Origin of the sequence: Paenibacillus sinensis, from assembly GCF_019904155.1 — a bacterium.
In the GTDB taxonomy this organism is placed as follows: domain Bacteria; phylum Bacillota; class Bacilli; order Paenibacillales; family Paenibacillaceae; genus Paenibacillus_AQ; species Paenibacillus_AQ sinensis.
Genome location: NZ_JAHCMB010000037.1, coordinates 1 through 55791 on the forward strand (window position 1 = coordinate 1; position 55791 = coordinate 55791).

The window sequence follows — 55791 nt, forward strand, 5'->3', positions numbered from 1 at the left end:
TGGAAGTGCAGCAATGCATGGAGCTGACCAGTACTAATCGGTCGAGGGCTTATCCAAAACTACCCCAAAAAGTGAAGCGAAGGCTTCGAAGAGTACACCGAGTACTTTTCGGGGACCCCGAGACACCGAGTAAGGGCTAAGACGCAAGATTCGTTTCGATCCAGTTTTCAGGCGATCAAGCCTGAATATGCATTTGTACCGCAAATGCCCGTTTGGTGGCGATGGCGGAGGGGTTCCACGCGTACCCATCCCGAACACGACCGTTAAGCCCTCCAGCGCCGATGGTACTTGGACCGAAGGGTCCTGGGAGAGTAGGACGCTGCCAAGCACATGAACCACTGCTGAGTATTCAGCAGTGGTTTTTTGTTGTTTTTGCAATATCCCTAATCCAATTGACAAAGCCTGAACCGTCTGACACACTCAAGGTAATTTCAAATGAAGAGGTGAAGAGGGTGGAAATTCGTCAACTGCGGGCGGAAGAATTCGACGCAAGTGTTAGTCTTTCAGAGTATGCCTTCCAATATAAAATGTCCTCCGAGTCGAGGGAAAAGGCCAAAGCCCGATATAAGCCCGAACGGGATTGGGGAATATTCGAGGAAGGGGAATTGGCGGCGAAATTTACGCTGCTTCCCTTGGAGACATACATACAGGGCAGCTCCGTCCTTATGGGGGGAATTGCAGGCGTAGCCACTTGGCCGGAGAACCGGAGAAAAGGGCTGGTTGCCCGTCTGTTGAGGCATGCGCTGGAGCAAATGAATAAAGAAGGCCGTCCGTTGTCATTTCTGCATCCGTTCTCGGTGCCTTTTTACCGGAAATTCGGCTGGGATCTGTACTGCGAGTATAAGAACTACACGATCCCGACCAGCAAGTTCCCGGCAAAAGTGCAGACAAAAGGGAATGTGGTGAGGGATAAAGGCGGGGTTGAACTTCTGGATAGTCTGTACCGTAGCTTTGCCAGTTCTTATAATGGCACGCTTGTCCGTAACATGGATTGGTGGGAGCATTCCGTCCTGGATGACAGCACGCATTATGCTGTTTACTACACCGAAGCGGGAGAACCGGAAGGCTATGCGCTGTACAAGATCACTAATAAAGTGCTAACGATCGATGAATTCGTATGGCTTAGCCTGGAGGCGCGCAAAGGGCTGTGGACGTTTTTCGGAAATCATGATTCCATGATCACGGAGGCTAATCTCAAGCTGGTTCCATCAGACGATGATCTCCCTTATTTGCTGCCGGACCCGCGCATACCGCAGGAGAATTACCCTTATTTCATGGCTCGCATCGTGAATGCCAAGTCCTTGGTGGAGAAGCTGGCGTTCCGGGCTGACGGGGCGGAATCATCGATTCTGCTGTCGCTGAGCGACCCGCTTGCTCCCTGGAATGAGGGCTCCTGGAGATTGACTATCTCCGAATCTGGCCAGGCTTCGCTTGAGCCTTCAGAGGCGGGAGATGCCGGGCATATGGCCGCCTGCGGAATCGGAACGCTGACCGCCATGCTGCTGGGATATAAGAGGCCGATTGATCTGTACCGGGGAGGTTTGCTCGAAGGTACGGAAGGGGCCGCGGTATGGCTTGAGAACAAAGTGCTGCCGGCACGGACGGCGCTGTTCGATTTCTTCTGAATTACAAAACGCGGTTTGGAGAGTGGTCTTCCAGCCGCGTTTTTTGCACAAATAATGAAATAGAAATGGCGGATCGCGCCCCGAATAACAAGGATCTGAATTTTTCCGGTCAAGGACTTGGCATTTTGTGAGAATGTGCTATAATAATAAATAAGTCAAAGAAAGTCAAAGTCAACAGAGCATGCAGCAGGTGTCTACTCAATCGTTCCCACCCGGCTTGTTAAGAAGTATGCGGCGTACAGTTTGGGCCACACTAGTAAGGCTTGAGCATTAGTGACTAACCCGGGTTTGCGGCCGGTATGTAACGGGATTCGGCTCTTTGCACTTTGGTTAAAGTTCCTGTAAAGGTTAAGGCCGGTATTGGAACGGTGCCACCATTCTGCATATGCAAGCTCTTAATCTGGAGGATGAGTGATGCGCAATATCTCCGATATCATCGAACAATATCTGAAGAATATTTTGCATGAAAGTCCCGAAGGCACAGTGGAAATTCAACGCAATGATCTGGCGGACCATTTCTCTTGCGTTCCTTCCCAGATCAATTATGTGATCAGCACACGCTTTACGCTTGAAAAAGGGTACCTGGTAGAGAGCAAGCGCGGCGGCGGCGGCTATATCCGCATTCAGCGCATTGAACTGCCGCAGCATTCGGCGCTTCATGCTCATCTGAACCAGACCATAGGAACGGGCATTGACCAGAGCACCGCAGAAGGGCTGATTTATCAGCTTGAGGAAGCCGGCTTTTTGACCAGACGTGAAGCCTGTCTGATGCGCGCCGCCATTTCGCGTGACTGCCTTGCGGTCAAGCTTCCCCTTCGGGACGAGATCCGTTCCAAGATGATGAAGGCGATGCTGGTCTCATTGCTTAACAAATAAGGCGGTGTGAAAGGAAGGATCTCGTGATGGTGTGCCAAGAATGCGGCGCTAGACCGGCAACGCTTCATTTCACCAAAATTGTGAACGGAGAGAAGACGGAGTTCCATATCTGCGAACACTGCGCCAGGGAAAAGGGAGAGCTTATTCCCGGAACCTCGGGCGGGTTCTCCATTCACAGTCTGCTGTCCGGCCTCTTGGATCTGGAGGGGGCGAGCAAAGGCAAGACCGCTGCTGCGTCAACGGTTCAGGACGTGCGGTGCGAGGAATGCGGCATGACCTACGGACAGTTCAGCAAGCTGGGCCGGTTCGGCTGCAGCTCCTGCTACAAGTATTTTGACAAAGGTCTGGACCCTCTTTTCAAAAGAGTACACGGAAGCACCGCCCATGTCGGCAAAGTGCCGAGACGGGCAGGAGCGCAAATTCAGGTCCGCCGTCAAATCGACGAGCTTAAGGAGAGCATGCAGCAGGCCATCGCCCAGGAAGAATTCGAAACGGCGGCCGAGCTGAGAGACCGGATTCGGAAACTTGAAAAAGAAATAGCACAAGAGTAAAGTCTTATGATATATAGGGGGAATGCCCGATGCCTAATCTCCGTTTTACCGAGCAAGCGCTCAGCGAATGGATGCGCAGCGGCGGCAGCCACTCCGAGATTGTAATCAGCAGCCGTGTGCGGATCGCCCGTAATATCTTGCATCATCCTTTTCCGCTTCTTGCCAATGAAGAGCAGGCCGAGAAGGTCATGGATGTTCTGGCTCCCGTAATTGATGAGAATCAGGCGACAGGTTTCGGAACGTTTCAACTGGTGAAGCTTGACGAACTGGGAGAGCTGGACAAAACAGTGCTGGTCGAGAAGCATCTGATCAGTCCCAGCCTGGCCAATGACTCCCGCGGCGGTGCGGTGCTGTTGAACGAGGACGAATCGGTCAGCATTATGATCAATGAAGAGGATCATCTGCGGATTCAATGCCTGTTCCCCGGATTCCAGATCAAGGAAGCCTGGGACAGAGCGACGGCCATTGACGACATTTTTGAAGCGGCGGTCGATTACGCATTTGACGATAGAAGGGGTTATTTAACAAGCTGTCCGACGAACGTCGGTACAGGACTACGCGCTTCGGTCATGATGCATCTCCCGGCGCTTGTCATGACTCAACAGATCGGACGCATTCTCTCCGCCGTCAATCAGGTGGGGCTGACGGTCAGAGGCATCTATGGCGAGGGGTCCGAGGCGGCGGGCAATATTTTTCAAATCTCCAACCAGATTACGCTCGGCCAGAGCGAGACGGAGATTATCGACAATTTGCACAGCGTCGTCATTCAGATTATCGAGCATGAACGGAATGCGCGCCAGCGTCTGCTGAACGATTCCGCCATGCGGATTACCGACCGGGTAATGCGGTCATACGGCATTCTGAAGTATGCGGCAGTTATGGAACTTAAAGAAGCCTCCCAGCGTCTGTCGGATTTGCGGTTTGGCGTTGATGTGGGAATTCTCCGGGAGCCTTCCATTTCGGTTCTCAACGAACTGAATGTGAAGACACAGCCTGGCTTTCTGCAGAAGACATTTGGCGACAAGCTGAACGCCGCAGAACGCGATATGTACCGGGCGAAGCTGCTCCGGGAGACATTGGGAACTACCAATTAATTATAGACATCCGTGCCGCCATTTCCGGCGTCATCCGGATGATCAACAGTCGAGGAGCACCTTCGAATTTGGCAGAGCCAAATTGAAGGCTTCCATAACGCCGTCCTTGCTTGTGGACTTCGTTATTTCAGGTATAGATATTTATTATTTATGGAGGTGCAGGGTTATGATGTTTGGCAGATTTACGGAACGCGCACAAAAAGTGCTTGCGCTGGCACAGGAAGAAGCCGTTCGGCTGGGACACAATAATATCGGCACAGAACATATTTTGCTGGGACTGATCCGCGAAGGCGACGGCATCGCCGCCAAAGCGCTGATCGGACTCGGACTCGGACTTGAAAAAATTCAGGACGAAGTGGAGACGCTGATCGGCAGAGGACAGGAGCAGCCAACGAACATCGCGTACACGCCCCGCGCCAAGAAAGTGATCGAGCTGTCGATGGATGAAGCCCGCAAGCTGGGCCATACTTATGTTGGCACGGAGCATATCCTGCTCGGTCTGATCCGTGAGGGAGAGGGCGTTGCGGCCCGTGTGCTGAACAACCTCGGCATCAGTCTGAACAAGGCCCGCCAGCAGGTGCTTCAGCTGCTCGGCAGCAGCGAGTCGGCTTCGAGCCACAGCGGCGGCCCGTCCAATGTCAGCACGCCTACGCTTGACGGCCTGGCTCGCGATTTGACGGCCTACGCCAAAGATGGCCACCTCGACCCGGTTATCGGACGCAGCAAGGAAATCGAGCGCGTTATTCAGGTGCTGAGCCGCCGGACCAAGAACAATCCGGTGCTGATCGGCGAGCCGGGGGTAGGTAAGACGGCGATCGCCGAAGGCCTGGCCCAGAAGATCATCAACAATGAAATTCCCGAGACGCTGCGCGACAAGCGTGTTATGACGCTCGATATGGGCTCCGTTGTCGCCGGCACCAAATACCGCGGTGAATTCGAAGACCGCCTGAAGAAGATCATGGATGAAATCCGCCAGGCGGGCAACATCGTTCTCTTCATCGACGAGCTGCACACGCTGATCGGCGCGGGCGGCGCGGAAGGCGCCATCGACGCTTCCAACATTCTGAAGCCGGCACTGGCGCGCGGTGAGCTGCAATGCATCGGCGCTACAACGCTGGACGAATACCGCAAATACATCGAGAAAGACGCCGCTCTGGAACGCCGCTTCCAGCCAATTACGGTGGATCAGCCGTCTCCGGAAGAAGCCGTGCAGATTCTGTACGGACTGCGCGACCGGTACGAAGCCCATCACCGTGTGAAGATCACGGATGAGGCGATCGTGCAGGCGGTCAAATTGTCCGACCGCTACATCACCGACCGCTTCCTGCCGGATAAGGCGATCGACCTGATCGACGAAGCGGGCTCTAAGGTAAGGCTGAACTCTTACACGATTCCGCCGAATCTGAAGGAACTGGAGACACGGCTGGACGACATCCGCAAGGAGAAGGACGCGGCTGTACAAAGCCAGGAATTCGAGAAGGCCGCAGCCCTTCGCGACACGGAGCAGAAGATCCGCGAAGAGCTCGACACAACGAAGAACCAATGGAAAGAGAAGCAGGGCCGCACCGATTCCGAAGTTACGCCTGAGGATATCGCTCAGGTGGTGGCAAGCTGGACCGGCATTCCGGTCAGCAAGCTGAAAGAAGAGGAAACGGAGCGTCTGCTCAACATGGAAGCTCTGCTGCATGACCGGGTTATCGGTCAGGATGAAGCCGTCAAGGCCGTCAGCCGGGCGATCCGCCGGGCACGCGCCGGTCTGAAAGATCCGAAGCGCCCGATGGGCTCCTTCATCTTCCTCGGCCCGACCGGTGTCGGTAAAACCGAGCTGGCCCGCGCGCTTGCCGAAGCAATGTTCGGCGACGAGAACGCGGTTATCCGGATCGATATGTCCGAGTACATGGAGAAACACTCGACTTCGCGTCTGGTGGGGGCTCCTCCGGGATATGTCGGTTATGAAGAAGGCGGACAGCTTACAGAGAAAGTACGCCGCAAGCCATATTCGGTCGTCCTGCTGGACGAAATCGAGAAGGCGCATCCGGAAGTGTTCAACATTCTGCTGCAGGTGCTGGAGGATGGCCGTCTGACCGACTCCAAAGGCCGCGTTGTCGATTTCCGCAACACGCTGATCATCCTGACATCCAACGTCGGAGCCCAGGCGATCAAGCGGAACTCCACGCTCGGATTTACGGCCGTGCAGGATGCCGGAGCCGACTACTCCAACATGAAGGGCAAAGTCATGGACGAACTGAAGAAGAGCTTCCGTCCGGAGTTCCTGAACCGGATCGACGAGATCATCGTCTTCCACTCGCTGGAAGAGAAGCATATCGCTCAGATCGTAACCCTGATGTCCGACGAGCTGCGCAAGCGGCTGCGTGAATACGACGTCGACTTCGAGCTCACGGACAATGCGAAAGCATTCCTCGCCAAAGAAGGCTACGATCCGGCCTTCGGCGCCCGTCCGCTGCGTCGCGCGATCCAGAAGCATATCGAGGACCGTCTGTCCGAGGAAATGCTGAGGGGCAACATTGCGAAGGGCGATTCGCTCAAGATCGACGAAGAGAACGGCGAGCTTACGGTTCGCAAGGCGGAGCCGGTCGCACTGGAGAAAGACGGAGAATAAGCAGCCATCCGGCCGATATACAAGGCCGCGGCTTTAGAGAAAGAGAGCTTGCTTCCTTTGCGGAAGCGGCTCTCTTTTTTTGCTGCCATTTCGCGCATTCTGGAAGGCTCTTGCTCTTTCGTTCCCCTTCTTTAAATGGTAAACTTTTATTGGAAGCTAAATATCCACGTTTTTTAATAAATGGCATTCAGGGTACATTTGTCCGAAGGAGAAGTTATGGCTAAGACCAAAACGAAGTTTTACTGCACCGAGTGCGGTTATGAGTCGCCGAAGTGGCTCGGCAAATGCCCGGGCTGCCAGGCTTGGAACAGCATGGTTGAAGAAACGGAAAGCGTAGTCAAGACTCAAGGGATGAATGGCGGCCCTGTTTTTCATAGTAAAGAAAAGCCCCAATCCATCATAAATATAGAAAGTGATCAGGAGCCGCGTATTTTGACGGGAATCGGCGAGCTCAACCGCGTACTCGGCGGCGGAATCGTACCGGGTTCGCTGGTATTGGTTGGCGGCGATCCCGGTATCGGCAAATCGACACTGCTGCTGCAGACCTCGCATGCGCTGACCACACAGGGACTGAGGGTGCTGTATATCTCGGGAGAGGAATCGGTGCGTCAGACCCGACTTCGGGCCGATCGTCTAGGGGCGCTGTCCTCCGAGCTGTATGTGCTGTGCGAGACCAATATGGAATCCATTGAAGAAGCGATTGAGGCTATCCAGCCGCAGTTCCTGGTCATCGACTCTATACAGACGGTATTCCTGCCGGAAGTGACAAGCGCGCCGGGAAGTGTATCGCAGGTTCGCGAATGTACGACAAGATTTATGCGGATCGCCAAAATTCGCGGAATCGCGACGGTTCTCGTGGGTCACGTCACGAAGGAAGGCGCCATCGCCGGTCCCCGGATGCTGGAGCATATGGTGGACTGCGTACTGTATTTCGAGGGCGAACGGCATCATACGTACCGCCTGCTGCGAGCCGTCAAGAACCGTTTTGGCTCCACCAATGAGATCGGAATCTTCGAAATGGGCGAGATCGGGCTCTCCGAGGTGGAGAATCCGTCCGAGCTCTTCTTGTCCGAGCGCCCGCTCGGTGTGGCCGGCTCCACGGTGGTAGCCAGCATGGAAGGCACTCGGCCAGTGCTGGTCGAGCTGCAGGCGCTGGTCGCCGCCACGCATTTTCCTTCCCCGCGCCGTATGTCGACGGGGCTCGACAACCAGCGAATGGCGCTTATTATCGCGGTGCTGGAGAAGCGAATGGGCATGTTCCTGCAGAATCAGGACGCCTATCTCAACGTAGCGGGCGGGGTCAAGCTGGACGAACCGGCCATCGACCTGGCGGTCGCCGTCAGCATTGCCTCCAGCTTCCGGGATATCCCGACGAAGCCGTATGACGTGTTCTTCGGCGAGGTGGGGCTGACCGGCGAGGTGAGAGGCGTCTCGCGTTCCGAGACGCGGGTCAAGGAGGCCGCGAAGCTGGGCTTCCGCAGAGTAATCATGCCCGAGAAGAGTCTGAAGGGCTGGAAGCAGCCGAAGGACATCCAAATTATCGGGGTTAATTCCGTAGCAGACGCATTAGCGGTCGCGTTAGATTAGGGGGCAGAGAGATGAAGGACCAACAACCGGAAAATATGAATGACCTGCTCAGGCTTGCGGCTCCGGGCACATCGTTCCGCGATGGACTGGAAAATGTGCTGCGGGCCAAGACGGGCGCGCTGATTGTCGTAGGCTACAGCCCCGAGGTGATGGAAGTGGTGGATGGCGGGTTCTCCATCAACTGCGATTTCTCGCCCAACTATTTGTATGAGCTGGCCAAAATGGATGGAGCCATTATTCTGAGCGAAGACCTCAAGCGGATATTGTACGCTAACACCCAGCTGATCCCGGACCCGTCCATCTCGTCGATCGAGACAGGGATCCGCCACCGGACGGCTGAACGTGTCGCCAAGCAGACCGGCAAACTGGTTGTCTCCATTTCTCAGCGGCGGAATATCATAACACTGTATCAGGGATCTATCCGATATGCGCTGAAGGACATCGGTGTAATTCTGACGAAGGCGAACCAGGCGATCCAAACGCTGGAGAAATACAAGGCTGTGCTTACTCAGTCGCTGACCAATCTGTCGGCTTCGGAATATGAAGGGATCGTGACGGTGCCGGAGGTAGTCGGCGTTATTCAGCGGGTAGAGATGGTGCTGCGGATCAAGACGGAGATCAAACGCTATATCACCGAGCTCGGCAACGAAGGCCGCCTGATCAGCATGCAGATGGAAGAACTGGTGGGGAATACCGAGGAAGAAGCATGGCTTTTGTACAGAGACTATGCAAGGGAAGAGGAAGAGGACAAAATCCGCGATATTATCTCCGGCCTGAAGCGTTCGAGCGACGAGGAACTGATGGACGACAACCATATCGCCAAGCTGCTTGGGTTCTCAGCGGGTGCCGTGGCCTCCGAGGAGCCGGTTACTCCCCGCGGTTACCGGCTGCTGAACAAAATTCCGCGTCTCCCGAACGTCATTATCCACAACCTGGTAGAACGGTTCGAAATGCTTCCGAATCTTATGACGGCCAGCATTGCGGAGCTCGATGAAGTGGACGGAATCGGCGAAGCGCGGGCGCGGGGCATTCAGGATGGACTGAAGCGGCTGCAGAAGCAAGTTCTTATTGACAGACAAATGTAAATATCATACAATCACGTAATGTTGGAGTTGTTGTTTGGCAAGGGCTGCCGAATATTTCCATGCTGCTCGCCAGGCACCATGGAATGATGGTGGCGAGGGAGCTTCAATATGGGCAATGCCAAATTGAGGGCTTCCATAACTGGGCCGTTATGTGGGCACAGTTATTTCAGGATAGAGGTGACGAAATGATACAAAAATCACTTCCGAGTCTGTTCACACTCGGAAATCTGCTGCTCGGCATGTTCGGGATTATGATGGCACTCGACGGCAAGATCGGCATGGCGGCGATTCTCGTCATAATCGCTATGCTGGCTGACGGGCTTGACGGCCGCGTTGCCCGTGCATTGGGCGCAGAAAGCGAATTTGGCAAAGAGCTGGACTCGCTGTCTGATGTCGTTTCTTTCGGAGTCGCACCTGCTCTCATTATGTATACCAGCAGTCTGCATGATCTGCATAACGCCCTGGCTTGGTCCGTTACCGCCATCTTCCCGGTATTCGGAGCGCTTCGCCTGGCCCGTTTCAACGTTCAACCGGGCATTCCCGGTTACTTCATCGGTCTGCCGATTCCGGCTGCCGGCGGAGTACTGGCAACCTTGGCCCTGTTCCATAAAGATGTGTCTCCTGTCTACATGATCATCGCATCGCTTCTGCTTTCTTACCTGATGGTCAGCACCGTGAAATATCCGAACTTCAAGAAGGTCGGACTGCCCAAAAAAGCAGTTATGGGAGCTCCGATCGTCATTGTGATCGCAGTTGCGGTCGCCGTGATGTTTCCGGATCAGATATCCAAGATGATCTTCGTCCTGCTTGCGCTTTATGCGCTGTACGGATTCAAGCAGAATGTCGACCGTCTGACGGCCAGACGCCGCCGGGGCCGCAGCAGAAGACGCCAGGATGATGAGATGTACCACTCCAAGAACGGCTGATACGCTGTCCCACAATTGCAGATAGAGCCGGTTTTCCCCGCTGATGCGGAAGGAAGACCGGCTCTTTTTTGAGTGCAAACATATCATGAAATCCCCAACTACGACAGATTGAATAAACCGAGCGTTGCGCATTTCTGGGACTCACTCTTGATGACCTCGTCCATATTGATGCCGAGCAGATTGCACAGCGCCGACATATAGAACAATTCTCTGCCTAGCTCAGACGCGATAACCTCCCGGCAGTTCTCACATAATTCTCCGTGCACGTGGGTTCCCGCATTTTCCTTCGCCTGTTCGAGGCTTACGCCGGATTCAAACACCTGCTTGGTGGCATGAAGCTCGATGCAGCCGCATTCCGTGATGGCCTTGACGACGGCGCGGTTGACCGAGGCGCTGCTCTGGCCGTTCTTGGACAATACGTCCAGAAGACTGCGGTGTCTAAGCAGCAATTCGGAGACTTGATCCTGGAAAGCCTGCAAACTGGGTGCGCTCATGTTCCATTCACTCCGTTTCTTCCTAGAATGAGTACATTATATGTCACGCCAAAGCTTCTTTTCAATCGGGCAAAAGGCCGCAAAGGCTGTAAATCAGAATTACCCGCGCTCCTGCTCGTAAAAAATGTGAAGAGCTCACGATTATGGCGTGAAAATTTGGAACATACTGGAGATAGGCATCTATGCCGTACTGCGCGTGCGCGGCGCCATCAGAAGATGGGATGTAAGGTGTCAGGGGAAGACCTCAATGTGGATAAGCCCTATTCGAGGCTTCCATAACGCCGTCCCTGTCAGGATATCGTTATTTGAGGATTTGAGCGTGAGATTAAAGGAGGTGCGTCAACCATGTGGAAGAAATGGATGTTATTATTTGCCGCGTTATGCGGAGGTCTGGCAGGCTATTCGCTGTATCATGCTGCCGGGCGGGATTTCCCGGTGGGCATGCTCCGGCTGGAGAACAGCCTTCCCGTTCCGGGCGAATTTGGCTTTTCGGTGCTCGGTGCCCTTATTTTTTTGTTAGCAGCGGGTTTGTGCGCAGATTGGGCGGGAACGAAATTGCAGTCGGCGGCGCGGTATTGTTCCGGAATGCCGATGGATGAGCTGGCGGCCGGGGCGGCCGGACTGCTGGGCGGACTGCTGCTGTCGCTGTTGATCTACCCCAGCATGGCCTGGCTCGGCAAGGCGGGCCAACTGCTGCAGGTGCCGCTGACGGTGGTGCTCGGGTATCTCGGCCTCAGAATCGGGCTGGAGAAGAGAGTGGAGCTTGGCGCATTATGGGCGACCGGGCGTTTCGGAGGGACGGTGGAGCCCGAGGGGCCGGAGCCGGAAGAGCACAAGATCCTCGACACCAGCGTAATTATTGACGGAAGGATCGCGGATATTTGCAAGACCGGCTTCATCGAGGGAACGATCGTCATTCCCGAGTTCGTTCTGGAGGAGCTGCAGCATATTGCCGATTCATCCGACCTGCTGAAGCGCAACAGAGGCCGGCGGGGGCTGGACATTCTCAATAAAATTCAAAAAGAGCTGGATGTTAAAGTGCTGATCTACGAAGGGGACTTCGAAGAGATTTCCGAGGTGGACAGCAAGCTGGTCAAGTTGGCGAAGGTGCTGCACGGCAAGGTGGTCACGAACGATTTTAACCTGAATAAGGTTTGCGAGCTTCAGGGCGTTTCGGTACTGAACATCAACGATTTGGCCAATGCGGTGAAGCCGGTGGTGCTTCCGGGCGAAGAGATTATTGTTCAGGTGATCAAGGACGGCAAGGAACACGGTCAGGGCGTCGCCTATCTGGATGATGGTACGATGATCGTAGTGGAAGGCGGGCGCGAATTCATTGGCAGCACGATGGAAGTTCTCGTAACAAGCGTGCTACAAACCTCCGCGGGCCGGATGATATTCGCCAAGCCAAAGCTTCTGGAGAAGGCGCAGTAACCTTCAGGGCGTTCGAACGGAAGAGCCGTTCGGCGCCCTGTTTTTCTTATTGTCTTCCCGCGCAATTTATATGGTTAAGATTGTCGGCAGCTGCCAGCCGCCCTCCAAGACTTCGAATTGGGCCGCCAACCTTGGAAATGACGAACAAACGCGATATGATGGGGATATACGTCAAAGGACAGGAGCAGTTGAAGATGGCGGAAAGTGTCGGCGTCGTCATTGTGGCGGCAGGCAGAGGAACGCGGATGGGAACTGCGGAGAGCAAGCAGTATTTGCTGCTTCGGGACAAACCGATCATCGTGCATACGCTGGAGACCTTCCAGCGGCATATCTTAATTTCGGAGATCGTGCTCGTATCCGGGGCGGAGGACGTGGAACGCTGCCGCAATTGGGCGGAGGAATACGGAATTACGAAGCTAAAGGCTGTAGTTACCGGCGGCGCGGAGCGTCAGCATTCGGTCTACCGGGGACTGGGACAGCTGAACACTGAGTGGGTAATGGTTCATGACGGAGTCCGTCCATTCGTCAGGCCCTGCGATATCGAGGCTTGTTATGAAAAGGCGAGGCGGACGGGAGCTTCGGTGCTGGCTGTTCCGGTAAAAGATACGATCAAGCAGGTGAGCGAAGAGGGGCTGGTAACCGCCACGCCGGACCGGCGCACGCTGTGGGCGATTCAGACGCCGCAGACCTTCCGGTTGTCCCGGTTGAAGCAAGCCTATGAAGCGGCGGAGCGGGATGGGTTCCTGGGGACCGACGATTCCAGTCTGGCCGAACGGGCCGGCATGCGGGTTGCGGTGGTGGAAGGCAGCTATACCAACATCAAGATCACGACGCCGGATGACCTGGCCTATGCAGAATTCATTGAAACATTCGGGAGAGAGGGACAACCATGATCGCAGTAGGACAAGGGTTTGACGTGCATCAGCTGGTGGAAGGCCGGCCGTGCATTATTGGAGGAGTAACGATTCCTTATGAAAAAGGGCTGCTGGGCCACTCGGACGCCGACGTGCTGCTGCATGCGGTTAGCGACGCCATCCTCGGCGCGCTGGGACTTGGAGACATCGGCCGACACTTTCCGGATACGGACCCGGCCTTCAAGGATGCCGACAGTCTGAAGCTGCTTGAGCATGTGTGGAGACTGGCCAAAGAGCGCGGCTACCGTCTGGGCAACATCGATTCGACCATCATCGCCCAGAAGCCGAAGATGGCCCCCTATATTCCGGAGATGACCGAGATTATCGCCCGTGCGCTGGACGCCAAGCCTTCCCGGGTGAACGTCAAGGCCACGACGACGGAGCAGCTTGGATTTACCGGACGAGGCGAAGGCATCGCAGCGCAATCTATTGTCTGCCTGCTTCAGGATATGGTATCATCATGAGATGGCTGGAAATCGGCCGATCCAGCAAATGAATGAGCGGAGGTAGTGAAATGGGAGATCAAGTCCGGGTGCGCTATGCACCAAGCCCTACAGGACATTTACATATCGGGAATGCGAGAACGGCATTGTTTAACTATTTATTCGCCCGCAGCCGGGGCGGCGAGTTCATTATCCGGATCGAGGATACGGATGTGAAGCGCAATATTGCCGGCGGCGAAGAAAGCCAGCTGAAATATTTGAAGTGGCTGAATATCGACTGGGACGAAAGCATCGATATCGGCGGCGAATACGGCCCCTACAGACAGACGGAGCGTCTGGATCTGTATAAAATCTACTGGCAGGATCTGCTCGACCGCGGTCTCGCTTACCGCTGCTACTGCACAGAAGAGGAGCTGGAAGCCGAGCGCGAAGAGCAGCTCTCACGGGGAGAAACGCCGCGTTACTCCGGCAAGCACCGCAATTTGACCGAAGAGCAGCGTGCCGCCTACGAGCAGGAAGGCCGTGTCGCCAGCATTCGCTTCCGGGTTCCGGAGGATAAGACCTATACGTTCGACGATATGGTCAAGGGCCAGATTTCATTCCAGACGACGGAAATGGGCGACTTTGTCATCGTGAAGAAGGATGGCATTCCGACCTACAATTTCGCCGTTGTTATCGACGACTATCTGATGAAGATTTCACATGTGCTCCGGGGCGAGGATCATATCTCCAATACGCCGCGCCAGCTCATGATCTATGAAGCTCTGGGCTGGGAGCCGCCGATCTTTGGACATATGACCCTGATCGTAGGCGAAGACCATAAGAAGCTCAGCAAGCGCAACGAGTCCATCATCCAGTTCATTGAGCAGTACGATGAGCTGGGCTATTTGCCCGAAGCGCTGTTCAACTATATCGCCCTGCTCGGCTGGTCGCCGGAAGGGGAGGAAGAACTCTTCAGCAAAGATGAACTGATCTCCATCTTCAACCCGGATCGGCTCTCGAAGAGCCCGGCGGTATTCGACACGAACAAGCTGGCGCATTTGAATAATCATTATATCAAGAATGCCGACCCGGTCCGGATTGCGAACCTGGCGATTCCACATCTGCAGAAGGCGGGCAGATTGCCTGCCGAGCTGAGCGCAGAGCAGCGCGAATGGGCGCAGAGCCTTGTGGCCCTGTACCAGGAACAAATGGTAGCCGCTTCGGATATTGTGGAATTGTCGGAGATTTTCTTCCGCACTCATCTGGAGCTGGACACAGAAGCGGCGGCCATCCTGGCGGAGAGCCAGGTGCCGGAAGTGCTCACCGCATTTCTGGCCAAGGTGGAGGCAAGCGCCGAGTTTACACCGGCTGCTATTGGGGCATTAATTAAGGAAGTACAGAAGGAGACGGGACATAAGGGCAAAGCGCTCTTTATGCCGATTCGTGTCGCTGTTACGGGACAGATGCATGGCCGCGATCTCAATGCGACAATTTTCCTGTTAGGCAAGGACCGCGTCGCGGACCGTCTGAAATCCCAAATCAAAGGGGCTTGATAACCAGGGTGTTCAAATCCCCTTGTCAGTCCTCATGCTTTTCGCTAAGATAGAAGAATATTGTAAAAGCTGCGATCAGGAGAAGTACACGCGTCAAATGCCATCTGCAGAGAGAATAACCGCGAACGGAATCATCTGTTCAGGCTGGAAGTTATTCATGGCATGCCGGGGAAATGCGCCTGTGAGCTGTAAGGCTGAGCGTGCCGCTGTCGAATGCGGTCGTTAGGCTGAGCCGGTGCATCGCCGTTAGAGATGCCAAAGAGGGACGATGATGAACCCGCCGCTTCAACCCGGCAGGGAACAGGCATCGTCCAAGCAGAGTGGAACCGCGTGAAGACGTCTCTGCAGCTTCGGCTGCAGAGACGTTTTTTGTCGAAAACCGAAGAAAGGGTCATTGCTGCAGAGAGATAGAAAAAGCGAAATGCGGAGGAACTTCTTCGTTCGGCCGGATGTACCGGAGGCGGAGAAGCATGGAGGGGGAGCCGCGATGTGGAAGCATATTAAATCGGATATCCAAGCGGTGCTGGATAATGACCCGGCCGCCCGGAGCCGGTTCGAGGTACTCTTCACCTATGCCGGTCTGCATGCCATCTGGTCGCACCGGATTGCGCATGGGTTATACCGGAGAGGCTGGTATACGACAGCGAGAATCATCTCGCAGTTCAGCCGATTCATGACCGGCATCGAGATCCACCCCGGCGCCCGGATTGGCAAAAGGCTGTTCATTGACCACGGTATGGGCGTAGTCATCGGGGAGACCTGCGAGATCGGGGACGACGTTATCATCTATCAGGGCGTCACGCTCGGAGGAACAGGCAAGGAGAAAGGGAAGCGTCATCCGACCGTCGGCAACAATGTCGTCATCGGCTCGGGGGCCAAAGTGCTGGGCTCTTTCCGGATTGGCGACAACTGTAATGTCGGGTCGAATTCGGTCGTACTCCGCGAAGTCCCCGATAACAGCACGGTGGTCGGCAACCCCGGACGCATCGTGAAGCGGAACGGGGAGCGGGTGAAGGACCGGCTGGATCATACCAAGCTTCCGGACCCGGTTATCGATTCGCTGCGGTTTCTGCAGAAGGAGATTGAGGAGCTTCGCGAGCAGCTGGGCGGCGACGACAAGCAGAAAGCCGAGCAGCGCCGGCTGGAAAGCGCGCATTATTTCGGCGATTATGAAATCTAACCAGACCTCTGGCGAAGGCCGGATACGGCCGAGAAGAAAGGATGGAGCAAATGGCGCTCTATATTTACAACACCATGTCCCGCAGCAAGGAGGAATTCGTGCCTCTTGAACCGGGTAAGGTAAAGATGTACGTGTGCGGTCCAACTGTGTACGGATATATTCACATTGGCAATGCAAGACCGGTTATCGTGTTCGATATCGTTCAAGGCTATTTGGAGCAGCTGGGGTATGAAGTGGAATATGTGGTCAATTTCACGGATGTCGACGACAAGCTGATCCGCAAAGCCGATGAAATGGGCATGCCGGTGCCCGAAATGGCAGAGACCTTCATCAATGCTTTTATGGAGGATGTTAAAGGCCTTGATGTCAGACCGGCTTCGCGGCATCCGCGGGTTACCCAGAGCATGGATCTGATCATCGACTTCATTCGGGAGCTGGTGGATAAAGGCTATGCTTATGAGAGCGGCGGAGACGTGTTCTACCGCACGGCCAAGTTCGCGGATTACGGCAAGCTGTCCCGTCAGAATCTGGATGAGCTGCAGTTCGGTATCCGCATCGAGGTTGATGCCCGCAAAGAGAATCCCGAGGATTTCGTCCTCTGGAAAGCGGCGAAGCCGGGCGAGATTTTCTGGCACAGCCCATGGGGCAACGGACGTCCGGGCTGGCATATTGAATGCTCGGCGATGGCGCGCGAATTCCTCGGCGACACGATCGATATTCACGGCGGCGGCCAGGACCTGACCTTCCCGCATCATGAGTGCGAGTGCGCACAGAGCGAGGCGCTAACCGGCAAGCCGCTGTCGAATTATTGGATGCATAACGGCTTCCTGAACATCGGGGACGAGAAAATGTCGAAATCGCTCGGCAACGGTCTTCTCGTCAGAGATTTCCTCAGCCGCTTCAAGGGCGGGGCCATCCGTTATTTCATGCTCTCGACGCATTATCGCAATCCGCTGAATTTCGGTGAAGAAGCCTTGATATCCGCTGAAAAAAGCGTAGACCGCATCGCCGGTGCGGCCGGCAACGTTAAGCATCGCCTGAGCCTCGCACCGGAAACTGCCGGTGGCCAGGTCAGTCCGGAGCTTGGAGCCAAGCTGGACGCCATTGTGAAGCAATACCATGAGAAGATGCAGGACGACTTCAATACGCCTGACGCGATTACCGCCGTATTCGAATGGGTGAATACAGCCAACCTTGCGCTGTCGGACAACAGCCTATCGCATGCGGATCTTGCTGCGCTGCAAAGCGCATTCGAGGAATTAAACAGCGTCCTCAGACTTGTGCCGGAAACTCAGGAGGAAGATGCCGACGATGAGGTCGAGCGCCTGATCGAAGAGCGGGCAGAAGCGCGCAAAGCCAAGAACTGGAGCCGTTCCGACGAAATTCGCGATATTCTGAACGCGATGGGTATTATTTTGGAGGATACGCCGCAGGGCATACGGTGGAGACGCAAATGACCGAAGGCTGGTTTCCCTATGAGCCGTCGAAGCCGGTCAAGCTGATTCCGCCCATCGTGCTGGCTTATATCGGGGACGCTGTCTACGAGGTGGCGGTCCGTCAATATTTGATCTCGCTTCCGAACCTGAAGCCGAACCATCTTCACAAGACGGCGACGGGGCTGGTGTCCGCGAAGGCACAGAGCCGGATTCTTGGGCTGCTGGACTCCGAGCTGACTGACGAAGAGAAGAATATTGTGCGGCAGGGGCGCAATGCCAAATCGGGAAGCGTGCCGAAAAATGCCGACGTGCTGGAATACCGGCATGCGACCGCTTTTGAATGTCTTGTCGGATATTTGTATTATACAGAGCAGCATGACAGAATGAGAGAACTGATACACATCGGTATCAGACAAATGCAAAGATAATACCGGGAGGGACCATTATGGCCCAAGAGAATGACCATAACGAAGAAATACTGGCCGGCAAGCATTCGGTGCTTGAGGCGCTCCGCGCAGGCCGTACACTCAACAAAATCTGGATAGCGGAAAATGCCCAGAAAGCGCTGACCGCTCCAATCATTGCGGAAGCCCGTCAGGCTGGTATCATCGTTCAGCATGTTGACAAGCGCAAGCTGGATCAGCTCGCTCCCGGCGTACAGCATCAGGGGGTAGTCGCGCAGGCGGCTCCATACGCTTACGCGGAAGTCGAAGATTTGCTGGCCGCCGCCGAAGCCAAAGGCGAACCGCCGTTTCTGCTGCTGCTGGATGAAATCGAAGATCCGCATAATCTGGGCTCCATTCTGCGTACCGCCGATTGCACTGGCGTGCACGGCGTGATCGTGCCTAAGCGGCGTTCGGCCCAAATTACGGCGACCGTCTCCAAGACATCTGCCGGTGCGGTCGAATATGTGCCGGTAGCCCGGGTCACCAATCTGGGCCAGACAATCGACCGGCTGAAGGAACTCGGGATCTGGGTTGTGGGCACGGATGTGGACACGGATCAGGATCTGTTCGGCTCCGATATTTTCTCCGGCCCGGTTGCAGTGGTTATCGGCAATGAGAGCAAGGGGATGGGCCGGCTGATTCGCGAGAAATGCGACATCCTGCTCAAGCTTCCGATGCTTGGACGAATTAATTCGCTCAATGCTTCCGTAGCCGCGGGCGTCATTATGTACGAGGTGCTGCGGCGCCGTCGTACGGCGGAATAGCGATGAAGGACTGGCGCGATGTACTGCTGGTGGACGGGTACAACATGATCGGCGGCTGGCCGGAACTTGCCGAGCTGTCCCGCTCCGGCATGCAGGAAGCGCGCGACCGGCTGCTTGATCTGCTGGCCGACTATCAGGCGTACTCGGGCCGCCGCGTCATCGCCGTCTTCGATGCTTACCGGGTTCCGGGGCTCGGACGATCTTTTGTCCAGGGCAAAGTCCAGGTGTATTTCACGAAGGAGAAGGAGACGGCCGACGAGTGCATCGAGCGGCTGGTGGGAGAATTCAGCCACCGCCGGCGCCAGATTTATGTGGCGACCAGCGACTCCACCGAGCAGCATGTCATCTTCGCCCAGGGGGCGCTTCGCCTTTCGGCACGGGAGCTGCGGCTTGAGGTGGAGGAAATGCAGCGGGAAGTCAAGAAGACCATCAAGCCTCCGGCGCCGGGTGCCGGCTCTTTGCGCCATAATCTAGAAGAGAAGCTGCCTCCGGATATCCGCAGGCGGCTTGAGAACTGGCGGAGGCAGTAATGTATGGTCCATGTAAGAAAAGTTTCAGCGAATTGTAATTTTATTCAAGTGATGATTGGAATTGGTCAAACCGCTGTTGACGATGTAAGGTTACGTCATTTATACTGTTCGTATATTTCACGAAGTAACGATGTGTCCTGCGTTGCAGCCGGGGGGATTCTTGGTGAGTGTCGACCTCAAGGAATTAATGCTGTCCGAGTATGATTTCATAAGCGATGAAGAAATCGTCGAAGCTTTTCGGAGCGGCGACGGTGGCGCGTTGGAGCATTTGATTAACAAGTACCGTAACTTCGTCAGAGCCAAGGCGCGCTCTTATTTCCTGATCGGTGCCGACCGCGAAGATATCGTGCAGGAAGGCATGATCGGCCTTTATAAGGCAATTCGAGACTTCAAAGGCGATAAGCTTTCGTCTTTCAAGGCATTTGCCGAATTATGCATTACCCGCCAGATTATTACGGCGATCAAGACGGCTACCCGTCAGAAGCATATTCCGCTTAATTCTTATGTTTCTCTGGACAAGCCTATTTATGACGAGGATTCCGACCGCACGCTGATGGATGTGATCTGCGGATCACAGGTGCTGGACCCCGAAGAGCTTATTATTAACCAGGAAGAATTTATCGGTCTTGAAGACAAGATGACCGAGATTCTTAGTGATCTGGAGCGCAAGGTGCTGATGCTGTATCTTGACGGACGCTCCTATCAGGAAATCGCAGAGGACCTGCATCGGCATGTGAAATCGATCGACAACGCTCTGCAGCGCGTTAAGCGCAAGCTTGAAAGATATCTGGAAGTTCGCGACAACTCATGATATAATGACGGAAGAGAAGACTCGGTTGCGAGTCTTTTTTATTTGTGCAAGTTTGCGGAATGCGGTTTTGCTTCATAATGGAGAGTAGGCTGGCTCACAGTTAAGGACAAATACAAAGACGAACGGCGATCACCGAAAAGTCCGGGGAGAACTCGGGAATTTTCATTGACATTGAGTTTGACAGATGCTAAAGTGTTTTAGGTAGGCCCAAATTCGCGGCTTTTTTTGAATTTAAGTAAAGTGCCGGTTTTCTAGCCGAATCTTTGCGATATTCTTAAAAAGAGATTTTCGTGAAATATAAGAATCATAAGCAGCTTCGCGCTTGTAATGGGTCTTGTATTTCTCGATGAATGCCTGGTTGTTCACTTTGGACATTGCCTGGCGTTTACTCTTGGGATCAATTTTGCGTCTTTCGGTTTAGCGAATCGGAAGAACGTTTCGGGAGGTGCACAGCATGCGGGTAATTATTACTTTGGCTTGTACAAGCTGCAAGCAGAGAAACTACGCGACGACCAAGAACAAGCGTAATCATCCCGACCGCATGGAGTTGAAGAAGTTTTGCAAGTATTGCAACGCGCAAACTCCTCATCGTGAAACCAGATAGTTCGTTGGAGGTGTAGTCGGCGTGAAACGTAGTTTCAAGTCTTTGTTTTCCTTTTTCTCTGAGAGCTGGACTGAACTTAAAAAGGTTCGATGGCCCAATCGTAAAGAACTGACCAACTATAGCTTGATCGTACTTGGTACTATTGTAGTTGTCGCACTTTATTTCTGGGTTCTGGACATCGGTATTTCCGCTGTGATCGAAGCGATTATTTAGAGAGGTCCCAGGTGGCTTGATATGGAAAAAAGATGGTATGTCGTTCATACCTACTCTGGGTATGAGAACAAGGTCAAAGCCAATTTGGAAAAGCGCGTAGAGTCCATGGGCATGGAAGACAAGATATTCCGCGTTCTTGTTCCGATGGAAGAAGAAGTGGTGAACAAAGACGGCAAGAAAAAGGCTGTCATGCGTAAAGTTTACCCCGGTTATGTTTTGGTCGAAATGATCCAGACGGATGATTCCTGGTATGTTGTTCGCAACACACCTGGCGTTACCGGATTCGTAGGTTCGACAGGTTCGGGTTCCAAACCGACTCCTTTGCTTCCGGAAGAGGTAGATCAGATTCTGAAGCATATGGGTATGGTGGAGCCGAAACCGAAGATCGATTTCGAAATCAAGGAATCGGTACGCATCATGGTTGGTCCTTTTGCGAATTTTGTGGGCTCCGTGGAAGAGATTTTGGCTGACAAGAGCAAGATCAAGGTTCACGTCAACATGTTTGGAAGAGAAACCCCGCTGGAGTTGGATTTCACTCAAGTGGAGAAAATATAACACAAGGGTTTCTTGTGATTGGACGGCTTGCCGTCTTCATCCAGTACTAGCGTCAAGGAGGTGTCACACATGGCTAAGAAAGTTATTAAAATGGTGAAACTGCAGATTCCTGCAGGGAAAGCGAACCCTGCGCCACCGGTTGGTCCGGCGCTTGGTCAGGCAGGTGTCAACATCATGGCATTCTGTAAGGAATTCAACGCGCGTACCGCCGATCAAGCCGGCCTGATTATTCCGGTTGAAATCACGGTATTCGAAGACCGTTCCTTCACTTTCATCACTAAAACTCCTCCGGCTGCCGTTCTGCTTCGCATTGCTGCAAAGGTAGAAAAGGGCTCCGGTGAACCGAACAAGAAGAAGGTTGCTAAGCTGAATCGCGCTGCAGTGCGTGAAATTGCCGAGCAAAAAATGCCTGACCTGAACGCTGCTTCCGTAGAAGCTGCTATGCGTATGGTTGAAGGTACTGCCCGCAGCATGGGCATCACGATCGAAGACTAATTATAGACTTCGCCAACCGGTCCCGAGCGGACCGTAATATGTGGGAGGATATTCCGCTAGCACCACAAAGGAGGAACATTTCATGGCTAAACATGGTAAGAAATACCTGGAAGCTGCCAAGCTGATCAACAGCGAAGCAACTTACGAGCCTTCGGAAGCTGTTGAGCTTGTGAAGAAGGCGTCCACTGCCAAATTCGACGAAACCGTTGAAGCGGCCGTACGTCTGGGCGTAGACCCTCGTAAACAAGACCAAGCCGTTCGCGGTGTTGTTGTCCTGCCTCATGGCACAGGCAAAACCCAACGCGTGCTTGTATTTGCAAAAGGCGATAAAGCGAAAGAAGCGGAAGCGGCCGGTGCCGATTATGTTGGCGATCAGGACATGATCAACAAGATCCAACAGGGCTGGTTCGAATTCGACGTCTGCGTAGCGACGCCTGATATGATGAGCGAAGTCGGTAAATTGGGCCGTCTGCTCGGTGGTAAAGGCCTTATGCCTAACCCTAAAGCAGGAACGGTTACTTTCGACGTTACCAAGGCTGTTCAAGAAATCAAAGCCGGTAAGATCGAATACCGTCTCGACAAAGCAGGTCAAATTCATGCGCCGATCGGCAAAGTGTCCTTTGACGCTGCTCAACTGAACGACAACCTGAAAGCACTTATCGACGCTCTGAACCGTGCGAAGCCGGCAGCTGCCAAAGGTGTATACCTGAAAGGCATCTCCATCTCTTCGACTATGGGACCAAGCGCTCGTGTGAGCACTGCTGTTTACCGTTAATAGGGTATTGACTCTAGGGTCTATCTCTGTTATCCTATAACAGTTGTGAACACTTGATGGTTCTCGACCTAACATCGAATATGCTTACCGTAGACAGTAGGTGCCGAATGGCTTAATTTCCTACCGAGGTGTTCTGATAGAAACATAAGGAACGGTTATGCCGTCAGCCTATCGTTTTATCAAGCCTTCGCAAATCTGCGGAGGCTTTTCTATTGCGCGTAACGCAAGAAACCTCGGAGATCCCGCTTAGGGATCGGGGACGACTCCAAAGGCGTCTCTTCCCTTGGCAGGGATCTCATGCCTGCGTAGGATAAATCATTAATCAGGAGGTGTAATCATTGGCAAACGCTAAAGTACTTGAAGCTAAACAGGAAGCGGTAAACGTCATTACTGGCAAACTGCAGAACAGCATCACGACTGTTGTTGCGGACTACCGCGGATTGAACGTTTCCCAGGTGACCGAACTGCGCAAGCAGCTTCGTGAAGCTGGAGTGGAATTCCAAGTCCTGAAGAACTCGCTCCTTCGCCGCGCAACCGCTGCGGCTGAGCTGACTGAACTGGACGAAGTTCTGAGCGGACCGACAGCTGTTGCATTCAGCGAAAGCGATGCAGTGGCGCCGGCCAAAATTTTGAACGATTTTGCCAAGAAGAACGACGCTCTGAAACTGAAGGGCGGCGTTGTAGAAGGTAAAGTGGTGGACGAAGCTCAGATCAAAGCATTGGCCGAGCTTCCTTCTCGCGAAGGTTTGCTGTCCATGCTGCTTAGCGTTCTTCAAGCGCCTATGCGCAACTTCGCACTGGCTGTCAAAGCTGTTGCGGAGAAGGAAGAACAGAGCGCGTAATCGGCATAGCTGTGGAAGCCCCTTGGTTTGGCGGAGTCAAACGGAGGGTTCCCCAAGCGCTGCATGAGTGTTGAATCGAAAATAAAAATAACAATATAAATGGAGGTTTAATCATGAGCAAGGAAACAATCTTGGAAGAAATCAAGGGCATGAGCGTCCTGGAACTGAACGAACTGGTTAAAGCAATCGAAGAAGAATTTGGCGTAACTGCAGCAGCTCCTGTAGCTGTAGTAGGCGGCGCTGCTGCTGCTGTTGTTGAAGAGCAAAGCGAATTTGACGTTGTCCTGACTAGCGCTGGCGCTTCCAAGATCAACGTAATCAAGGTTGTTCGCGAAATCACCGGTCTGGGCCTGAAAGAAGCCAAGGACCTGGTAGACAACGCTCCGAAGCCGATCAAGGAAAAAGTAAGCAAAGAAGAAGCAGACGCTACGAAAGCAAAGCTGGAAGAAGCCGGCGCTGCTGTAGAAGTGAAGTAATTCAGCCTTACCTTTTTCGGAAGAATTCGTTTCTTCCTAATGTGCAGCCCCTTGAACTTGTTCAAGGGGTTTGCTGTATGCAGAAGGAGGCTACAGAATGGCCAAAGAACCAGGAAAGGGAGACAAGGGCTTGTCTCAGCATTATTACTCACAGCAGCCGGAAGCAAGGCATGACAGACGGACGCTTCGTGCCGTGCTCCGGGGAAGGACCTTTCAGTTTACGAGTGATGCGGGCGTATTCTCCAAAGGGGATGTGGATTACGGCAGCCGGGCGCTGATAGAAGCCATGGAGATTCCGGATGGTTCCGCGGTGCTGGATGTAGGCTGCGGATACGGGCCGATCGGCCTGACAGCTGCGTATCTCGCTCCGAATGCCGCAGTCACCATGCTGGACATTAACGGCCGTGCCGTGGAGCTGGCCCGCGAGAATGCCAAGGCGAACGGTGTCGGCAATGTGGAAATAATGGAGAGCGATCTCCTGACTGCCGTAGCCGGGAGAAACTTCGACGTTATTCTCACGAATCCGCCGATTCGGGCAGGCAAAGCGGTGGTCCACCGGATTTTTGAAGAAGCCTATGAGCATTTGAACGAGAATGGGGCTCTATGGGTTGTCATTCAGAAGAAGCAGGGTGCGCCTTCGGCGGCGGCCAAGCTGGAGAGTCTGTTCGGGGAAGTCGAAGAAATCGGCAAGGACAAAGGGTACCGTGTTCTGAGAGCCGTTAAGCATAAAAAATAACGTGACACTATTGACACGTACAGTTGGTAGTGTTATTATTATAAAATGTCAGTATTAAGATAGGCTCCCTGTCTTTAGTTTGCTGAAGTGTCAAACGTCATATTGTCAACGGCAGGCGCATGCCGGATGGCAAGTAATCGCGAAACCGTCTTGAACAGCCATGGTCCTTTATGAAGGTGAGGTGATTCGGTCGGAGACGCATAAGAGCACGTCTGCTGACGTATAATATGTACGTTTTGGGCAAATCTACTGAATATGGAGATCTACCGTCCATGAAGAAATGCGCTCTTTTTTCGAAAGATTTCGATAAGGGCTTTTCTTTATTTGAGGGGTGAATCCCGGAAGTCTTTGGTTCCATTATACGGTTCCAAACAGGGGTTCGCAATCAATTTTTAAGTAAGTAGACATGAGGGGTGAGTAAAGTTGGCAGGACATCTTGTTCAGTATGGTCGACGCACTCGGCGAAGCTATGCGAGAATTAACGAGGTACTCGAGGTCCCGAACCTGATTGAGATCCAACAAAAATCATACGATTGGTTTTTGGAGGAAGGATTGCGTGAAATGTTCCAGGACATCTCGCCGATCCAGGATTTCACGGGTAATCTGGTGCTGGAGTTCATTGACTACAGCTTAGGCGAACCGAAGTATACGGTGGACGATGCTAAAGAACGCGACGTTACGTATGCGGCGCCGCTTCGGGTTAAAGTGCGTCTCATTAACAAGGAAACCGGCGAAGTCAAGGAACAGGAAGTGTTCATGGGGGATTTCCCGCTGATGACGGAGACCGGCACGTTTATCATTAACGGTGCGGAACGGGTAATTGTCAGCCAGTTGGTTCGCTCTCCTAGCGTCTACTTTAGCACTAAAGTGGATAAGAACGGCAAGAAAACCTACACGGCCACAGTAATCCCTAACCGCGGCGCATGGCTGGAACTGGAGACCGACGCGAAGGACATCATGTATGTCCGTATCGACCGTACCCGCAAAATTCCGGTTACCGTGCTGCTTCGCGCTCTTGGTTTCGGCACGGATGCCGAAATTCTGGATCTGCTTGGCAATGATGAATATATCCGCAATACCCTGGATAAAGACAACACCGACTCCACGGAGAAGGCGCTTATCGAAATTTACGAACGTCTCCGTCCGGGCGAGCCGCCGACACTCGACAACGCGAAGAGCTTGCTGGTAGCGCGCTTCTTCGATCCCAAGCGTTACGATCTGGCGAATGTAGGCCGCTACAAGATCAACAAGAAGCTGCACATCAAGAATCGCCTGTTCAATCAGCGCCTGGCTCAACCGCTTGTGGACGAGTCGACCGGCGGAATTCTGGCGGAAACCGGCCAGATGGTGGATCGTCGTCTCCTTGACGAGCTGATCCCGTACTTTGAGAAGAGCATGGCAGCCAAGACCTACCGCGTAAGCGGCGGCGTTCTGGATAACGAAGACATTCCGCTGCAAATGGTTGAAGTCTTCTCGCCAATCGAAGAAGGCCGTGTCGTCAAGCTGATTGCGAACGGCAATATCGACAAATCGGTCAAGCATATTACCCAGGCTGATATTATTTCCTCGATCAGCTACTTTATTAATCTGCTCCACGGCATCGGCAACACCGATGACATCGACCATCTCGGCAACCGTCGTCTGCGTTCGGTAGGCGAACTGCTGCAGAATCAGTTCCGTATCGGTCTGTCCCGGATGGAACGCGTTGTCCGCGAGAGAATGTCCATTCAGGATGCCAACGCCATTACGCCGCAGGCTCTGATCAACATTCGTCCGGTCATTGCGTCGATCAAGGAGTTCTTCGGATCCTCCCAGCTGTCCCAGTTCATGGACCAGACGAACCCGCTTGCCGAGCTTACACATAAGCGCCGTCTCTCCGCGCTGGGTCCAGGTGGTCTGACGCGCGAACGCGCGGGCTTTGAAGTTCGAGACGTCCATCACAGTCACTACGGCCGGATGTGTCCAATCGAAACGCCTGAAGGTCCGAACATCGGTCTTATCAACTCCCTGTCGACATTCGCCCGCATCAACGAATACGGCTTTATCGAAGCGCCGTACCGTTGGGTGGACCCGAAGACCGGTAAGGTTACCGAACAGATCGATTATCTGACAGCCGATGAGGAAGATAACTATGTTGTCGCCCAGGCGAACGCCGAGCTGACAGAGGAAGGCTCGTTTAAGGACGAGATGGTTATCGTTCGTTACAACAAGCTCTCTGACAACATCACGACGATGCCGAGCAGTCGGGTGGACTACATGGACGTATCACCGAAGCAGGTTGTATCCGTTGCGACGGCGCTCATCCCGTTCCTTGAGAACGATGACTCCAACCGCGCGCTGATGGGTTCCAACATGCAGCGTCAGGCAGTTCCGCTGCTCATTCCGAAGGCCCCTCTGGTAGGTACGGGAATGGAGCACAAGTCGGCCAAGGATTCGGGCGTATGTATTGTATCCAAGTACGACGGGATTATCGAACGTTCGTCGGCTAACGAGATCTGGCTGCGTCGCGTCGAAACTGTCGACGGCAAAGAAGTCAAAGGCGACATTGTTAAATATAAATTACACAAATTTATGCGTTCGAACCAAGGGACTTGCATTAACCAGCGTCCGCTAGCTAAGCGCGGCGACATCGTCAAGAAAGGCGATATCCTGGCGGATGGTCCTTCGACCGAAATGGGCGAATTGGCACTGGGTCGCAACGTAGTCGTTGCCTTCATGACCTGGGAAGGCTACAACTACGAGGATGCGATCCTGCTGAGTGAGAAGCTTGTGAAAGAGGATGTGTACACTTCAATCCACATCGAGGAGTACGAATCCGAAGCGCGGGATACGAAGCTCGGACCGGAAGAAATCACTCGCGATATTCCAAACGTGGGCGAAGAGGCACTCCGCAACCTGGATGAGCGTGGCATTATCCGGATCGGCGCCGAAATCAGCGCTGGAGACATTCTGGTCGGCAAGGTTACACCTAAGGGCGTAACGGAGCTTACGGCAGAAGAGCGCCTGCTGCACGCCATCTTCGGCGAGAAGGCGCGCGAAGTTCGTGACACCTCGCTGCGTGTGCCTCACGGCAGTGATGGCATCATCGTTGACGTTAAAGTGTTCACACGGGAGAATGGCGACGAGCTGCCTCCAGGTGTTAACCAGCTCGTCCGCGTCTACATCGCTCAGAAGCGTAAAATCTCCGAAGGCGACAAGATGGCCGGACGTCACGGTAACAAGGGTGTCGTAGCGCGTATCCTGCCGGAAGAAGATATGCCGTTCCTGCCGGACGGTACGCCTGTACAGGTCGTGCTGAATCCGCTGGGCGTACCTTCGCGTATGAACATCGGGCAGGTGCTTGAGGTCCACCTCGGCTTCGCGGCTATGCGCCTGGGTATTCACGTGGCAACACCGGTATTCGACGGAGCACGCGAATATGACGTATTCGACACGATGGAAGAAGCCGGCATGCAGCGCAACGGCAAGACCATCCTGTATGACGGACGTACGGGCGAGCGCTTCGAGCGCGAAGTTACCGTCGGCGTCATGCACATGATCAAGCTGGCGCACATGGTTGACGATAAAATCCATGCCCGTTCCACAGGGCCGTACTCGCTCGTTACGCAGCAGCCGCTCGGCGGTAAAGCCCAGTTCGGCGGCCAGCGCTTCGGGGAAATGGAAGTGTGGGCGCTTGAAGCTTACGGCGCCGCCTACACCCTGCAGGAGATTCTGACGGTCAAATCCGACGACGTGGTCGGCCGTGTGAAGACCTACGAATCGATCGTCAAGGGCGAGAACGTTCCGGAACCGGGCGTTCCGGAATCCTTCAAGGTATTGATCAAAGAGCTTCAATCCCTCGGCATGGACGTCAAGATCCTGAGCGGAGACGAGCAGGAGATCGAAATGAAGGAACTGGACGACGAGGATGAGACTACAAGCGACAAGCTGAGCCTCAATCTGGAAGGTGCGGAAGTCGGAGTGGAATAACGAGGCGTTCGGGCCGTTCCACAAGGCTGGTTCAGGCGGCTTCGGCCGCTTGACCGGCCTTCGGAACGATCGGGATGACAATAAACGGCGGCGCCATCCTCTTAGGGGATGGCCTTCCGTTCTATGAACCGCAGCTGCCTCCCGCCGCAAGGAGCGGGAGGAGAACGGCGGCACCAAATCAGGATCAGGTTAAGGAGGGTTGCTCCTTGTTGGACGTTAACAATTTTGAATTTATGAAGATCGGTCTCGCTTCCCCGGAGAAGATCCGTTCTTGGTCCCGCGGAGAGGTTAAGAAGCCGGAAACCATTAACTATCGGACACTGAAGCCGGAGAAGGAAGGTCTGTTCTGCGAACGGATCTTCGGGCCTCAGAAGGACTGGGAGTGCCATTGCGGCAAGTACAAGCGCGTCCGTTATAAAGGCGTTGTCTGCGACCGCTGCGGCGTTGAAGTTACCCGCGCCAAGGTTCGCCGCGAGCGCATGGGACATATCGAACTGGCTGCGCCGGTTTCCCATATCTGGTATTTCAAAGGCATTCCGAGCCGCATGGGTCTTGCTCTCGACATGTCTCCAAGATCGCTGGAAGAGATTATCTACTTCGCTTCCTATGTTGTAACCGATCCGGGAGATACGCCTCTGGAGAAGAAGCAGCTGCTGTCCGAGAAGGAATACCGCAGCTACCGCGAGAAATACGGCTATGGCTTCCAGGCCAGCATGGGCGCCGAAGCGGTTAAGAAGCTGCTTCAGGATCTCGACGTCGAAAAAGAGCTTGAATTTCTGAAAGAGGAGCTGCGCACCGCACAGGGGCAGCGCCGCAACCGTGCGATCAAGCGTCTTGAGGTTATCGAGGCGTTCCGCAACTCCGGCAACAAGCCGGATTGGATGATCATGGACGTACTGCCGGTCATTCCGCCGGAGCTTCGTCCAATGGTACAGCTGGACGGCGGACGTTTTGCGACATCCGACCTGAACGACCTGTACCGCCGCGTAATCAACCGCAACAACCGTCTGAAGAGACTGCTTGATCTCGGAGCTCCGGACATCATTGTTCAGAACGAGAAGCGTATGCTTCAGGAAGCTGTAGACGCCCTGATCGACAACGGCCGCCGCGGCCGTCCGGTAACGGGCCCAGGCAACCGTCCGCTGAAATCGCTCAGCCATATGCTGAAAGGTAAGCAAGGACGTTTCCGTCAGAACCTGCTCGGTAAACGCGTCGACTATTCCGGCCGTTCCGTTATCGTCGTAGGTCCTTACCTGAAAATGTACCAATGCGGTCTGCCGAAGAAAATGGCGCTCGAGCTGTTCAAGCCGTTCGTCATGAAAGAACTTGTGAACAAGGGCCTTGCCCATAACATTAAGAGCGCGAAGCGCAAAGTGGAACGCGTAAGTCCGGAAGTCTGGGATGTGCTTGAAGAAGTCATCAAGGAGCATCCGGTTCTTCTGAACCGTGCCCCCACGCTTCACCGTCTCGGTATCCAGGCATTTGAACCGATTCTGGTGGAAGGCCACGCCATCCGTCTTCACCCGCTCGTATGTACGGCTTACAACGCCGACTTTGACGGTGACCAGATGGCCGTGCACGTACCGCTCTCCGCGGAAGCGCAGGCGGAAGCCCGCATCCTGATGCTGGCCTCCGGCAACATCCTGAACCCGAAAGACGGCAAGCCTGTCGTAACTCCTTCCCAGGATATGGTCCTTGGTTCTTTCTACCTGACCATGGACAACAAGGAAGAAAAGGGAAGCTACATGATTCTGCGCACCGTGAACGAAGCGGTCTCCGCTTACCAACGCGGTACGGCAGGTCTGCATGCGCGTGTTGCCATTCCGGTTAAGGCTCTGGGCAAAACTTCCTTCACCGAGAAACAACAGAATGCCATGCTGATCACGACGGTCGGCAAGATTATCTTCAACGAAATTTTCCCGGAAAGCTTCCCGTACATCAACGAAGCAACCCGCGACAATCTGCTGCAGGGCACCCCGGAAAAATATTTCATCTACGAAAAAGGCGCCGACATTCGCGCCCGTATCGAAGAAGTAGCGATCGCCGGCGCAGTCGGCAAGGAGTATTTAGGCTCCATCATCGCCCGTTGCTTCGAGATTTACCATACGACGGAAACCTCCGTTATTCTGGACAAAATCAAGCAGCTCGGCTTCACGTATTCGACCCGTGCCGGCGTAACAATCGCCGTTTCGGACGTCGTTGTGCCTGATGAGAAGAAGGATATTCTGCGCGAATCCGAGGAGAAGGTCGATGTCGTTGCCAAGCAATACCGCCGCGGCCTTATTACCAACGAAGAACGCTACGACCGCGTAATCGAGATCTGGTCCAAGACGAAGGACGATCTGACGAACGTCCTTATGAAGTCCATGGACCGCTTCAACTCTATCATGCTCATGGTTGACTCCAAAGCGCGTGGTAACAAATCGCAGATCACCCAGCTGGGCGGCATGCGCGGCCTGATGGCTACGCCGTCGGGACGCATCTTCGAACTGCCGATCAAGGCGAACTTCCGCGAAGGCCTTACCGTCTTGGAGTACTTTATTTCCACTCACGGCGCGCGGAAAGGTCTGGCCGATACAGCGCTTCGTACCGCTGACTCGGGTTACCTGACACGCCGTCTCGTCGACGTTGCGCAGGACGTTATCGTCCGCGAAGAAGATTGCGGTACGGACAAAGGCTTCACCGTCAGTCGTATTCAGGATGGCAAGGAAGTTATCGAGGATCTGTATGACCGTATCGAAGGCCGTTACTGCTTCGAGACCGTCCGCCATCCGGAGACCGGAGCCATCATCGTCCGCCGCAACGATCTGATCGATTCCGACAAAGCGGAAGAAATCGTCAATGCCGGCGTAACGAAGCTGCAGATCCGCTCCGTGCTGAGCTGCCGCGCCCGTCACGGCGTCTGCAAGAAGTGCTACGGCCGCAACCTGGCCACAGGCAAGCATGTTGAAATCGGGGAAGCAGTCGGCATTATCGCCGCTCAATCCATCGGTGAACCGGGAACCCAGCTCACCATGCGTACGTTCCATACAGGGGGCGTTGCGGGTGATGATATTACCCAGGGTCTTCCGCGTATTCAGGAGCTCTTCGAAGCACGTAACCCGAAAGGCCAGGCGACCATCAGTGAAATCGATGGTGTCGTCAAGGAAATCCGGGAAGCCAAGGATCGCCGAGAAATCGAAGTCCAGGGCGAAGCGGAATCGAAAGTATACTCCATCACTTACGGTTCACGTCTGCGCGTAAGCGAAGGCGTTGAAGTGGAAGCCGGCGACGAACTGACCGATGGTTCCATCGACCCGAAAGAAATGCTGCGCATCAAGGGGATCCGCGGCGTGCAGAACTATATCCTTCAGGAAGTTCAGCGCGTATACCGGAACCAGGGCGTAGAAATCAACGACAAGCACGTTGAAGTTATGATCCGGCAGATGCTGCGCAAAATCCGCATTATCGACGCAGGGGACACGAACCTGCTTCCGGGCGCTTTTGCCGACATCCATGAATATGAAACGGCGAACAAGGAAGCGATTCTGTCCGGCAAAGAGCCGGCTGTCGCCAAACCTGTTCTGCTCGGTATCACGAAGGCGTCTCTGGAGACCGATTCGTTCCTTTCCGCGGCTTCCTTCCAGGAGACGACACGTGTCCTGACCGACGCTGCTATCAAGGGCAAGGTCGATCAGCTGCTTGGTCTGAAGGAGAACGTTATTATCGGTAAGCTGATTCCTGCCGGAACAGGCATGAACCGCTACCGCAACGTGAAGCTGATCAATCCGGAAGAAGAGCAGAACGAGCTTGAAGCACTGGAGACTGTTCCAGCCGAATAAACAAGTAGGTTCCTGCCGGATTCCCGCTTTCCCGGTTCTTCCGGGCAGAGCGGAATCCGGCGGGGATTTTTTTGAAAGAGGTTCTTGACATCCAGGTTCGCCAATGCTAATATAGCAAAGGTGCGTGAGTATCCTTGTTATCTTTGTTCATTGGAGGTTGCTTGAATGACTGATGATAGAGGACTACGAGACGCTCAAATCAAGATCGGCACCAAGCAGACCGTCAAGGCGGTCGAGATGGGCCAGGCCGCAGAAGTCTATGTGGCGGAAGACGGCGATCCCAGGCTTACTTCCCGAATCGTAAGTCTTTGCAAGAAACACGGCGTCAAGTTGACTTATGTCGATACGATGCAGCATTTAGGCAAGGCATGCGGAATCGAAGTGGGCGCTGCCATGGCAGCCGTCTTAAAATGATAGCGTAAGGAACTGTTTTTGTGCCGGGGCACAGCTTCGGTAGCAAAGACTTTTCATTTGTTCTTTTATGAACCGCCTGGGTCTGTGGACTTAAACAGCGAGTTTTTAAGGGATCACTATTTGAGGAAGGGGGTGGCAAGACAATGCCAACTATCAATCAATTGGTTCGTAAAGGTCGTCAAGCCAAAATCGAGAAATCGAAATCGCCAGCACTGCAAAAAGGATTCAATGCCCTGAAGCGTGAGGCTACAGATTTGAGCGCTCCGCAAAAACGCGGCGTGTGCACTCGTGTAGGCACCATGACTCCTAAGAAACCGAACTCCGCACTTCGTAAATATGCCCGTGTTCGTCTGACGAACCGCGTAGAGGTGACGGCTTACATTCCGGGTATCGGACATAACCTGCAGGAGCACAGCGTGGTGCTGATCCGCGGAGGTCGTGTTAAGGACCTTCCAGGTGTTCGTTACCACATCGTTCGCGGCGCGCTGGATACAGCAGGCGTGAACAACCGTATGCAATCTCGTTCCAAGTACGGTGCGAAACGTCCTAAAGCCAAGAAATAAGATTTGATCCATAATAATATCTAATGAAAGGGGGATATCCATGCCACGCAAAGGTCCAGTTTCCAAGAGAGACGTGCTGCCGGATCCGGTGTATAACAGCAAGCTGGTTACCCGTTTGATCAACCGTGTAATGCTGGATGGTAAAAGAGGTGTTGCTCAAAGCATTCTGTACAACGCGTTCAAGCTGATTGAAGAGCGTACGGGCAAAGACCCTATGGAAGTGTTTGAAGCAGCCATCAAGAACATCATGCCGGTTCTGGAAGTTAAGGCTCGCCGTGTAGGCGGCGCTAACTACCAGGTGCCGATCGAAGTTAAGCCGGAAAGACGTACATCCCTGGGATTACGTTGGCTCGTGAACTACTCCCGCAACCGCGGCGAGAAGACCATGGAAGAGCGTTTGGCGGCCGAGATTATCGACGCTTCCAACAACACAGGCGCTTCCGTGAAGAAACGCGAAGATACGCACAAAATGGCTGAAGCGAACAAAGCGTTTGCTCACTACCGCTGGTAGGATTTTAGCCGATCAAATAACCTCTATTTTGAAGGGAGACCCATTTCATGGCAAGAGAGTTCTCCTTGAAAAATACACGTAATATCGGGATCATGGCGCATATTGACGCCGGTAAGACCACTACCACGGAACGCATTCTGTTCTATACGGGCCGTACGCACAAAATCGGTGAAGTTCACGAAGGTGCGGCTACGATGGACTGGATGGAGCAGGAACAGGAGCGCGGAATTACGATTACTTCCGCCGCTACCACTGCTGCATGGAAGGGTCACCGCGTAAATATCATCGATACCCCGGGACACGTTGACTTCACTGTTGAAGTTGAACGTTCCCTGCGTGTATTGGACGGGGCAGTAGGCGTTTTCAGTGCGAAAGAGGGCGTTGAGCCTCAGTCTGAAACCGTATGGAGACAAGCTGACCGCTATGGCGTTCCCCGGATCGCCTACGTTAACAAAATGGATATCATCGGCGCGGATTACCTTAACGTTGTTAAGGATATGCGTGAGCGTCTGCAGGCAAATGCGGTTGCTATTCAGCTTCCAATCGGTGCTGAGAACGACTTCGTTGGCATCATCGACCTGATTGAACTGAAAGCCCATATGTACAAAGACGACCTCGGCCGTGATATCGAAATCGTTGACGTTCCGGCCGAATTCCAGGATCAAGTCGAAGAGCTTCGCAACGAACTCATCGAGAAAGTTGCTGAACTCGACGAAGATCTGACCATGAAGTATCTGGAAGGCGAAGAGATTACCATTGATGAAATCAAAGCTGCTCTGCGCAAAGGCGTAGTCGAAGTTAAGATCTTCCCGGTAATCTGCGGATCTTCTTATCGCAACAAAGGGGTCCAGCTGATGCTGGACGCTGTTATTGATTTCCTGCCGGCTCCGATCGATATTGCTTCGATCAAGGGTCATCTCGAAGATGGTACGGAAACTGAACGTCACTCGTCTGACGATGAGCCGTTCTCCGCACTGGCATTCAAAATCATGACCGACCCTTATGTTGGTAAGCTGACGTTCTTCCGTGTATACTCCGGTATTCTGGAATCCGGTTCTTACGTGCTGAACGCTACTAAAGGCAAGCGCGAACGTATCGGACGTATCCTGCAGATGCATGCGAACAGCCGTCAGGAAATTTCCATTGTGTATTCCGGCGACATCGCGGCAGCCGTAGGTTTGAAAGACACCGGTACAGGTGATACACTGTGTGATGAGAAGAATCCGGTTATCCTGGAATCCATGAACTTCCCGGATCCGGTTATCGAGATCGCAGTTGAACCGAAGACGAAAGCTGACCAAGACAAGATGGGCGTTGCTCTGGGCAAGCTGACTGAGGAAGACCCGACGCTGCGCGCACATACCGACGAAGAGACTGGACAGACGATTCTGGCCGGTATGGGCGAACTTCACCTGGACATCATCATCGACCGTATGCGTCGTGAGTTCAAGGTTGAGACTAACGTTGGTAAACCGCAGGTTGCTTACCGCGAAACATTCCGGGCTCCGGCTCGTGTAGAAGGCAAGTTCGTTCGCCAGTCCGGCGGCCGTGGTCAATACGGTCACGTATGGGTAGAGTTCGAGCCTCTCGAAGCAGGTACAGGAAGCCAGTTCGAAAGCAAGGTTGTCGGCGGTTCCGTACCAAGAGAATATATCGCTCCTGCGCTTGCAGGTATCGAAGAGCAGATGAAGAACGGCGTACTTGCCGGCTTCCCTCTGGTTGACGTTAAGGCGACTGTCGTCGATGGTTCCTATCATGATGTTGACTCCAACGAAATGGCGTTTAAAATCGCCGGCTCGATGGCGCTCAAAGCAGCTAAAGACAAGTGTAAGCCGGTCCTGCTTGAGCCAATCATGAAAGTGGAAGTAACAGTGCCTGAGGAATATATGGGCGACGTAATGGGTATGCTGAACTCCCGCCGCGGACGGATCGAAGGTATGGATTCCCGCGCAGGCGCTCAGATCATCCGTGCGAAAGTGCCGCTTTCCGAAATGTTCGGTTATTCCACAACCCTGCGTTCCGGTACGCAAGGCCGCGGCGTATTCTCGATGGAGCTTTCTCACTATGAAGAAGTTCCGAAGTCCATTGCGGACGAGATCATAGCCAAGCACAAAGGTGCAGAGTAATTACCGTTTCACTTGCCGTCCGATAATCCAGAGTCAGTCATCTTGAGTGCAGCCAAAGATCGGACGGCTCCAATTATAAGAACCCATATTAAGGAGGAACTGTTCAAATGGCAAAGGCTAAGTTTGAACGTACTAAACCGCACGTTAACATCGGTACAATCGGTCACGTCGACCATGGTAAAACGACTCTGACTGCTGCAATCACAACTGTACTGTCCAAGAAATACGGCGGTGCTGCTGTAGCATTCGACCAAATCGACAAAGCACCTGAAGAACGCGAACGCGGTATCACAATCTCCACAGCTCACGTGGAATACGAAACTCCTAACCGTCACTACGCACACGTTGACTGCCCTGGACACGCCGACTATGTTAAAAACATGATCACCGGTGCTGCTCAGATGGACGGCGCGATCCTGGTTGTATCCGCAGCTGACGGCCCAATGCCGCAGACTCGTGAACACATCCTGCTCTCCCGTCAGGTAGGTGTTCCTTACATCGTCGTATTCCTGAACAAATGCGACATGGTTGAAGACGAAGAGCTGCTGGAACTGGTTGAAATGGAAGTACGTGACCTGCTGAACGAATACGAGTTCCCGGGCGACGACACTCCAATCACTCGCGGTTCCGCTCGTGAAGCTCTGCAGAACCCTGATGGCGAATGGGCACAGAAGATCGTTGAAATGTTCGAAACGATCGACACTTACATCCCGCTGCCAGAACGCGACACTGACAAGCCTTTCCTTATGCCTGTCGAAGACGTGTTCTCCATCACTGGCCGTGGTACCGTAGCAACTGGCCGCGTAGAACGCGGAACAGTTAAGGTTGGCGACGAAGTTGAAATCGTTGGTATCAGCGAAGAAACTAAGAAATCCGTCGTTACCGGCGTTGAAATGTTCCGTAAGCTGCTTGACTCCGCTCAAGCTGGCGACAACATCGGCGCTCTGCTGCGCGGTGTAGACCGTAACCAGATCGAACGCGGACAGGTACTGGCTAAGCCGGCATCGGTTAAGCCGCACACTGAGTTCACTGCTCAGATCTACGTTCTGACCAAAGAAGAAGGTGGCCGTCACAAGCCTTTCTTCACTGGCTACCGTCCGCAGTTCTACTTCCGTACAACGGACGTAACGGGCATCATCAACCTGCCAGAAGGCACTGAAATGGTTATGCCTGGCGACAACATCACAGTTACTGTACAACTGATCTCCCCGATCGCTATCGAAGAAGGAACGAAGTTCTCCATTCGTGAAGGCGGCCGTACAGTTGGTGCCGGTACTGTAGCAACAATCCAAAAATAAGATCTTTTTTGCCGCTCACATCGAGCACGCAGACAAGATTGATTTAAGAACCCTTCCTCGGAAGGGTTCTTTTTGTTTTCCTTCAAACGATTAGGACTTAATTATTCCGAAAATTCGTTAAATAAAATTTAAACTATTAAATATAGCAGCAATTACGCCGACATATATCCCAAGCCGATTTCCCTTTTTTCAGCAATATTCGACAAGATTCATCAATCTTCAATGTGAGATGCTGGCCAAATATTGATCTCAAAATCAATAAGCCAAAAAAACTGCTGGGAGTTGAAATATGGGGAAGTGTCCGTTTTCTTTTTTGCATGGCCACGCCATGGGGAGCAACAAGTCGGTTAGTCGGGAAACGGAAGGCATTGCATCTATGACCAAATCTCCACACACTGTCCCCGTTCATCTAAATGTGGAGAATGAAGCTGAGTTAAATGAACAAATTCGGATGATCGACTTGAATGAGGAAGATGTCCGACTGCTTCGAAGATTGAAGCCTATTGTGGAAGATCATATTGATGAAATTGTCAGCAAATTTTACAGCTCTGTGTTGGGTGTGGAGAAGCTGGAACAGATCATCATTAAGCACAGCAGCATTGAGAGGCTTAAGATGACACTTCGGCAGCACATTATTGAGATTTTTGACGCCAACATCGATCAGAACTATATTTCCAAGCGTCTTTCGATCGCCAGAATTCACAAGAAGGTCGGGCTGGAGCCGAAATGGTACCTGTCTGCGTTTCAAAATCTTCAGAATGTATTTATCGAAATTATCTACAAAGAAGGCGCCGGCGATCAGGAACGCATTCAGCGGGTGCAGACGATCACCAAAATGCTGAATTTGGAGCAGCAGCTCGTGCTGGAGGCTTATGAGAAAGAGAATGCCCGGGAGAAGGAAGAGCAGTATCAAGCGGTCAAAGATGAATTGAAATCCAAAATTGCCGAAGTCAGCAGTGAATTGGTGGATCTCAGTATGGATACGAATGCGGCGGTTGAACAGCTCGTTGCCAGCAGCAATGAAGTTAGCAGCACCTTCCGGCGTACCGCATCTATTGCGATTGAATCGCAGCAGCAGGCTAAGAATGGTAGAGAACGAGTCGAGCAGTTGAATGAGCAGATGAATCAAATCCATAAGCGAATGAGTGATATGGAGGTATCCATTCGGGAATTGAACCAGTTCTCAGGGCAAATCCGGAGCATAGTCAGATCGGTCCAGGAGATTGCCGACCAGACGAAGATTCTTTCACTTAACGCAACTATCGAAGCGGCCAGGGCCGGAGAGCATGGCAGGGGGTTCAGCGTCGTGGCGCAAGAAGTGAATCGTCTGGCCGAAGATACCAAAAAAACCGTGATCCGGATCGGAGAATTGACTGATCATTCGAGCAAGCTTACGGTACAAGTTACACAGGATATTCGGAGTGTACAGAAGCTTACAGAGAACGGCAAGATTCAGTCGGACGAGACAAGCAGCCTTTTTTCAAAAATCATGGACTCTCTTCATAGCAGTACCCAGGAAATCATAACGGTTGAAGAAGAGATCCGGACACTCATCTTTACTATAGAAGGAATTGGCTCAACGACGGCCCAAACAGCAGCTTCCGCAGAGGACTTTAAAGCGGCAACAGACAACTTATAATAGAAGTAAATGTTGAAACAGCGTATGAATAAAAAATCATGCGTTGTTTTATTTTTTTGCTTGCAAAGCGGAAGGACTTTCTATATAATAATAAATGTTGTTCTGCGACGTTGCGATGATGTGAGAGGTTACTGACACACCCGGCTCCTTTGCCATGAGATCGGTGGTCAGAAAATTTTCACGGAGTATGTCCGATAATAAATTGGGCGATAGAAGGAGGGACTAAAATGGCAAAGCAAAAAATTCGTATCCGCTTGAAAGCATACGACCACAGAATTCTTGATCAATCCGCTGAGAAGATCGTTGAAACAGCAAAACGTTCCGGTGCAGGTGTGTCCGGGCCGATTCCGCTGCCAACCGAAAAGCAAGTGATTACTATTCTCCGTGCGGTGCACAAGTACAAGGATTCCCGTGAGCAGTTCGAAATGCGTACTCACAAGCGTCTGATCGACATTGTGAATCCTACGCCACAAACTGTGGATGCCTTGATGCGCTTGGACCTGCCGTCCGGTGTAGATATCGAAATTAAATTGTAATTCTTCTATTAGAAACAGGATGAGAAAAGAGGTGTCAACATGAAAGGTATCTTAGGAAAAAAACTCGGTATGACTCAAGTGTTCACTCCTGAAGGTAACGTCGTCGCTGTGACGGTTATCGAAGCTGGACCTTGCGTTGTACTGCAAAAGAAAGACCTCGCTACCGACGGGTACGAAGCGGTGCAGTTGGGCTTCTCCGATAAGAAGAACACCAACAAACCGGAACAAGGTCACGCACAGAAAGCAAATGCAACACCTAAGCGCTACGTTCGCGAAATTCGCGGTGTTGACCTCGGGGCACTCGAGGTTGGACAAGAGCTGAAGGCTGATGTCTTCGCAGAAGGCGAATTTGTTGACGTAACCGGCATTTCCAAGGGTAAAGGTTTCCAAGGCGTTATCAAGCGTTGGGGACAAAGCCGCGGACCAATGGCTCACGGTTCCCGTTACCACAGAAGACCGGGTTCGATGGGTTCCATCCAGGCCAACCGTGTTCCTAAGGGCAAACACCTGCCAGGGCATATGGGTCATGAGACGGTTACCATCCAGAAGCTCGAAGTCATCAAAGTGGATACCGAACGTAACGTATTGCTGATCAAAGGTTCCATTCCTGGTCCTAAGAACAGCTTCGTGAAGGTTAAAGAAACGGTTAAGAAATAACTTTCGAAGAAAGGAGGAACATCAAAATGCCAAAAGTAACTCTTTATAATACCAGCGGTAATGAAGTTGGAGAAGTTGAACTGAGCGACGCGATTTTCGGTGTTGAACCGAACACTCACGTGCTGAACGAAGCAGTTCTTCTCCAGAGAGCTTCCCTGCGCCGCGGTACACACAAAGTAAAAGGACGCTCCGAAGTACGTGGCGGCGGACGTAAGCCTTGGAAACAAAAAGGCACAGGCCGCGCTCGTCAAGGTTCAATTCGTTCGCCTCAATGGAAAGGCGGCGGCGTAGTGTTCGGACCGACACCTCGCAGCTACTCCTGGAAGTTGCCTAAGAAAGTTCGTCGTCTTGCAATCAAGTCGGCTCTGTCCTCGAAAGTTATCGAGAGCAACATCATCGTACTGGACAGTCTGACACTGAATGCGCCTAAGACGAAGGATTTCGTAGCTATCCTGAACAACCTGAAGGTTGCTCAAAAGGCTCTGATTGTGGCTCCAAGCTACGACGACAATGTAGCCCTTTCCGCCCGTAACATTCCGGGTGTTAAATTCATCGCTGCCGACGGCATCAATGTTCTTGACGTGCTGACGCACGACAAACTGATCATCACTAAGGATGCAGTTTCTAAGGTAGAGGAGGTGTTCGCGTAATGAAAGATCCTCGCGATATCATCAAACGTCCGGTGATTACGGAACGCACATCCGACTACATGAGCGATTTGAAATATGCTTTTGAAGTGGACATTCGTGCCAACAAGACCGAAATCAAACAGGCTGTTGAGGCCATCTTTAAAGTGAAAGTCGTTAATGTGAACACTATGCGCGTGCCTGGAAAGCTGAAACGGTATGGACGCTACTCCGGTTATACTCCGGAATGGAAGAAAGCCATTGTTAAGCTCAGCCCGGACAGCAAGCCGCTCGAGTTCTTTGAAGCGGTAGAATAATAATCCTTAGAGTAAGGAGGGAAACACAGTGCCAATCAAAAAGTACAAACCGACTTCTCCGGCAAGACGCGGTATGTCCGTGTCTACTTTTGAAGAAATCACCACTAACCAGCCTGAGAAATCGCTGTTGGCGCCGCTGAGCAAGAAAGCGGGCCGCAACAACCAAGGTAAAATTACGGTTCGTCACCATGGCGGCGGACATAAGCGTAAATACCGTATCATCGACTTCAAACGGACGAAAGACGGCATACCAGGCAGCGTTGCTACGATTGAGTATGACCCGAACCGTACGTCCAACATCGCCCTGATCCACTATGCAGACGGAGAGAAGCGTTACATCATCGCTCCTAAAGGTCTGAAGGTTGGGGATAAGATTGAATCCGGCCCTGCAGCGGACATCAAGATCGGTAACTCTCTTCCGCTTGCTAACATCCCGGTAGGTACCGTTATCCACAACATCGAGCTGAAGCCTGGCAAGGGCGGCCAATTGGTTCGCGCAGCAGGTACGGAAGCGCAGTTACTCGGTAAAGAAGACAAGTACGTTTCCGTGCGTCTCTCTTCCGGCGAAGTTCGCAGAATCCTGAGCGTTTGCCGCGCTACGATCGGTTCCGTAGGTAACGAAGACCACGAGCTGATCAAGATCGGTAAAGCAGGCCGCAGCCGCTGGCTGGGTCAGCGTCCTGAAGTCCGCGGTGTCGTCATGAACCCGAACGATCACCCGCATGGTGGTGGTGAAGGTCGCGCTCCGATCGGCCGTAAATCTCCGTTGTCGCCTTGGGGCAAACCGACTCTGGGCTACAAGACTCGTAAGAAGAACAAGGCATCTGATAAATATATCGTTCGCCGCCGCACGAAATAAGACGCTTCAAGGCTTGCAAGTTTCCGCGAAGCGTCGAATCGCGGTTTGAGCATTTGATGAAGGGAGGATTTATACATGAGTCGCAGTTTGAAGAAGGGGCCTTTCATCGATGGCTACCTGCTGAAAAAAGTTGAAGACTTGAATACTTCGGGCAAAAAGGTTGTTATCAAGACCTGGTCCCGTCGCTCAACCATTTTCCCTCAATTTATCGGACATACGTTTGGCGTGTATGACGGCCGCAAGCACGTGCCTGTATACGTAACGGAAGATATGGTAGGTCACAAGTTGGGCGAATTCGCGCCAACACGTACTTACAAAGGCCATGCGGGTGACGATAAGAAAACGAGAAGATAATCAATTTCTCTGATCGAGAGGAGGGAAAACAATGGAAGCAAAAGCACACGCAAGATCGGTGCGGATTTCCGCTCGCAAGGCGAAACTGGTTGTTGACCTGATCCGCGGCAAGCAAGTGGGAGAGGCTATCGCCATTCTTCGCCACACTCCGAAGTCCGCTTCCCCTGTAGTTGAGAAGCTGCTGAACTCGGCGATCGCCAATGCCGAGCACAACTACTCGATGGACGTTAACAAGCTGTTCATCAGCGAAGTGTTCGTTAACCAGGGTCCAACGATGAAACGGTTCCGTCCGCGCGCTATGGGCCGCGCAAGCCGGATCAACAAACGCACCAGCCACATTACTTTGGTGGTATCTGAGAAATAAGGAGGGATAACGTGTGGGTCAAAAGGTAAATCCAGTCGGACTCCGGATCGGTATTATTCGTGACTGGGAATCCAAATGGTATGCAGGCAAAGATTTCGGAACGCTTCTTCTGGAAGACGTTAAAATTCGGGAATACCTCAAAGGCAAGCTGAAAGATTCCGCTGTTTCCCGCATCGAGATTGAAAGAGCGGCAAGCCGCGTTAACGTAACGATTCATACAGCCAAACCGGGTATGGTTATCGGTAAGGGCGGCGCAGAAGTAGAAGTACTTCGCAGCGCTGTTACCCAGATCGCCGGCGGCAAGAAAGTACACATCAACATCAATGAAATCAAGCACCCTGAGCTGGACGCCATTCTCGTAGCCGAGAGCATCGCGCAGCAGCTGGAACGTCGCGTATCGTTCCGCCGCGCTCTGAAGCAGGCTATCCAAAGAACAATGCGTTCCGGAGCAAAAGGGATTAAAACTTCTGTCAGCGGTCGTCTTGGCGGCGCCGAGATTGCCCGTACGGAAGGCTATAGCGAAGGAACAGTTCCACTTCATACGCTTCGCGCCGATATCGACTACGGAACGGCTGAAGCACATACCACTTACGGCCGCATCGGCGTAAAAGTATGGATCTATCGTGGAGAGGTTCTTCCTACGGCTAAGAAACAAGCTGCTCAGGAAGGAGGCAACTAATCATGTTGGTACCAAAACGTGTTAAACACCGCAAACAACAACGCGGTAACATGAGAGGTCTGGCAAAAGGCGGCACCGAGCTGAACTTCGGCGAATTCGGTCTGCAAGCTCTTGAGCCGTCCTGGATTACGAACCGTCAGATCGAAGCGGCTCGTATCGCGATGACCCGTTACATCAAGCGTGGCGGTAAAGTATGGATCAAGATTTTCCCTGACAAGCCGATCACTCAGAAGCCTCTTGAGGTTCGTATGGGTAGCGGTAAAGGTAACGTCGAGAAGTGGGTAGCCGTTGTTAAACCGGGCAAGATTATGTTCGAACTCGGAGGCGTGCCGGAAGAAATCGCTCGTGAAGCGATGCGTCTTGCCGCTCACAAGCTGCCTATCAAGACTAAGTTTGTGAAACGTGAAGAATTGGGTGGTGAAGCAAATGAAAGCTAATGAACTTCGCAACTTGACCACTGCCGAGATTGAACAAAAGATTGCCGGCTTCAAAGAAGAGCTCTTTAATCTGCGTTTTCAACTGGCAACGGGCCAACTGGACAACCCGACTCGGATTCGTGATGTGCGTAGAGAAATAGCTCGTGCTAAAACCGTTATCCATGAAAGAGTTCTTGGAATCAGCTAATTTGAAACGGACGGAATGATCAGAATCGGGAAGGAGGGTAATTATGAGCGAAGAACGCAACGCACGTAAAGTGCAAATCGGTAAAGTTGTCAGCGACAAGATGGACAAAACGATCGTAGTGGCCGTTGAAACCTACAAGAAGCATGACCTGTACCACAAACGCATCAAGTACACCAAGAAGTTCAAGGCACATGATGAGAACAATACCGCCCAGATCGGCGATACGGTTAAAATCATGGAAACTCGTCCGCTCTCCAAGGACAAACGCTGGAGACTGGTCGAAGTGGTCGAAAAAGCGGTTATCATCTAATAGTGTGACATGATAGTATGGCCGAAAGGAGGACATTTCAATGATTCAACCATTTACACGTTTGGCTGTAGCTGACAACTCCGGTGCGAAGGAACTGATGTGTATCCGTGTTTTGGGCGGAACCGGTCGTCGTACGGCAGCTATCGGTGACCTGATCGTATGCTCTGTAAAACAAGCAACACCAGGCGGCGTTGTCAAAAAAGGTGATGTAGTTAAAGCGGTTGTTGTTCGCACAAAGCGTTCGGTACGCCGTAAGGACGGATCTTACATCGCATTCGACGAGAACGCAGCAGTTGTTGTTAAGGATGACAGAAGCCCGCGCGGAACGCGTATCTTCGGACCAGTAGCTCGCGAACTTCGCGACAAGGACTACATGAAGATCGTTTCCTTGGCACCAGAAGTAATCTAAATTAACTCCCCAAGAAGTGACGAGAAGCTAAAAGCTTAGAGTCCGGGCGCTTTTCGGGGGCCCCGATAAATGATCTATAGTCAGGCATGCAAAGGCTAGTCATAGGAGGTGTAATGAATGCCTAGAGTGAAAAAAGTTCTGGAATCCCATAACAACAAACTGCACGTGAAGAAAGACGACGTCGTTATGGTGATCAGCGGAAAAGACAAAGGTAAGAAGGGTCGCGTTATCGCTGCTTATCCTCGTCAAAACCGTGTGCTGGTAGAAGGTGTGAACATGGTGAAGAAGCACCAGAAGCCGAACCAGCAGAACCCGCAAGGCGGCATCATCGAGCAGGAAGCCGCAATCCATGTATCCAACGTTATGCACATCGATCCGAAGAGCGGCAAAGTAACCCGTATCGGTTACAAAGTGCTGGACAACGGCAAGAAGGTTCGCGTAGCGAAAAGATCCGGAGAGATTATCGACTAATACAGGTCCTTAAGAAAGGAGGTTAACTCTTCATGGCAGCAAGAATGAAAGAACGTTTTCTGAACGAGATTACGCCAGCTCTGATTCAGAAGTTTAACTATAAGACAGTTATGCAAGTACCTAAGATCGAGAAGGTTGTTATCAACATGGGCGTAGGCGACGCCGTACAAAACTCGAAGGTGCTTGATTCCGCTGTGAACGACATGCAGCTGATCGCCGGCCAGAAACCGGTTATCACAAAAGCCAAGAAGTCCATCGCAGGTTTCAAACTGCGTGAGAACATGCCGATCGGTGTTAAGGTAACCCTGCGCGGCGACCGCATGTACTACTTCCTGGACAAATTGTTCAATGTAACGCTTCCTCGCGTTCGTGACTTCCACGGTGTATCCACCAAGGCTTTCGACGGCCGCGGTAACTACACACTGGGTCTGAAAGAACAACTGATTTTCCCTGAAATCGAATACGACAAGGTGGACAAAGTCCGCGGTATGGATATCGTAATCGTAACAACGGCTAAGACGGATGAGGAATCCCGTGAGCTGCTGGCTCAACTGGGAATGCCTTTCGCGAAGTAAGTAACGTCGTCCTTTTCTCCGAAACTGTTTAGGAGGTGTCAGGCTAAAGTGGCAAAAACTTCGATGAAAGTTAAACAACAACGTGCGCCTAAATTCAAAGTGCGTGCTTACACACGCTGCGAGCGTTGCGGTCGTCCACATTCGGTACTGCAAAAGTTCAAGATCTGCAGAATTTGCTTCCGTGAATTAGCTTATAAAGGCCAGATTCCTGGCGTGAAAAAAGCAAGCTGGTAAGAAGTTTATATACGGGAAGGAGGTTTACACCAAATGACTATGTCTGATCCTATCGCAGATATGCTGACACGCATTCGTAACGCCAACATCGTGCGTCACGAGACGGTTGAGCTGCCTGCTTCGACATTGAAAAAACAAATCGCCGACATCCTGAAGCGTGAAGGCTTCATCCGCGATGCGGAATTTGTTGAAGATAACAAACAAGGGATTATCCGTATTTTCCTGAAATACGGCCCGAACCAAGAGCGTGTAATTTCCGGTCTGAAGAGAATCAGCAAACCGGGCCTGCGCGTCTACACGAAGAGCAATGAAGTTCCTCGCGTACTCGGCGGACTGGGCATCGCGATCATCTCCACTTCCAAGGGAGTTATGACCGACAAAGAAGCTCGTCAAGCAAAATCCGGCGGCGAAGTGCTCGCCTACGTTTGGTAATCACGTCACAAGATAAGGAGGTGCAACACACATGTCTCGTATTGGTCGCAAACCAATCACAGTGCCTAGCGGTGTAGACGTAACGGTCAACAACACGGTCATCACCGTTAAAGGTCCTAAAGGTACTTTGACTCGTGAACTTCATAAGGATATGAAGGTTACGGTTGAAAATAACGAAATCACTGTTGTTCGTCCTTCGGACAACAAATTGCATCGTTCTCTTCACGGCACAACCCGCTCCGTTGTCAACAACATGGTTAGCGGTGTGACGGAAGGCTTCTCCAAATCTCTGGAGCTGGTCGGGGTCGGATACCGTGCCAACAAATCCGGAGATAAGATCGTTCTGAACGTCGGATACTCCCACCCGGTTGAAATCACACCGGAGCCGGGCATCGAGTTCGAAGTTCCTGCCAACACGAAAATCATCGTTAAAGGCATCGACAAAGAACGTGTAGGCGCATATGCCGCCAAAATTCGTTCCGTACGTGAACCTGAGCCATACAAGGGCAAAGGTATCAAGTATGAAGGCGAACGCATCATTCGTAAGGAAGGTAAAGCCGGTAAGAAGAAATAAGCCGGCTGACCTCAATTTTAGGATGCTTCGGGCATCCTGAGCCAACTGCCTTAAGGCAACCTGAAGGGAGTGAAAAGGAAGTCATGATTACCAAAGAGGATAAAAATAAAGCACGTATCAAAAGACATCTGCGTGTACGTAAGAAAATCCAGGGTACGGCTGAACGTCCGCGTCTGAATGTGTTCCGTTCTTCCAAGCACATCTACGCTCAACTGATCGACGACGTGAGCGGTGTAACGATCGTCTCCGCATCCACACAGGATAAGGAGCTGAAAGGATCCATTGGCAACGGCGGCAGCGTTGAAGCTGCAGCGAAAGTGGGCCAACTGGTTGCTGAACGTGCCAAAGCCAAGGGAGCTACTGTTGTGGTATTTGACCGCGGAGGGTATCTGTATCATGGACGGATTCAGGCACTTGCTGATGCAGCTCGTGAAGCTGGTCTTGAATTCTAGAAACATTCTTAAAAGGAGGTTAACGACTTGCGTGTAGATCCAAACACTTTAGAGCTGACAGAAAGAGTTGTCCACATTAACCGCGTAGCTAAAGTTGTAAAAGGCGGACGCCGTTTCAGCTTCAGCGCACTGGTTGTTGTCGGCGATGGCAAAGGCTGGGTCGGTGCAGGTATCGGTAAAGCCGGAGAAGTTCCGGATGCGATCCGCAAAGGCATCGAAGACGCCAAGAAAAACCTGATCCAAGTTCCGCTCGTAGGAACAACGATCCCTCACCTGGTTACCGGACATTTCGGCGCTGGACGTGTGCTGCTGAAGCCGGCTTCCCAAGGTACTGGCGTTATCGCCGGCGGCCCTGTACGTGCGGTACTGGAACTGGCTGGCGTAGGCGACATTTTGACTAAATCCTTAGGTTCTTCGAACTCCATGAACATGGTCAATGCAACTTTGGAGGGTCTGTCCCGTCTGAAGCGCATTGAAGAAGTCGCGAAACTTCGCGGCAAATCTGTCGAAGAGCTTCGCGGTTAAGGAGGGGAACGTCAATGGCTAAACTGCAAATCACCCTCGTGCGCAGCTTGATCGGACGTCCGGAAACACAACGTGTGACCGTTAAGACGCTCGGCCTGCGTAAACTTAATTCGACTGTGGTTCACAACGATAATCCTGCGATTCGCGGTATGATCAATAAAGTGAGCCATCTCGTATCCGTAACCGAAATTGAAGGCTAAGTTAGCCTTTCACCACTAATAGACATAAGGAGGTGCAAACGATGAAGTTACATGAACTCGCTCCGGCTCCTGGATCCCGCAAAGAACGCAATCGCGTAGGCCGCGGTACATCCAGCGGTAATGGTAAAACATCCGGCCGTGGTCATAAAGGTCAAAACTCTCGTTCCGGCGGTGGTGTTCGTCCGGGCTTCGAAGGTGGTCAAAACCCACTCTATCGTCGTCTGCCTAAGCGTGGTTTCGTCAATCCTACTCGTAAAGAGTACGCGATTGTGAACCTGGAGGAACTCAACAGCTTTGCAGAAGGAACGGCAGTAACGCCTGCTCTGCTGGTTGAATCCGGCGTAGTGAAGAACACGAAAAGCGGCATTAAGATCCTTGGCAACGGTGAAATCACTGTCAAACTTACGGTTCAAGCAAACAAATTCTCTCAATCTGCGGTAGAGAAAATCGAAGCTGCCGGCGGTAAAACCGAGGTGATCTAATGTTCAAGACGCTTAAGAATATATGGCATGTTGAAGATTTGCGCAAAAAGATTCTGTTTACCCTGTTTGTTTTTATCATCTACCGCATCGGATCGTTCGTGCCGGTTCCCGGCGTGGACAAAACTGTGCTTCAAGCGACAGGTAACGAGGCGGGCAACGCCCTGATGAGCTTGTTCAACACGTTCTCGGGTGGAGCGCTTAAAAACTTCTCCATTTTTGCGATCAGCATTTACCCGTACATCACGGCTTCCATTATCGTGCAGCTTCTGTCGATGGATGTCGTGCCGAAATTTGCCGAATGGGCAAAGCAAGGGGAACACGGTAAGAAACAGCTGGCGCAGATTACCCGTTACGGTACGGTTGTGCTGGCTCTGGTGCAGGGCTTCGCAACCTCGATCGGTTTCAATCGCATCTATAACACTCAAATGATGCCGAATGCAACGATCGCTGATTACCTGCTCGTGGCTATCATTTTGACGGCAGGCACATCATTCCTGATGTGGCTTGGTGAGCAGATCACCGAGAGGGGAATTGGAAACGGGATTTCGATCCTGATTTTTGCGGGAATCGTCGCAGGCATTCCGGGATACTTCACGGCAACGGCTCAATCGAGCTTCATTCAGCCGGGCCAGACATTCCTGAATATTCTTAAAGTGGCGGTCGTTGTAATCGTGGTTATAGCGGTCATTGTCGGTGTAATCTTCGTTCAACAGGGTATTCGGAAGATTCCTGTACAATATGCCAAACGCGTAGTCGGCAATAAAATGTACGGTGGACAGAATACGCATATTCCGCTTAAAATCAATGCTGCGGGCGTTATTCCGGTTATCTTCGCCGTATCGCTCCTTCAGTTCCCGATTGTGATCGCCAACTTCTGGTCGACTCATGCCTGGGCGAAGTGGGTCAGCACCCACCTCTGGTATGACAAACCGCTCGGCATGGTGCTTTATGTCATCATGATCATCGGATTTACGTTCTTCTACACGTTTGTTCAGATGAATCCGCAGCAGATGGCCGACAACATGAAGAAGAACGGCGGTTACATTCCTGGTATACGTCCGGGTAAGGCAACTGAGAAGTATTTGACCCGGGTTATGTCCCGTCTGACAATGTCAGGCGCGATTTTCCTGGCTCTGATCTCCATACTTCCCGTCTTCTTTGGCAACGTAACCGGCCTCCCTCGTTCGGTAAAGATCGGCGGCACCTCGCTGCTTATCGTAATCGGCGTCGCGCTGGATACTATGAAGCAGATTGAGAGCCAGCTGATTAAACGCCATTACAAAGGCTTTATTAACAAATAGGCGATAGGTTCCGGTGAAGCTGCTTTGTCCTTGTCTTCCCGGCGCCTATTGTGCTGTTTCTTGCCTGGTGGCGATCCTGCTATAGGGGAGAGACTTAAACGTGAATATCCTTTTCATGGGCCCGCCTGGAGCAGGCAAAGGGACACAGGCCGCAGTGATCGTGAAGGAACTCGGCATTCCGCATATTTCGACGGGGGATGCTTTCCGCCTTGCGATTAAGCAGGGTACGCCTGTCGGGCTGAAAGCCAAGTCTTTTATTGATCAAGGCTTGCTGGTACCGGACGATGTTACGATTGGTATTGTGGAAGAGCGACTGCAGCAGTCCGATTGCGAAAAAGGTTTTCTGCTGGACGGCTTTCCAAGAACTCTTTCGCAAGCGGAAGCGCTGGATGAGCTTCTTGCCCGCTTGAACACTTCGCTGGATCATGTGATCAACCTGAACGTGGACCGCGGACTGCTGATGGCCCGTCTTACCGGACGGCGTATCTGCACCGTGTGCGGAGCATCGTATCACTTGATCTTCAATCCGCCGAAACAGGATGGCGTCTGCGATCTTGACGGCGGCGCGCTGTATCAGCGCCCTGATGACAACGAAGAGAGCGTCGGCAAGCGCTTGGACGAGTATGACAACAAGACGGCGCCGCTGCTTCACTTTTATGAGAATAAAGGTCTGCTGCGGCAGGTTAACGGGGAAAACGAAATCGACGTCGTTTCCTCCGAAATTGTATCTTTACTGCGAGGTTAGTGTAATGATCATCTGTAAGTCCGAACAGGAACTTGGATTTATGAGAGAAGCGGGACGAATTGTTGCCGAGACACACCGTCTTATGGCTCAGGCCATAGAGCCTGGAATTACGACCGGAGAGCTCGATAGAATCGCCGATCAATACATTCGCAGTCAAGGTGCTGTGCCGTCATTCAAAGGCTACAACGGTTTTCCTGCCAGCATTTGCGCGTCAGTCAACGAACAGTTGGTGCATGGTTTCCCGAATAAACGCAAACTGGTGGAAGGCGATATCGTGTCGCTGGACATCGGAGCGCAGTACAAGGGATACCACGGCGATTCCGCCTGGACCTACGGGGTTGGAACTATTTCCGAAGAAGCCCAGCGTCTGCTGGATGTAACGGAAGGCTCCCTGTTTGCCGGTCTTGAGCTGGTTAAGCCGGAGGTGCGCCTGTTTACAATCTCCCACGCCATTCAAAAATACATCGAAGACGCCGGCTTCTCGGTGGTACGCGAGTATGTGGGACACGGCGTTGGGGCAGAACTGCATGAAGAACCGCAAATTCCGAACTATGGCATTGCGGACCGCGGACCGCGGCTGAAGCCAGGCATGGTGCTTGCGATTGAGCCAATGGTCAATGCCGGCAAACGTTATGTCCGGACGCTGGAAGATAACTGGACGGTCGTTACGGTAGACGGCTCCCTGTGCGCTCACTTTGAGCACACGGTTGCGGTTACGCCGGATGGCATGGAAATTTTCACTCAACTGAATGCGTAGGTGATCGTGTTGAATGCCGAGAGCAGCGCGCAGATCGGTCAAGTGGTGAAGATTCTCAAAGGCAAAGAAGCCGGAGAGATAGCCGTGGTCATCGCTGTTGTAGACAGCAGGTTTGTGTATATTGCGGACGGAGGCAAACGAAAGTTTGACAGCCCCAAGAAGAAGAATATTCTTCATCTGGAGCTGACTCCGGTTATCAGCAGTGAAGTTGTGAACAGTCTGAAGGAAACCGGCCGGGTCACGAATGGCAAGCTGCGCTTCGCAGTATTGGATTTCGAACGGTCCGCCGGAACAAGCGCTATGAAGAAAGGAGAATAACTGTGGCTAAAGAGGACGTCATTGAAGTGGAAGGCACAGTCATAGAGCCGTTGCCTAACGCGACGTTTAAGGTGGAACTGGAGAACGGTCATCAGATTCTTGCCCATGTATCGGGTAAGCTGCGGATGCACTTTATCCGGATTCTGACCGGCGACAAAGTGGTTGTACAGTTATCGCCTTATGATTTGACCAAAGGGCGCATAACGTATCGGAAATAGATGGATTCGGGCACTTGCCGCGAGGCGAATGCCGCGTTAATGCCTATGAAGCCAGTTTTACAGCATGTAGAGCTGCGCTTGGACGAAGTCAGTTTTACTGCCTGTAGAACCATGCTTAGACTTTCGAAGTCGGTTTTGCTGAGCAAAACTTTTAGGAGGTAATCATCATGAAGGTAAGACCTTCTGTAAAACCCATTTGCGAAAAATGCAAAGTCATTCGCCGCAAAGGGACAGTTATGGTAATTTGCGAAAATCCGAAGCACAAACAAAAACAAGGTTAAAGAAGGGGGTGTAGCGTAAAATGGCTCGTATAGCTGGAGTGGATTTGCCACGTGACAAACGCGTTGAGATCGCCTTGACTTATATTTTCGGAATCGGTAGAACAACTTCCCAGAAGATTCTGAAAGAAACAGGGATTGACGTTAACACACGTGTCCGTGATCTGACGGAAGATGAAGTTAGCAAACTGCGTGAAACGATCGACAAATCGGTCAAAGTGGAAGGCGACCTGCGTCGTGAAATTTCCTTGAATATTAAGCGTCTCACTGAGATCGGCTGCTACCGCGGTGTTCGTCATCGTCGTGGCCTGCCTGTTCGCGGTCAACGCACCAAGACCAATGCCCGTACCCGGAAAGGCCCGCGTCGTACGGTAGCAAACAAGAAGAAATAATAAGGGGTGATAAGAGACAATGGCTAAACCTAAAAAAGTCGTACGTACAAAGCGTCGCGACCGTAAAAATATCGAATCCGGCGTGGCACATATCCGTTCCACGTTCAACAACACCATCGTTACCATCACGGATCCTCATGGCAACGCGATTTCCTGGGCAAGCTCCGGCGGCCAAGGATTCAAGGGTTCCCGTAAGTCGACTCCGTTCGCAGCACAGATGGCAGCAGAAGTTGCAGCCAAGGCAGCAATGGAGCACGGCATGAAGAACGTCGAAGTTATGGTTAAAGGACCGGGCGCGGGCCGCGAGGCAGCCATCCGTTCCCTTCAAGCCGCTGGCCTTGAAGTTAACCTCATTAAAGACGTCACTCCGGTTCCACACAATGGATGCCGTCCGCCGAAGCGTCGCCGCGTATAGTGAATCAGCAATGTGAATGTGGTATAAAACCGGCAACATTTGCTAATAATGCTTGTTTAGGCATACTACATGATACACCTGATGGGGTGACAGTTTCATATAGGAGCGACGTTGAAGGAGGGTACACTCGTGATAGAAATCGAAAAGCCGAAGATCGAGACCGTAGAAGCCAATGATGAAGGAACCTATGGGAAATTCGTAGTAGAACCGCTGGAACGTGGATATGGCACGACTCTGGGGAACTCGCTTCGCCGGATCCTGTTGTCCTCCCTTCCGGGAGCCGCAGTGACCTCGGTCCAAATTGACGGCGTTCTGCATGAGTTCTCCACCGTTCCCGGCGTAATGGAAGACGTGACCGAAATCATTTTGAACCTCAAAGCTCTTTCCCTGAAGATTCATTCAGACGAAGAGAAAGTGTTCGAGATTGATGCTGAGGGGGAAGGCGTCGTAACCGCAGGTGACATCCGTGCGGACAGCGATGTTGAGATCCTTAACCCGGACCTTCACATTGCAACGCTGGGACCAGGCGCGAGACTTCACATGCGTATTTTTGCAGGCCGAGGTCGCGGCTATGTCCAAGCGGACCGCAACAAGCGCGAAGATCAGCCGATCGGCGTTATTCCGGTTGATTCCATCTACACTCCGATTTCCCGTGTGAACTACACGATCGACAACACTCGTGTTGGTCAAGTTACCAACTATGACAAGTTGACGATGGAAATCTGGACGGATGGCAGTATCAGACCGGAAGAGGCTGTCAGCCTCGGGGCCAAAATTTTGAATGAGCATCTTGTTCTCTTCGTAGGTCTTACCGACGAAGCGAAGGATGCCGAAATTATGGTCGAGAAGGAAGAAGACAAGAAAGAAAAAGTGCTTGAGATGACAATCGAAGAGCTGGATCTCTCGGTCCGTTCCTATAACTGTCTCAAACGCGCCGGCATCAACACGGTGCAGGAGCTTACCACGAAGACTGAAGAAGATATGATGAAGGTCCGCAACCTGGGCCGCAAATCTTTGGAAGAAGTTCAAGAGAAGCTCGAAGAGCTCGGTTTGGGTCTCCGCACCGAAGAATAAGCGAGTAGATTGAGTAAGCAGAGGAGGGAAAAACATGGCATACCAAAAGTTGGGCCGTGATTCCAGTGCGCGTAAAGCGTTGTTCCGCGACCTGGTAACGGACCTGTTCTTATACGAGCGCATCCAAACCACGGAAGCGAAAGCGAAGGAAGTACGTTCCATCGCTGAAAAACTGATCACCAAAGCGAAGAAAGGCGATCTGCATGCACGTCGTCAAGTCGCTGCATTCGTTCGTCGTGAAACGGTTGACGGTGAGCAGGACGCTATCCAGAAGCTGTTTGCGGAAATCGCGCCTCGCTACACGGAACGTGCTGGTGGATACACTCGTATCCTGAAACTCGGACCGCGTCGCGGCGACTCCGCGCCTATGGTTTATCTGGAACTGGTAGACCGCGCGTAAGATCAAACAGCAAGTTTCGATTTCCCGATTGGTCCCTGATCCTGTCTCATCCGGGAAGGAGAGGGATGATCACTGTTAATGTACCAGTGGAATATGGCCCGGCTCTTCTTACGGCTTAAGACAGCCTTTGCCGTTCAGTAATGTATGAACAGGCAGGATGTTGCAAGCTGGGAGAGACGGCGTCATGTCCCAGCTCCTACTAGGCGGCGTGATCTACCGGATATCTGCATAGGTGTCCGCCAGTCGTGCAGTAACCGCGGAAATCCGCTTGTTCAATGAAGGAGCTCCCGAAGGGGCTTCTTTTTTTGTGGAGAAGACATGGGTTCATGTGTTAGGTTATGAGGGAATGATAGGGGGCCAACAAGCAGTTGGGAGTTAGCCCCCTGGCCATGTGTCATTTTTGGGATGTTTGTTGGGGAAGGAGAGCAGCATGCGCAACTTGTTCATGAAAGTGACCTATGACGGCACGAATTACTTCGGTTTTCAGACGCAGCCTGAAGGAAATACGGTTCAGGATTTGCTGGAGCAGGCTGTGGCCCATCTGACGGGGGAGAGCGTGAAGATTACCGCTTCGGGACGGACGGATGCGGGCGTACATGCCTATGGGCAGCCTTTTAACTTCGAAACGGCTTCGCAGATTCCCCTGGAGCGCTGGTGCCTCGCCTTAAATGCACGGCTGCCGGAGGATATTGTTGTCACGGAAGCTCATGAAGTGGCGCTCTCCTTCCATTCCCGCCGGGCAGCCAAACGGAAGACGTACCGATACACAATCAACGGCAACCGGTTCCCGGACCCGTTTCAGCTTCGCTATCAGTTCCATCATCC

The 55791-nt window shown here is 52.6% G+C and carries 67 protein-coding genes, 1 rRNA gene and 1 other annotated feature (1 of these 69 only partly in view); of the genes, 67 read left to right on the forward strand and 1 reads right to left on the reverse strand.

Features of this window, described 5'->3' with window-relative positions:
* Positions 1 to 211 precede the first annotated feature (211 nt).
* The 9 genes from rrf to pssA all read left to right on the forward strand — a co-directional run bounded on the left by rrf (position 212) and on the right by pssA (position 10364).
* Positions 212 to 328 (forward strand): 5S ribosomal RNA (gene rrf, locus KIH86_RS03150).
* A 124-nt stretch (positions 329 to 452) separates the two neighbouring features.
* The gene (locus KIH86_RS03155) at positions 453 to 1625 is read left to right on the forward strand and encodes a GNAT family N-acetyltransferase (protein WP_223080841.1); all 1173 of its coding nucleotides are present in this window, start codon (positions 453 to 455) and stop codon (positions 1623 to 1625) included.
* A 414-nt stretch (positions 1626 to 2039) separates the two neighbouring features.
* On the forward strand, positions 2040 to 2501 hold the full coding sequence (locus tag KIH86_RS03160) for a CtsR family transcriptional regulator (RefSeq protein WP_223080842.1): 462 nt from the start codon (positions 2040 to 2042) through the stop codon (positions 2499 to 2501).
* Between the two features lie 26 nt (positions 2502 to 2527).
* Positions 2528 to 3052: a UvrB/UvrC motif-containing protein gene (locus KIH86_RS03165; protein WP_223080843.1), complete on the forward strand. Its 525-nt coding sequence runs from the start codon at positions 2528 to 2530 to the stop codon at positions 3050 to 3052.
* A gap of 29 nt (positions 3053 to 3081) precedes the next feature.
* The gene (locus tag KIH86_RS03170; RefSeq protein ID WP_223080844.1) at positions 3082 to 4146 is read left to right on the forward strand and encodes a protein arginine kinase; all 1065 of its coding nucleotides are present in this window, start codon (positions 3082 to 3084) and stop codon (positions 4144 to 4146) included.
* Between the two features lie 166 nt (positions 4147 to 4312).
* Positions 4313 to 6766 (forward strand): ATP-dependent Clp protease ATP-binding subunit, encoded by a 2454-nt coding sequence (clpC, locus tag KIH86_RS03175; RefSeq protein WP_223080845.1) that lies wholly within the window; start codon positions 4313 to 4315, stop codon positions 6764 to 6766.
* A 216-nt stretch (positions 6767 to 6982) separates the two neighbouring features.
* Positions 6983 to 8353 carry a DNA repair protein RadA gene (radA, locus tag KIH86_RS03180; RefSeq protein WP_223080846.1) on the forward strand — a complete coding sequence of 457 codons (1371 nt, stop codon included), beginning with the start codon at positions 6983 to 6985 and terminating at the stop codon, positions 8351 to 8353.
* An 11-nt stretch (positions 8354 to 8364) separates the two neighbouring features.
* The gene (disA, locus tag KIH86_RS03185) at positions 8365 to 9438 is read left to right on the forward strand and encodes a DNA integrity scanning diadenylate cyclase DisA (protein ID WP_223080847.1); all 1074 of its coding nucleotides are present in this window, start codon (positions 8365 to 8367) and stop codon (positions 9436 to 9438) included.
* Between the two features lie 185 nt (positions 9439 to 9623).
* Positions 9624 to 10364 (forward strand): CDP-diacylglycerol--serine O-phosphatidyltransferase, encoded by a 741-nt coding sequence (pssA, locus tag KIH86_RS03190; RefSeq protein ID WP_223080848.1) that lies wholly within the window; start codon positions 9624 to 9626, stop codon positions 10362 to 10364.
* Positions 10365 to 10462: 98 nt separating this feature from the next.
* Here the strand turns inward: pssA and KIH86_RS03195 are convergent, their stop codons facing one another.
* Positions 10463 to 10858 carry a nucleoside triphosphate pyrophosphohydrolase family protein gene (locus KIH86_RS03195; protein WP_223080849.1) on the reverse strand — a complete coding sequence of 132 codons (396 nt, stop codon included), beginning with the start codon at positions 10856 to 10858 and terminating at the stop codon, positions 10463 to 10465.
* Between the two features lie 345 nt (positions 10859 to 11203).
* Here KIH86_RS03195 and KIH86_RS03200 point away from each other — a divergent pair, with 345 nt between their 5' ends.
* The 58 genes from KIH86_RS03200 to truA all read left to right on the forward strand — a co-directional run.
* Positions 11204 to 12292: a PIN/TRAM domain-containing protein gene (locus tag KIH86_RS03200; RefSeq protein ID WP_223080850.1), complete on the forward strand. Its 1089-nt coding sequence runs from the start codon at positions 11204 to 11206 to the stop codon at positions 12290 to 12292.
* 194 nt (positions 12293 to 12486) lie between these two features.
* On the forward strand, positions 12487 to 13185 hold the full coding sequence (gene ispD / locus KIH86_RS03205; protein WP_223080851.1) for a 2-C-methyl-D-erythritol 4-phosphate cytidylyltransferase: 699 nt from the start codon (positions 12487 to 12489) through the stop codon (positions 13183 to 13185).
* Positions 13182 to 13670: a 2-C-methyl-D-erythritol 2,4-cyclodiphosphate synthase gene (gene ispF / locus KIH86_RS03210; protein ID WP_223080852.1), complete on the forward strand. Its 489-nt coding sequence runs from the start codon at positions 13182 to 13184 to the stop codon at positions 13668 to 13670. The genes ispD and ispF overlap by 4 nt, the downstream gene beginning before the upstream one ends.
* 50 nt (positions 13671 to 13720) lie before the next feature.
* Positions 13721 to 15184, forward strand: coding sequence for a glutamate--tRNA ligase (gene gltX / locus KIH86_RS03215; protein WP_223080853.1), 1464 nt, complete (start codon positions 13721 to 13723; stop codon positions 15182 to 15184).
* A gap of 487 nt (positions 15185 to 15671) precedes the next feature.
* The gene (cysE, locus tag KIH86_RS03220; RefSeq protein ID WP_223080854.1) at positions 15672 to 16364 is read left to right on the forward strand and encodes a serine O-acetyltransferase; all 693 of its coding nucleotides are present in this window, start codon (positions 15672 to 15674) and stop codon (positions 16362 to 16364) included.
* 50 nt (positions 16365 to 16414) lie between these two features.
* A complete protein-coding gene (gene cysS / locus KIH86_RS03225; RefSeq protein WP_223080855.1) occupies positions 16415 to 17821 on the forward strand; it encodes a cysteine--tRNA ligase in 1407 nt (468 codons plus the stop codon).
* Positions 17818 to 18228 (forward strand): Mini-ribonuclease 3, encoded by a 411-nt coding sequence (locus KIH86_RS03230; protein WP_223080856.1) that lies wholly within the window; start codon positions 17818 to 17820, stop codon positions 18226 to 18228. The genes cysS and KIH86_RS03230 overlap by 4 nt, the downstream gene beginning before the upstream one ends.
* 17 nt (positions 18229 to 18245) lie before the next feature.
* Complete coding sequence (gene rlmB / locus KIH86_RS03235) at positions 18246 to 19010, forward strand: 23S rRNA (guanosine(2251)-2'-O)-methyltransferase RlmB (RefSeq protein WP_223080857.1); 765 nt, start codon at positions 18246 to 18248, stop codon at positions 19008 to 19010.
* 2 nt (positions 19011 to 19012) lie between these two features.
* Entirely contained in the window at positions 19013 to 19540 is a 528-nt protein-coding gene (locus tag KIH86_RS03240) for an NYN domain-containing protein (RefSeq protein ID WP_223080858.1), read from the forward strand.
* Between the two features lie 163 nt (positions 19541 to 19703).
* Positions 19704 to 20351 (forward strand): RNA polymerase sporulation sigma factor SigH, encoded by a 648-nt coding sequence (gene sigH, locus KIH86_RS03245; protein ID WP_038699043.1) that lies wholly within the window; start codon positions 19704 to 19706, stop codon positions 20349 to 20351.
* A gap of 454 nt (positions 20352 to 20805) precedes the next feature.
* Positions 20806 to 20955: a 50S ribosomal protein L33 gene (gene rpmG / locus KIH86_RS03250; RefSeq protein WP_084065281.1), complete on the forward strand. Its 150-nt coding sequence runs from the start codon at positions 20806 to 20808 to the stop codon at positions 20953 to 20955.
* A 21-nt stretch (positions 20956 to 20976) separates the two neighbouring features.
* Entirely contained in the window at positions 20977 to 21168 is a 192-nt protein-coding gene (gene secE, locus KIH86_RS03255) for a preprotein translocase subunit SecE (protein ID WP_038699041.1), read from the forward strand.
* Positions 21169 to 21189: 21 nt separating this feature from the next.
* Positions 21190 to 21723 (forward strand): transcription termination/antitermination protein NusG, encoded by a 534-nt coding sequence (gene nusG, locus KIH86_RS03260; protein WP_038699039.1) that lies wholly within the window; start codon positions 21190 to 21192, stop codon positions 21721 to 21723.
* A gap of 69 nt (positions 21724 to 21792) precedes the next feature.
* Positions 21793 to 22218, forward strand: a complete 426-nt coding sequence (gene rplK / locus KIH86_RS03265) for a 50S ribosomal protein L11 (protein ID WP_025691673.1) — start codon at positions 21793 to 21795, stop codon at positions 22216 to 22218.
* Positions 22219 to 22300: 82 nt separating this feature from the next.
* Complete coding sequence (gene rplA / locus KIH86_RS03270; RefSeq protein ID WP_038699036.1) at positions 22301 to 22993, forward strand: 50S ribosomal protein L1; 693 nt, start codon at positions 22301 to 22303, stop codon at positions 22991 to 22993.
* Between the two features lie 69 nt (positions 22994 to 23062).
* Positions 23063 to 23213 (forward strand) — a sequence feature (ribosomal protein L10 leader region).
* A 118-nt stretch (positions 23214 to 23331) separates the two neighbouring features.
* Positions 23332 to 23835 (forward strand): 50S ribosomal protein L10, encoded by a 504-nt coding sequence (gene rplJ / locus KIH86_RS03275; RefSeq protein WP_223080859.1) that lies wholly within the window; start codon positions 23332 to 23334, stop codon positions 23833 to 23835.
* A gap of 113 nt (positions 23836 to 23948) precedes the next feature.
* A complete protein-coding gene (gene rplL / locus KIH86_RS03280; RefSeq protein WP_223080860.1) occupies positions 23949 to 24311 on the forward strand; it encodes a 50S ribosomal protein L7/L12 in 363 nt (120 codons plus the stop codon).
* Positions 24312 to 24441: 130 nt separating this feature from the next.
* Positions 24442 to 25047 carry a class I SAM-dependent methyltransferase gene (locus tag KIH86_RS03285; protein ID WP_223080939.1) on the forward strand — a complete coding sequence of 202 codons (606 nt, stop codon included), beginning with the start codon at positions 24442 to 24444 and terminating at the stop codon, positions 25045 to 25047.
* Positions 25048 to 25470: 423 nt separating this feature from the next.
* Entirely contained in the window at positions 25471 to 29016 is a 3546-nt protein-coding gene (rpoB, locus tag KIH86_RS03290; protein ID WP_223080861.1) for a DNA-directed RNA polymerase subunit beta, read from the forward strand.
* Between the two features lie 206 nt (positions 29017 to 29222).
* Positions 29223 to 32837: a DNA-directed RNA polymerase subunit beta' gene (gene rpoC, locus KIH86_RS03295; RefSeq protein WP_223080862.1), complete on the forward strand. Its 3615-nt coding sequence runs from the start codon at positions 29223 to 29225 to the stop codon at positions 32835 to 32837.
* Positions 32838 to 33002: 165 nt separating this feature from the next.
* Positions 33003 to 33251: a ribosomal L7Ae/L30e/S12e/Gadd45 family protein gene (locus KIH86_RS03300; protein WP_223080863.1), complete on the forward strand. Its 249-nt coding sequence runs from the start codon at positions 33003 to 33005 to the stop codon at positions 33249 to 33251.
* A 143-nt stretch (positions 33252 to 33394) separates the two neighbouring features.
* Complete coding sequence (gene rpsL / locus KIH86_RS03305) at positions 33395 to 33814, forward strand: 30S ribosomal protein S12 (protein WP_025693021.1); 420 nt, start codon at positions 33395 to 33397, stop codon at positions 33812 to 33814.
* Positions 33815 to 33854: 40 nt separating this feature from the next.
* The gene (gene rpsG / locus KIH86_RS03310) at positions 33855 to 34325 is read left to right on the forward strand and encodes a 30S ribosomal protein S7 (RefSeq protein WP_025336679.1); all 471 of its coding nucleotides are present in this window, start codon (positions 33855 to 33857) and stop codon (positions 34323 to 34325) included.
* A gap of 47 nt (positions 34326 to 34372) precedes the next feature.
* Entirely contained in the window at positions 34373 to 36451 is a 2079-nt protein-coding gene (gene fusA / locus KIH86_RS03315; protein ID WP_223080864.1) for an elongation factor G, read from the forward strand.
* A gap of 107 nt (positions 36452 to 36558) precedes the next feature.
* Positions 36559 to 37749 (forward strand): elongation factor Tu, encoded by a 1191-nt coding sequence (gene tuf / locus KIH86_RS03320; protein WP_223080865.1) that lies wholly within the window; start codon positions 36559 to 36561, stop codon positions 37747 to 37749.
* Positions 37750 to 38125: 376 nt separating this feature from the next.
* Positions 38126 to 39388 carry a globin-coupled sensor protein gene (locus KIH86_RS29425; RefSeq protein WP_235775242.1) on the forward strand — a complete coding sequence of 421 codons (1263 nt, stop codon included), beginning with the start codon at positions 38126 to 38128 and terminating at the stop codon, positions 39386 to 39388.
* Positions 39389 to 39615: 227 nt separating this feature from the next.
* Positions 39616 to 39924 (forward strand): 30S ribosomal protein S10, encoded by a 309-nt coding sequence (rpsJ, locus tag KIH86_RS03330; protein ID WP_006676490.1) that lies wholly within the window; start codon positions 39616 to 39618, stop codon positions 39922 to 39924.
* 39 nt (positions 39925 to 39963) lie between these two features.
* Positions 39964 to 40581: a 50S ribosomal protein L3 gene (gene rplC, locus KIH86_RS03335; protein WP_223080866.1), complete on the forward strand. Its 618-nt coding sequence runs from the start codon at positions 39964 to 39966 to the stop codon at positions 40579 to 40581.
* Positions 40582 to 40607: 26 nt separating this feature from the next.
* Entirely contained in the window at positions 40608 to 41231 is a 624-nt protein-coding gene (gene rplD, locus KIH86_RS03340; protein WP_223080867.1) for a 50S ribosomal protein L4, read from the forward strand.
* Positions 41231 to 41524: a 50S ribosomal protein L23 gene (gene rplW / locus KIH86_RS03345; RefSeq protein WP_124697995.1), complete on the forward strand. Its 294-nt coding sequence runs from the start codon at positions 41231 to 41233 to the stop codon at positions 41522 to 41524. Before rplD ends, rplW begins: the two co-directional genes overlap by 1 nt.
* A 28-nt stretch (positions 41525 to 41552) precedes the next feature.
* On the forward strand, positions 41553 to 42383 hold the full coding sequence (gene rplB, locus KIH86_RS03350; RefSeq protein ID WP_223080868.1) for a 50S ribosomal protein L2: 831 nt from the start codon (positions 41553 to 41555) through the stop codon (positions 42381 to 42383).
* A gap of 75 nt (positions 42384 to 42458) precedes the next feature.
* Positions 42459 to 42737, forward strand: coding sequence for a 30S ribosomal protein S19 (gene rpsS / locus KIH86_RS03355; protein ID WP_038699006.1), 279 nt, complete (start codon positions 42459 to 42461; stop codon positions 42735 to 42737).
* Between the two features lie 31 nt (positions 42738 to 42768).
* Positions 42769 to 43101 carry a 50S ribosomal protein L22 gene (gene rplV / locus KIH86_RS03360; RefSeq protein WP_223080869.1) on the forward strand — a complete coding sequence of 111 codons (333 nt, stop codon included), beginning with the start codon at positions 42769 to 42771 and terminating at the stop codon, positions 43099 to 43101.
* A 13-nt stretch (positions 43102 to 43114) separates the two neighbouring features.
* Entirely contained in the window at positions 43115 to 43780 is a 666-nt protein-coding gene (gene rpsC, locus KIH86_RS03365; RefSeq protein ID WP_038699000.1) for a 30S ribosomal protein S3, read from the forward strand.
* Between the two features lie 2 nt (positions 43781 to 43782).
* Positions 43783 to 44217, forward strand: a complete 435-nt coding sequence (gene rplP, locus KIH86_RS03370; RefSeq protein ID WP_223080870.1) for a 50S ribosomal protein L16 — start codon at positions 43783 to 43785, stop codon at positions 44215 to 44217.
* Positions 44207 to 44404, forward strand: a complete 198-nt coding sequence (rpmC, locus tag KIH86_RS03375) for a 50S ribosomal protein L29 (RefSeq protein WP_025693031.1) — start codon at positions 44207 to 44209, stop codon at positions 44402 to 44404. Before rplP ends, rpmC begins: the two co-directional genes overlap by 11 nt.
* A 43-nt stretch (positions 44405 to 44447) precedes the next feature.
* Entirely contained in the window at positions 44448 to 44714 is a 267-nt protein-coding gene (gene rpsQ, locus KIH86_RS03380; RefSeq protein WP_025336666.1) for a 30S ribosomal protein S17, read from the forward strand.
* Positions 44715 to 44754: 40 nt separating this feature from the next.
* Entirely contained in the window at positions 44755 to 45123 is a 369-nt protein-coding gene (gene rplN / locus KIH86_RS03385; RefSeq protein WP_223080871.1) for a 50S ribosomal protein L14, read from the forward strand.
* Positions 45124 to 45240: 117 nt separating this feature from the next.
* The gene (gene rplX / locus KIH86_RS03390; protein WP_084065279.1) at positions 45241 to 45594 is read left to right on the forward strand and encodes a 50S ribosomal protein L24; all 354 of its coding nucleotides are present in this window, start codon (positions 45241 to 45243) and stop codon (positions 45592 to 45594) included.
* Between the two features lie 32 nt (positions 45595 to 45626).
* On the forward strand, positions 45627 to 46169 hold the full coding sequence (gene rplE / locus KIH86_RS03395) for a 50S ribosomal protein L5 (protein ID WP_038698996.1): 543 nt from the start codon (positions 45627 to 45629) through the stop codon (positions 46167 to 46169).
* Positions 46170 to 46217: 48 nt separating this feature from the next.
* A complete protein-coding gene (locus KIH86_RS03400; protein WP_010348808.1) occupies positions 46218 to 46403 on the forward strand; it encodes a type Z 30S ribosomal protein S14 in 186 nt (61 codons plus the stop codon).
* Positions 46404 to 46436: 33 nt separating this feature from the next.
* Positions 46437 to 46835 (forward strand): 30S ribosomal protein S8, encoded by a 399-nt coding sequence (gene rpsH / locus KIH86_RS03405; RefSeq protein WP_038698995.1) that lies wholly within the window; start codon positions 46437 to 46439, stop codon positions 46833 to 46835.
* Between the two features lie 31 nt (positions 46836 to 46866).
* Positions 46867 to 47409, forward strand: a complete 543-nt coding sequence (rplF, locus tag KIH86_RS03410) for a 50S ribosomal protein L6 (RefSeq protein ID WP_038698994.1) — start codon at positions 46867 to 46869, stop codon at positions 47407 to 47409.
* Between the two features lie 83 nt (positions 47410 to 47492).
* Positions 47493 to 47861, forward strand: a complete 369-nt coding sequence (rplR, locus tag KIH86_RS03415; protein ID WP_223080872.1) for a 50S ribosomal protein L18 — start codon at positions 47493 to 47495, stop codon at positions 47859 to 47861.
* A gap of 27 nt (positions 47862 to 47888) precedes the next feature.
* The gene (rpsE, locus tag KIH86_RS03420) at positions 47889 to 48386 is read left to right on the forward strand and encodes a 30S ribosomal protein S5 (protein ID WP_038698987.1); all 498 of its coding nucleotides are present in this window, start codon (positions 47889 to 47891) and stop codon (positions 48384 to 48386) included.
* A 14-nt stretch (positions 48387 to 48400) separates the two neighbouring features.
* Positions 48401 to 48586, forward strand: a complete 186-nt coding sequence (rpmD, locus tag KIH86_RS03425; RefSeq protein WP_223080873.1) for a 50S ribosomal protein L30 — start codon at positions 48401 to 48403, stop codon at positions 48584 to 48586.
* A 41-nt stretch (positions 48587 to 48627) separates the two neighbouring features.
* Positions 48628 to 49068 carry a 50S ribosomal protein L15 gene (gene rplO, locus KIH86_RS03430; protein WP_038698983.1) on the forward strand — a complete coding sequence of 147 codons (441 nt, stop codon included), beginning with the start codon at positions 48628 to 48630 and terminating at the stop codon, positions 49066 to 49068.
* Entirely contained in the window at positions 49068 to 50369 is a 1302-nt protein-coding gene (gene secY, locus KIH86_RS03435; RefSeq protein ID WP_038698981.1) for a preprotein translocase subunit SecY, read from the forward strand. Before rplO ends, secY begins: the two co-directional genes overlap by 1 nt.
* 100 nt (positions 50370 to 50469) lie before the next feature.
* Positions 50470 to 51114: an adenylate kinase gene (locus KIH86_RS03440; RefSeq protein ID WP_223080874.1), complete on the forward strand. Its 645-nt coding sequence runs from the start codon at positions 50470 to 50472 to the stop codon at positions 51112 to 51114.
* Between the two features lie 4 nt (positions 51115 to 51118).
* Positions 51119 to 51871, forward strand: a complete 753-nt coding sequence (map, locus tag KIH86_RS03445) for a type I methionyl aminopeptidase (protein ID WP_223080875.1) — start codon at positions 51119 to 51121, stop codon at positions 51869 to 51871.
* 9 nt (positions 51872 to 51880) lie between these two features.
* Positions 51881 to 52189, forward strand: a complete 309-nt coding sequence (locus KIH86_RS03450; RefSeq protein ID WP_223080876.1) for a KOW domain-containing RNA-binding protein — start codon at positions 51881 to 51883, stop codon at positions 52187 to 52189.
* A 2-nt stretch (positions 52190 to 52191) separates the two neighbouring features.
* Entirely contained in the window at positions 52192 to 52407 is a 216-nt protein-coding gene (gene infA, locus KIH86_RS03455; protein WP_006212898.1) for a translation initiation factor IF-1, read from the forward strand.
* A 167-nt stretch (positions 52408 to 52574) separates the two neighbouring features.
* Complete coding sequence (gene rpmJ / locus KIH86_RS03460; RefSeq protein WP_003322638.1) at positions 52575 to 52688, forward strand: 50S ribosomal protein L36; 114 nt, start codon at positions 52575 to 52577, stop codon at positions 52686 to 52688.
* A 20-nt stretch (positions 52689 to 52708) separates the two neighbouring features.
* Positions 52709 to 53077 carry a 30S ribosomal protein S13 gene (gene rpsM / locus KIH86_RS03465; protein ID WP_025693041.1) on the forward strand — a complete coding sequence of 123 codons (369 nt, stop codon included), beginning with the start codon at positions 52709 to 52711 and terminating at the stop codon, positions 53075 to 53077.
* Positions 53078 to 53096: 19 nt separating this feature from the next.
* Entirely contained in the window at positions 53097 to 53492 is a 396-nt protein-coding gene (gene rpsK, locus KIH86_RS03470) for a 30S ribosomal protein S11 (protein WP_025693042.1), read from the forward strand.
* A gap of 129 nt (positions 53493 to 53621) precedes the next feature.
* On the forward strand, positions 53622 to 54566 hold the full coding sequence (locus KIH86_RS03475; RefSeq protein WP_025693043.1) for a DNA-directed RNA polymerase subunit alpha: 945 nt from the start codon (positions 53622 to 53624) through the stop codon (positions 54564 to 54566).
* 34 nt (positions 54567 to 54600) lie between these two features.
* A complete protein-coding gene (gene rplQ / locus KIH86_RS03480) occupies positions 54601 to 54966 on the forward strand; it encodes a 50S ribosomal protein L17 (RefSeq protein WP_038698974.1) in 366 nt (121 codons plus the stop codon).
* 430 nt (positions 54967 to 55396) lie between these two features.
* Positions 55397 to 55791 carry the 5' portion of a tRNA pseudouridine(38-40) synthase TruA gene (truA, locus tag KIH86_RS03485; protein ID WP_223080877.1) on the forward strand. 385 nt of this gene lie beyond the right edge of the window, so the window shows 395 of its 780 coding nt (coding positions 1-395); it begins with the start codon at positions 55397 to 55399; the stop codon falls past the right edge of the window.

Coding starts and splice junctions, on each gene's coding strand:
- KIH86_RS03160 (WP_223080842.1), top strand. CDS start 2,040: ATGCGCAATATCTCCGATATCATCGAACAATATCTGAAGAATATTTTG.
- KIH86_RS03165 (WP_223080843.1), top strand. CDS start 2,528: ATGGTGTGCCAAGAATGCGGCGCTAGACCGGCAACGCTTCATTTCACC.
- KIH86_RS03170 (WP_223080844.1), top strand. CDS start 3,082: ATGCCTAATCTCCGTTTTACCGAGCAAGCGCTCAGCGAATGGATGCGC.
- clpC (WP_223080845.1), top strand. CDS start 4,313: ATGATGTTTGGCAGATTTACGGAACGCGCACAAAAAGTGCTTGCGCTG.
- radA (WP_223080846.1), top strand. CDS start 6,983: ATGGCTAAGACCAAAACGAAGTTTTACTGCACCGAGTGCGGTTATGAG.
- disA (WP_223080847.1), top strand. CDS start 8,365: ATGAAGGACCAACAACCGGAAAATATGAATGACCTGCTCAGGCTTGCG.
- pssA (WP_223080848.1), top strand. CDS start 9,624: ATGATACAAAAATCACTTCCGAGTCTGTTCACACTCGGAAATCTGCTG.
- KIH86_RS03195 (WP_223080849.1), bottom strand. CDS start 10,858: ATGAGCGCACCCAGTTTGCAGGCTTTCCAGGATCAAGTCTCCGAATTG.
- KIH86_RS03200 (WP_223080850.1), top strand. CDS start 11,204: ATGTGGAAGAAATGGATGTTATTATTTGCCGCGTTATGCGGAGGTCTG.
- ispD (WP_223080851.1), top strand. CDS start 12,487: ATGGCGGAAAGTGTCGGCGTCGTCATTGTGGCGGCAGGCAGAGGAACG.
- ispF (WP_223080852.1), top strand. CDS start 13,182: ATGATCGCAGTAGGACAAGGGTTTGACGTGCATCAGCTGGTGGAAGGC.
- gltX (WP_223080853.1), top strand. CDS start 13,721: ATGGGAGATCAAGTCCGGGTGCGCTATGCACCAAGCCCTACAGGACAT.
- cysE (WP_223080854.1), top strand. CDS start 15,672: ATGTGGAAGCATATTAAATCGGATATCCAAGCGGTGCTGGATAATGAC.
- cysS (WP_223080855.1), top strand. CDS start 16,415: ATGGCGCTCTATATTTACAACACCATGTCCCGCAGCAAGGAGGAATTC.
- KIH86_RS03230 (WP_223080856.1), top strand. CDS start 17,818: ATGACCGAAGGCTGGTTTCCCTATGAGCCGTCGAAGCCGGTCAAGCTG.
- rlmB (WP_223080857.1), top strand. CDS start 18,246: ATGGCCCAAGAGAATGACCATAACGAAGAAATACTGGCCGGCAAGCAT.
- KIH86_RS03240 (WP_223080858.1), top strand. CDS start 19,013: ATGAAGGACTGGCGCGATGTACTGCTGGTGGACGGGTACAACATGATC.
- rpmG (WP_084065281.1), top strand. CDS start 20,806: ATGCGGGTAATTATTACTTTGGCTTGTACAAGCTGCAAGCAGAGAAAC.
- nusG (WP_038699039.1), top strand. CDS start 21,190: ATGGAAAAAAGATGGTATGTCGTTCATACCTACTCTGGGTATGAGAAC.
- rplK (WP_025691673.1), top strand. CDS start 21,793: ATGGCTAAGAAAGTTATTAAAATGGTGAAACTGCAGATTCCTGCAGGG.
- rplA (WP_038699036.1), top strand. CDS start 22,301: ATGGCTAAACATGGTAAGAAATACCTGGAAGCTGCCAAGCTGATCAAC.
- rplL (WP_223080860.1), top strand. CDS start 23,949: ATGAGCAAGGAAACAATCTTGGAAGAAATCAAGGGCATGAGCGTCCTG.
- KIH86_RS03300 (WP_223080863.1), top strand. CDS start 33,003: ATGACTGATGATAGAGGACTACGAGACGCTCAAATCAAGATCGGCACC.
- rpsL (WP_025693021.1), top strand. CDS start 33,395: ATGCCAACTATCAATCAATTGGTTCGTAAAGGTCGTCAAGCCAAAATC.
- rpsG (WP_025336679.1), top strand. CDS start 33,855: ATGCCACGCAAAGGTCCAGTTTCCAAGAGAGACGTGCTGCCGGATCCG.
- fusA (WP_223080864.1), top strand. CDS start 34,373: ATGGCAAGAGAGTTCTCCTTGAAAAATACACGTAATATCGGGATCATG.
- tuf (WP_223080865.1), top strand. CDS start 36,559: ATGGCAAAGGCTAAGTTTGAACGTACTAAACCGCACGTTAACATCGGT.
- KIH86_RS29425 (WP_235775242.1), top strand. CDS start 38,126: ATGACCAAATCTCCACACACTGTCCCCGTTCATCTAAATGTGGAGAAT.
- rpsJ (WP_006676490.1), top strand. CDS start 39,616: ATGGCAAAGCAAAAAATTCGTATCCGCTTGAAAGCATACGACCACAGA.
- rplC (WP_223080866.1), top strand. CDS start 39,964: ATGAAAGGTATCTTAGGAAAAAAACTCGGTATGACTCAAGTGTTCACT.
- rplD (WP_223080867.1), top strand. CDS start 40,608: ATGCCAAAAGTAACTCTTTATAATACCAGCGGTAATGAAGTTGGAGAA.
- rplW (WP_124697995.1), top strand. CDS start 41,231: ATGAAAGATCCTCGCGATATCATCAAACGTCCGGTGATTACGGAACGC.
- rpsS (WP_038699006.1), top strand. CDS start 42,459: ATGAGTCGCAGTTTGAAGAAGGGGCCTTTCATCGATGGCTACCTGCTG.
- rplV (WP_223080869.1), top strand. CDS start 42,769: ATGGAAGCAAAAGCACACGCAAGATCGGTGCGGATTTCCGCTCGCAAG.
- rplP (WP_223080870.1), top strand. CDS start 43,783: ATGTTGGTACCAAAACGTGTTAAACACCGCAAACAACAACGCGGTAAC.
- rpmC (WP_025693031.1), top strand. CDS start 44,207: ATGAAAGCTAATGAACTTCGCAACTTGACCACTGCCGAGATTGAACAA.
- rpsQ (WP_025336666.1), top strand. CDS start 44,448: ATGAGCGAAGAACGCAACGCACGTAAAGTGCAAATCGGTAAAGTTGTC.
- rplN (WP_223080871.1), top strand. CDS start 44,755: ATGATTCAACCATTTACACGTTTGGCTGTAGCTGACAACTCCGGTGCG.
- rplX (WP_084065279.1), top strand. CDS start 45,241: ATGCCTAGAGTGAAAAAAGTTCTGGAATCCCATAACAACAAACTGCAC.
- rplE (WP_038698996.1), top strand. CDS start 45,627: ATGGCAGCAAGAATGAAAGAACGTTTTCTGAACGAGATTACGCCAGCT.
- rpsH (WP_038698995.1), top strand. CDS start 46,437: ATGACTATGTCTGATCCTATCGCAGATATGCTGACACGCATTCGTAAC.
- rplF (WP_038698994.1), top strand. CDS start 46,867: ATGTCTCGTATTGGTCGCAAACCAATCACAGTGCCTAGCGGTGTAGAC.
- rplR (WP_223080872.1), top strand. CDS start 47,493: ATGATTACCAAAGAGGATAAAAATAAAGCACGTATCAAAAGACATCTG.
- rpmD (WP_223080873.1), top strand. CDS start 48,401: ATGGCTAAACTGCAAATCACCCTCGTGCGCAGCTTGATCGGACGTCCG.
- rplO (WP_038698983.1), top strand. CDS start 48,628: ATGAAGTTACATGAACTCGCTCCGGCTCCTGGATCCCGCAAAGAACGC.
- secY (WP_038698981.1), top strand. CDS start 49,068: ATGTTCAAGACGCTTAAGAATATATGGCATGTTGAAGATTTGCGCAAA.
- map (WP_223080875.1), top strand. CDS start 51,119: ATGATCATCTGTAAGTCCGAACAGGAACTTGGATTTATGAGAGAAGCG.
- rpmJ (WP_003322638.1), top strand. CDS start 52,575: ATGAAGGTAAGACCTTCTGTAAAACCCATTTGCGAAAAATGCAAAGTC.
- rpsM (WP_025693041.1), top strand. CDS start 52,709: ATGGCTCGTATAGCTGGAGTGGATTTGCCACGTGACAAACGCGTTGAG.
- rpsK (WP_025693042.1), top strand. CDS start 53,097: ATGGCTAAACCTAAAAAAGTCGTACGTACAAAGCGTCGCGACCGTAAA.
- rplQ (WP_038698974.1), top strand. CDS start 54,601: ATGGCATACCAAAAGTTGGGCCGTGATTCCAGTGCGCGTAAAGCGTTG.